Origin of the sequence: Pseudomonas sp. B21-023, from assembly GCF_024749165.1 — a bacterium.
Classification (GTDB): Bacteria; Pseudomonadota; Gammaproteobacteria; order Pseudomonadales; family Pseudomonadaceae; genus Aquipseudomonas.
Map to the genome: position 1 here is coordinate 4,696,444 of NZ_CP087190.1, position 56,858 is coordinate 4,753,301.

The window sequence follows — 56,858 nt, forward strand, 5'->3', positions numbered from 1 at the left end:
ACGACTGCGCCAGATAGTGCCCCTCAGCGGTGTGTGCCACGTGCAGCACCCGAATTTCCCCCTGATGCCCCTGTCGCAATGCCTCACGCAGGATGCCCCACAACGGCGCCAGTCCGGTACCCGCCGCCAGCAGCCAGAGCGGCCGCGCCTGCCAGTCCGGGTCGTAGTGCAACGCACCGCCCCGGAGTTCGCCGAGCCTCAGCACATCCCCCAGCCGAAGTTGCCTTGCCTGGTCGCAGAACGCGCCGGAACGGTGGCAATCCAGGTGAAATTCGAGAAAATCGTCCTCGCCCGGCAGGCTCGCCAACGAGTAGGGTCGCGCAACGCCGTCGCTCCACAACACCAGGTGCTGCCCGGCCTGGTAGCGCAATGGCCGCTCTGGTCGCAGCCTCAGACGCAGCACATCGGCGAACCAGTCCAGCCCGATCACCGTGGCCGGCAGGCCATCGTTTCGGGGGTCGAACAGCGCCACCCGCAGGTCACTGGTGACCGAGCACTGGCAGGCCAGGCGCCAGCCCTGCTCGCGTTTTTCAGCCGCCAGCGCCTCGGGTTTCGCGTCGAGGGGAATACCGTCCAGGCAACGCACCAGGCAGGCGTGGCAGCTGCCGGCGCGGCAGCTGTAGGGCACGTTCAGGCCTGCCTCGTTGAGGGCATCCAGTAGGTTGCTGCCGCCTGGCACTGCCCATTGGCGCTCGCCCACGCAGAGTTCGGGCATGGTCAGGTTTCTCGTCCGATTAAAAGTATTACTGGCGCCACTTTGCGCTACCGATGCCACAGCATCGCATGTCATCAGCAAAAAGGATGCCCCTTCCCTGCCGACCTTGGTCCAGACCACGTGCAGGTGTTTCCGAAGACGGGGGCACGGTATACTGCCGCGCCTTTTTTGTGCCGGCCCGACCAGCCGGCGCCTTGCCAGGCGTTCCTGACATACAGGTGTGCACTGTCGGAATGCCTTTTCGAATGTTCCCGTCTTTAAGAGGAGCGCGCTGCATGACCGTGATCAAGCAAGACGACCTGATTCAGAGCGTCGCCGACGCCCTGCAATTCATCTCGTACTACCACCCCGTCGACTTCATCCAGGCGATGCACGAGGCCTACCTGCGTGAAGAGTCGCCTGCCGCGCGTGACTCGATCGCCCAGATCCTGATCAACTCGCGCATGTGCGCCACCGGCCACCGCCCGATCTGCCAGGACACCGGCATTGTCACCGTGTTCGTGCGCGTCGGTATGGACGTGCGCTGGGACGGCGCCACCCTGAGCGTCGACGACATGATCAACGAAGGTGTGCGCCGCGCCTACAACCTGCCCGAGAACGTCCTGCGCGCCTCGATCCTGGCCGACCCGGCCGGTGCCCGCAAGAACACCAAGGACAACACTCCGGCAGTGATCCACTACTCCATCGTCCCCGGCGACAAGGTCGAGGTGGATGTCGCGGCCAAGGGCGGCGGCTCGGAAAACAAGTCGAAGATGGCCATGCTCAACCCGTCCGACTCGATCGTCGACTGGGTGCTCAAGACCGTCCCGACCATGGGCGCTGGCTGGTGCCCGCCTGGCATGCTGGGCATCGGCATCGGCGGCACCGCCGAGAAAGCCGCGGTGATGGCCAAGGAAGTGTTGATGGAATCCATCGACATCCATGAGCTGAAAGCCCGTGGCCCGCAGAACCGCATCGAAGAGATCCGCCTGGAGCTGTTCGACAAGGTCAACCAGTTGGGCATCGGCGCCCAGGGCCTGGGCGGCCTGACCACCGTGCTCGACGTCAAGATCATGGACTACCCGACCCACGCCGCCTCCCTGCCGGTGTGCATGATCCCCAACTGCGCCGCTACCCGTCACGCCCACTTCGTGCTCGACGGTTCCGGCCCGGCCGAGCTGGAAGCGCCATCGCTGGACGCCTACCCGGAAATCGTCTGGGAAGCCGGCCCAAGCGCCCGCCGCGTGAACCTGGACGCGATCACCCCGGAAGAAGTCGCCAGCTGGCAGCCCGGCGAGACCATCCTGCTCAACGGCAAGATGCTCACCGGCCGCGACGCCGCGCACAAGCGCATGGTCGAGATGCTCAACCGCGGTGAAGAACTGCCGGTGGACCTCAAAGGCCGCTTCATCTACTACGTAGGCCCGGTCGACCCGGTCGGCGACGAAGTGGTCGGCCCAGCCGGCCCGACCACCGCCACGCGGATGGACAAGTTCACCCGCCAGATCCTCGAGCAGACCGGTCTGCTGGGCATGATCGGCAAGTCCGAACGTGGCCCGACCGCCATCGAGGCGATCAAGGACAACAAGGCCGTGTACCTGATGGCCGTCGGTGGCGCCGCCTACCTGGTAGCCCAGGCCATCCGCAAGTCGAAGGTCCTGGCCTTCGCCGAGCTGGGCATGGAAGCGATCTACGAGTTCGAAGTGAAGGACATGCCGGTCACCGTCGCGGTGGACAGCAAGGGTGAATCGGTGCACATCACGGGTCCTGCGCTGTGGCAGAGCAAAATTGCCGAAAGCCTGGCGGTGGAAGTGAAGTAATTTCAACATTCACCCGTAAGAAAAAAGCCGCTCCCTCGAGGAGCGGTTTTTTTTGCTCGCAAGAAATTATGGAGGCTCCCACAACCAGCAATAAATACCGCTCTCATCGCGCACTTTCCTACTCAAATGAAGCCTCACTTCCTTCAGAGGCAAACCTTATGAGCAGTACTGTAAAAGCCAATCAATGGCTACGCCGCTTCCAACTGGATATCACTTCCAACTCCCGTCGCGTGTATGCCAATGGCCGCCAACAAGTGGAGATCACCGTCACGCTCGAACCTCGTAACGGCCAGACGATCTCTCGAGAAAGTCTCGACTCGCTAGCCTTGGTCCAGATCGATGACGAAGGCATCCCTCGAGTATTGGATCAGCCGGACCTCTACGCGCACACACAGCGCGATGAGCGATTCATCTACCACAACGCCACCGGCAGTGCCCCCAGCGCACTGCTGGCGTCGTCGTCCAAATCCGTTCACCGACGCTTCTATGTGACATCGAAGCGTCCTGGCGGCACGCTGAGCCCTATCTACGCGGCGATCTGGATGGATGAAGATCATCTCTTCGTCACCAATGCCGAACCCTTCAAGTCCTCGGTCGTCATTGAGTCCATCGCCCCTGCGCTGGGTCATAAGGAGCTCTTCCAACTCAGCGTCGAGTCACCCCTCAAGTACAAGCTCCCCAGCGACAATCTGAATTACTGGGATGACGAATTCGAAGAATCGGTCGGCTATTTCGGATTTGCCGATCCGAGAACCATGGTGGTCCAAAGCGAGGCGCTGGCCACACCTTCGTCTCACCCCATCTATGAAATGAACGCATGGGATCACGCATTGATCTCTTTCCAACTTACCAATGACTACAGCCAGCACCGCAAGGTGACGGTCTATGAGGCAGGCCAGCCATTCACGGTGAAATCTCCAGAGTCGGACCGAGTCCATCACCAGCGTCCGGGACATCTGCTGATCCATATGTACGCCAAACGCTTCTATAACCGTCACTACAGCAGCTCCCAGACGAAGCGCAGTATCTGGAAGGTGATCGACCAGCATGGCAATGGCTATGAAGTCGAGTTCTTTGTTGCAGAAGCAGGAAAGCATGTGTCCTTCAAGGTAAATGCGAGCCAGGCCTGACCTTCCTGGAAACTCGGTGCCCGTGAAAAGGGGCACCGACCTCTCCCTGCGACAGGAAACACCCAATGTCTACGATACATACCCAAGCCAGCAATTTTCTGGACTTCATGAAAACCGGCGTGGACAACCGTACCGGCCAGTTCACCCTCGCCGTCGCCCTGCCCCTACCACCCGCCAACCAGCTGAGAGGGCCGGCGCTCTCGATCACCCTGGCCTTCAGCGTGCTGGGCTCAAGTGTCAACAAAGGCTACGGACTAGGCTGGACCCTCGGGCTGTCCGAGCTCGACGGGAACACCCTGAGGCTCGCCTCCGGCGAGCAGTACGCCATAGATCAAGATGCCTCCACGTTCGCAGCCGATACGCCGCTGACCTTCAGCGATCAAAAACTCCCGGCGCTGCGAGTCACCCCACAACACAACGGTGATTTCCGGGTAGACAAGAAGTCCGGAGAACGCGAAATCCTGCGTGAGCAGGAAGACAGTGGCCGCTATCTGGTTGAGGAAATGCACTCCCCGGAGGGCCATCGCCTGTTCATCGACTGGGCGCCCTATGGCAATGACGGCCATTTCATTCTTCAGCAAATCAGTGATGAACAGCGCGCGCTGCTGCGCGTGGACCAGCTGGAGGAAGAAGTTCATCTCATCTTCAACCCGGATACCACGCAAGCGCTCATGTTGCGTCTGGTGTTGAGCAATGACCGACTCAGCGAAATCCACGTTCCCGGCATCCAGCGCCCTTTCGGCATCGAGTACGACGCCCTGGCCCTGGACAATGGAGCCCACCTGCTGCTGCCCACCACCCTGCACAGCCCGCTGGGCGCCCACGACATCGTCAAGTGGGCGACCGGGGCCGACGGCCATCAGCTGCCGGCCAACGCACCGTTTTCCCACCTGCCGCGGGTCGAGTCATGGATCCACAGCGCCGGCCCCCCCGACACCGAAAGGATGCACCACTACCGATGGATCGGCACGGCCAATTTCCTTGGCTTCGGCAGCGCCCAGGCGTTTTCCTGGGAACATGGACGAGACAACCTCTATCAGGTCGAAAGCGACTACCAGTACGAAGTGGTCGAAACGGTCAGCGATGCACAGGGCACGATCCTGGATATCATCACCCGCACCTGGAACCGCTTTCATCTGCCCCTCCTGGAAAGCTCGCGTCGAGGCGATTGCGAGATCAGCACGCATACCCGCTACGGTATCGACCCTGGCAGAACCTGGGAGGAGCAATCCAGTACCTGCCAGCTCCCCCATCAGGTCTCGACCACTTACACAGACCATGCCCGCCCAGGGGCCAGTCGCACCGAAACGACGGTTTATCAATACGACAACTACGGCAACATCACCCAGGTCGACTACCCAACCGGCATCAGTGAGATCAATTGCTACTATCCCGCCGAAGGGGGAGAAGGTTGCCCAGCAGATCCCTTGGGGATGGTGCGCTTCCTGCGCAAGAAAACCACCCGGCCAGCCAAGGCTGACGGCTCAGCTCCAATGTTGAGCAGCACGTACACCTATGCGCCACTCCCTTCACTGATCGTGGATGCCCCAGCGCATATCGTGGTCGAGCGTGAGCAGTTGCTGGACGAGCTGGACAGCCGCTTGCTGGAGGAGACCCGCCACATCTATTTCCATCAGCCCCACATCTGCTACGGGCGCATCCAGCGAAGCGTCACGACGCTCAACGGCAGGTCAACCGCTACCGAATACCACTATGGGCACGCAAACGGAGCGTTGGTTTTACGGAGCACGATCATCGGCTTCGAAAATGACGACGTGAACCGCTCAACCCACAACAGCGCGCAGTCCCTGCTCACAGGCCAGACCATTTGGGAACGTAGCGAGAGCGGGGCGCTCACCCGCTACGAGTATGACCAGATTGGCCGTATCGTCCGAACACTCAACGCAACCGGTAGCCCTTACCAGACACAGCGTCTGGTGCGTTACCACCTGGGAGACGCACTAGCCGTGAACCTGCACGGCACCAGCGTCCTGCCAGCGATGATGGTCGAACAGGTGGAGGTCACCGGCCGACGCCAGCGTCTGTGGCTCGACGGCGACGGACGTACCCGGCGTATCGAATTGGAAGACCTGGACAACGAACCCGGTCGCTTCCTTGAAATCATGCGCTGTGAATTCGATGCCCTGGGCCGGCAGATACGCCGGACAACCCAGGACTGGTTGTCCAAGGATTCGCCTGTTCCGCTGTCCCTGACCACCACCACCGTCTTCGACGACTGGGGCCAAGCCACCCTTACCATCGACGCCCAAGGCATATACACACATACGGTCCAGGACCCAATCACTCGTCGCTGCGAGCAATGGCAAGCTGCGGGCGGACTCTCCAGCCCTCGGAATGTGACCCTGAAAAACCTCGCGGGCAGCCCCATCGAAGAGCAGCGCTACGATTGCGAAAACAATCTGGCCCGTACATTGAAGTGGGTGCGCGATGGCCTGGACAGGGTAGTCGAAGAGCGGCTCAGCGTACCGAACATGTCCACTACCGTTACCCGCTACCGATATGACCACTATTCGCGGGTCATCGAAAAAGTCTTGGAAGATGGCACTACCCTCGCGTGGCAATTCGCGCCCCACAGCGATGGACAGCATCCCGAATTGATTACCACCACTGCCCCTGCGCAGGAGGAACAACGATGAACGCCATCACCTTGGGGCGGCAGACTTTCGACGGCCTGGGCCGCCAGCGCTCGGTCGAAGTGGCCGGGCGCACCACCCACTACCACTACCGCCCGGGCCAGTTGCCTCCCCACGCCAATACGCTTGCCGATGGAAGGCGCGTGGACTTCGCCTACGAACCACAACTGCATGACGTGCTGCTGTCTTCCACTGCCGAGGGCGGCCACAGCGAACAACTGCATTATCACCCTCGCCTGGGTCATCCCACCGAGGCCAGTGGTGCCCTGGGGACGCTGAAGTGGAGCTTCTCACCCGCCGGCTTGCCGCAGCAGGAGTCCTGGGTCATCGAGGGCGCCGAGTACAGTACCCTTTGGCATACATCGTTGGGCGGCAGACCACTGGGTTTCGTGGACGCCTACGGCACCAAACAACAACGCCATTACGATGCATTCGGCAGGCTCGCGCAAATCATCGCAGGCAAGGTCAGTACGCGCATCACCTATGACGCCCTTTCGCGTGTGAACCAAGTCACCACTCAAGATCAAGACGCCCGCGTTCTGGTCAGGCAACTGACCTACGATGCCATGGGGCGAGAAGCCAGCAGCACCTTCACCCTGACCGAAAACGGTGCAACTCGGACCTTCACCCAAACCCTCGGCTACAACACACTCGATCAGCTCATCCGACGTACTGGCAATGACGGCCAGCAAGAGGCTGACGAACGCTTCGCCTACGATTCGCGAGGCCGCTTGGTGCGCTTTACCGCGAACACCAATGCCGCACCACGGGATCCGTTCGGCAACGCCATCGTCGAACAACGCTTTGTCTTCAATGAGCGCGACGGCTATCGACAAGTCACCAGCCGTTTCAACGACAGCAGCGAAGATGTCGCCCACTTCCACTACGCAGCCGATGACCCCTGCCAGATCGTGGCGATCGATCATAGCCACTCCAGCTGGCCAGCGCGGATCGAGCTGACCTACGACGCCCACGGACGCGTCATCGCCGACAGCCTGGGGCGCAAGCTCACGTGGGACGCCCACGAACGTCTGCAACGCGTCGAATATGAGGGCAGGACGTGCGAGTACCGCTACACCCCGAATGGCCAACTACGCGACCGAATTATCGATGGCACGCTCAACCGCAGCTTCTTCAGCGGCAAGCAACTGACCCATGAGCACCAGGGAAACACCACACTTGAGGTGATGGGCGACGGCAGCACTCTGTTCGCGGTGAGCGCGATCACCGAAGGTGTACGCCAGACAACTTTGCTAGGCTGCGACGGCCAAGGCTCGATACGCATCAAAGCCGGCGCCCAGGCGCACATGCTGCAATACACCCCACATGGCAGCGAACAGGGCAACGACCAGCTACAGCCGTTCGGGTATGCAGGAGAACGCCGTGAACCACTGACCGGCTGGTACATCGCCGCAGGCTATCGGCCCTACGACCCCTTGTTGATGTGTTTCCTCGCGCCCGACAGCGAAAGCCCGTTCGGTCATGGCGGTATCAATGCCTACACCTACTGTGGCGGCGACCCGGTCAACCGCATCGACCCAGATGGGCACAGCTGGCAGACCTGGGTCATGGCCGGCATTGGTCTGGCGGTCGGAGCACTGGCAACGGTCGCCAGCTTTGGCGCCGCCGGCGCCGCGCTTGCCGCGAGCGGTATGCTCAGCGCAAGCGGCGCACTGTCCGTGGCGACGGCGACGCTCAACATCGTGTCCATGGGCACGGGAGCGGCAGCGATGGCCATGCAAGCGCAAGGCAAGAATGAGCAAGCCGCCAACGTGCTCGGCTGGATATCTTTAGGCACAGGGGTATCCAGTCTTGCAACGGGGGGCTTGGCACGGATGGCTGGAAAATGCGTCAGCACACTCAAGCGCAGCAATGCACTGAGAAAGCCCGCAGCTCACGCCCCCAAGAACCCTCAGCATTCAATTGACGTCATGTTCAGAAGCCCCAGAACCAACCAAGCAGAGGTCGTCTGGTACGACGATGCATGGGGCAGAGGGATAAAAGCTTTTGAAACACATGGGGGCAAGAACGGTGTCTTGATGAATGCGGCCGGCCAATACGAAGACGCAGCACGCATCGCGCTGCGCGAAATAGCCCCGCGCCTGGCCCATACGCCAGCTGGCGAGCCCATCGTCCTGCTGGCCTGCTGGGGCGGGAAAAGCGGCGCGGCGCAACGAATCGCCGATGTGCTGCAACGCCCGGTTTATGGCACCGACAAGATCACTTACGTCCCAGGTGTAAGCCGTATGGACAGGCTGGACGTCGGCAATCTCTGGTCGACCGTGCCCATGCAGAAGATCTCTAGATACCGTCGTTTGCTAGGTGCCAAAGGTCCGTACGACTTCGACAGTACACTGGAGCCGGCAACTGGACGAATGTACTTCCCATCATGAGGCCCCTACCTGTAGACACACCGTCAGGCAGATCATATCGGTAGCGCCTTGAGCCAGAACGACATGATCTTGTCGCTGCTTTCCTGCTCGTCCCGATCGCGCCAGGCATGACGGGTACGCAATGAAGGGTCCTGCAGGAAGCCGCGGTTACGCCAGAAACCGTGCAATGGTTTGTAATTGGCAGGCCGCAGCGGGTGTATGCCTGGGCGCTCGACAACGCAGAACGCGCAGTAATCGAACCCGGCCAACTTATGTGCATACGATTCGCGCTCGATGAAAAAGCGCACGCCCAGGCCCTGACTGCGATAAGCAGGTAGCAACACCGAGCCACCAAAGTAGTACACCGACGTCGGATCACGTCCCTGGGCAAGGAACGGTTGCTGGAAGAGAGGCGTCTCGTCTGTCAGCGGCAGGCCGGTGGAGGCACCTACTAATTGGCCACCGTCCAATGCCACCACCATCAAGCTGCGACCAGAATCGGCGTAGGTGGCCAAGTGATTCGTCTCATGCTCCAGCGAACCTTCATAGAGGTAGGGATACTCGCGAAACACCGTCAGGCGCAAGCGCGCAAGCTCATCGATATAAGGCGCAATCGCCGCGCCATGCAGCAAGCGTATTTCCATGGGGAAGCAGTCGTCTGGTCGCGGTGGATAACGCGCTCGGGCAAGCCGGCCTGAGGGGAAACCCTACCATCGGCATCGCAACCTGCCGTTGTCCCTGCGCGACAGGTGCTTCTCCAGGACCGCTACCGACAGACTGCTCACGACCTTACTGAATGCGCGTCCCAAGCACCTTGAGAAACGCCGCAAGCCACGCCGGATGCGCAGGCCAGGCCGGCGCCGTCACCAGGTTGCCGTCCACATGGGCCTGGTCCACCGCGATATCGATGAACCGTCCGCCCGCCAGCCGTACCTCGGGCGCACAGGCGGGATAAGCGCTGCACTCACGCCCTTCGAGCACACCTGCCGCCGCCAGCAACTGCGCCCCATGGCACACCGCCGCGATCGGCTTGCCGGCCAGGTCGAACGCCTTGACCAGCTCCAGCACCTTGTCGTTCAGGCGCAGGTATTCCGGCGCACGCCCACCGGGGATCAGCAACGCGTCATAGCTCTCGGCCCGCACCTGAACGAAGTCGTAGTTCAACGCGAAGTTGTGCCCGGGCTTCTCGCTGTAGGTCTGCTCGCCTTCGAAATCGTGAATCGCCGTGCGCACCGTCTGCCCGGCGATCTTCTCCGGGCACACGGCATGGACGGTATGGCCGACCATGGCCAGGGCCTGGAACGGCACCATCACTTCGTAGTCCTCCACATAGTCACCCACCAGCATGAGAATCTTCTTCGCCGTCATCGCATCCACTCCATCGGTTGTCTGGGAACAGTTCCAGCACGATAGTCTGCTTTGCGTGACGGCGATATACGTCGCTAGTCGCGGCGATCCAGCAGATTGGCCACCAGCCGGTCCAGCCAGCCCCACAGGCGCTGTTGCACCCGACGCCACAGTGGACGGGCATGCCAGCGCGCCAGGTCGACCTCCAGGCTCTGGGCGAAATCGCGCTCGAAGCTGGCGGCGACAGCAGCACTCAGCGGCGGATCGATGGCTTCGACGTTGGCCTCGAGGTTGAAGCGCAGGTTCCAGTGATCGAAGTTGCAGGAGCCGACGCTGACCCAGTCGTCCACCAGCACCATCTTCAGGTGCAGGAAGCATGGCTGGTATTCGAATATCCGCACCCCGGCACGCAGCAGCCTTGGGTAATAGCGGTGCCCGGCATAGCGCACCGCCGGGTGGTCGGTGCGCGGGCCGGTGAGCAGCAGGCGCACGTCGATACCCTTCTGCGCGGCACGGCGCAGCGAGCGCCGCACGCTGAAGGTCGGCAGGAAGTACGGCGTGGCCAGCCAGATACGCCGCTGGCCGCTGTTCAGCGCGCGCACCAGCGCATGCAGGATGTCCTTGTGCTGGCGGGCGTCGGCATAGGCCACCCGGCCCATGCCCTGGCCCTGCGCCGGCACCTGGGGCAGGCGCGGCAGGCCGAAGCCCTCGGGCGGGCGCCAGGCGGTGCGGCGCTGGTTGGCGTGCCACTGGCGGTCGAACAAGAGTTGCCAATCGGTGACGATCGGCCCCTCCATGCGCACCATCACCTCGTGCCACTCGCTGGTGTCGGCATCCGGTGTCCAAAACTCGTCGGTGACCCCGGTACCGCCGACCACCGCCCAGCGTTCGTCCACCAGCAACAGCTTGCGATGATCGCGATAGAGGTTGCGCAAGCCCCGGCGCCAGCGCAGGCGGTTGTACCAGCGCAGCTGGACACCCGCCGCCAGCAGGCGCTCGCGCAACGACACGGTAAAGGCCAGCGAACCGTAGTCGTCGAACAGGCAGCGTACCCGCACGCCGCGTCGAGCCGCCTGCTCCAGGGCGTCGACCACAGCCTCGGCGCAGGCGCCGGCCTCGACCAGGTATAGCTCCAGGTCGACCTGGAACTCGGCACGCACGATCGCCAGGAGCATGCGCGGGAAGAACTCGGGGCCGTCGATCAGCAGTTCGAACTGGTTGCCATCCCGCCAGGGGAAGACTGGCCCCGGCATGTCAGCGGGCGGTGAAGATCAGCACCGCGCTCACCGGCACCGAGGGGTTGATCGACTTGAGCCCGGCCAGCTTGCGCAGGTTTTCCAGGCCCGGCAGCAGGCCGAACGCCGAGGCGCGCAGGATCAGCGGCTCCAGCGTCACCACCTGGAAACGCCGCTCGTCCAGGCGTGTGGCCAGCAGCAGGGTGTTGTAGCTGCGGGTCTGGCCGTGCAGGGTCACGCTCACCGGCAAGCGCAGTTCCAGCTGCGCGCCGTTGGCCAGGTCGTTGATCGGGCGCAGGTCGATCTGTGCCTGCACCGTGGCCTCGGGGAACTGCTCGAAGGCGAACAAGCTGTCGCGCATGCGCTCGTCACGCAGTGGGATGCCGCTGCTGATCGAGTCCATCTCGATGCTGACCTCGGCCGCGCCCTTGCGGTCGACCTTGCCATGCAGCACCAGGAAACGGTTGACCTCGGCGATATTGCCATTCTTGCCGGTGACGAAGGACAGGCGCGAGGACTCGCCATCCAGGTGCCAGTTGGCATGGGCGGGCAGGCACAGGGCGAGCAGGAGGGCGGGCAGCAGGCGGGACGGCTTGAACATGTGAAATCCTGTGAATCAAGGCCGTCAACCTTACCTGCACGGTTTCACGGCAGCAAGCGGCAGCCTTCGCGGTTGCCCTGCCAGGCCGCCTGGTTGCGCCGACCTAGGCCCTCGGCGGTGACCAGACGCCGGGAGCTGTCCTCTTCCAGCAGGCCCAAGGGCAGGTACTGGCGCACATAGCCCCGGCAATAGGCCTCAGCGAAACCCATCACGAACCGGCACGAGCAGTACTCTTTCGCCGAGTAGGCCGAAAGGATATCCGGGAAGTCCGCCAACGCCTGGCGCTCGTGCCAGCCCCAGGCCGACAGGGCCAGTACCAGCAGAAGCACGACCCGCTTCATGCCCCCTCCCCGGCGACGGCCGCCAGCACCCGCTTGAGCAGTTCGTTGTGGCTGAAGCTGCCATCGCGGTCATCGGCGTAGCGCACGATCACCAGCTTTTGCGTGGGCAGCACATAGAGCGCCTGGCCCCAGTGGCCGAGTGCGGCGAACGTGTTGCTCGGCGCATCCGGCCACGGCACCGGCTGGCCGGGCAATGACTGGTTGAGCCACCAGTGCCCGCCGGGGTTGGCTTCACCCGGCACAGGCTGCGCGGCGCTGAACAAAGTGCGGTTGAACGCCACCCACTCGGCCGGCAGCAACTGTTGCTCGCGCCAGTGCCCGTCACGCTGCATCAACAGACCGATGCGCGCCAGATCGCGCGCACTGAGATAGAGGTACGAGGAACCTACATAAGTGCCCTCGCCATCACGCTCCCAGACCGCACTGTCGATCCCAAGTGGGGTAAACAGGGCTTGCCAGGGATAGTCCGCATAGCGCTCAGGTGCGAGCATGCCGCGCAGGCTGGCGGCCAGCAGGTTGCTGTCACCGCTTGAGTAGACGAACTGCGTGCCAGGCGCACTGGCAGCGGGCCTGGATGCCGTGTAGGCGGCCATGTCGGTGCGGCCACGGGTGTAGAGCATGGCCACCACCGACGACTTCAATGGCGCATATTCGTAATCTTCCTGCCAGGCCAGGCCACTGGCCCAGTGCAGCAGGTCGGCCAGGCGCAGTCCGGCATGCCGCTGCAGGGCCGGGTAATAGCGGGCAGCCGGGTCATCAAACCTGAATCGCCCCTCGCCGTAAGCCACGCCCATGACCGTGGCCAGCACGCTCTTGCTCACCGACCAGGTCAGGTGGGGTGTGTCGACACGGGTCGGCTCGGCGTAGCGTTCATGGAGAATGCGCCCGTCGCGGATGATCAACAACGCATCGGTGCGAATGCCACCGCGCACGGCATCGCGTGGCGCGAAGGCGTAGGTGTCTACGGCTTGCCAGTCGATGAGCGTGTTGTCGACCGGCCACTGCGCCGCGGGCCAGTCTTCGGCCCTGGCTGAAGCTACAGCCAGGGCACAGGCAAGGAACAGTGACTTCATGGGAGGCCTGTGTGGGGGCTCAAAGACCATCCAGCGTCTCAGGCTTTCATGACAATCCAGCGGCAGCCCAGGCCTTGGCCAGGCGCTTGTCACGGGCGGCGCCGGCCAGCGCCAGCACGCCCTGGTCACGTTGCCACAACTGCGTCCAGTGCGCCGGCCCGGCGGCGAGCGCCTGCTCGATCTCGCCCCGCAAGCCCTGGAACTGGGCAAACAGGCCCCCCAGCAGCAAATGGCAGGCCACGCTGTCCGGGCATTGCCGGCTGACCTCCGCGCAGCCGGCGAGCAGGCCGATCAGTTTCAGACGGAGTGGCTGCGGCCAGGCGCACTCCTGGGCAACGCCATGCAGCCAAGCCACCAGCGCGGCGAGCACATACAGGTCTTCGAGGGAGCGGAACGGCTTGACGTAGGCATCCCAGCCATCGCCGGCCAGCAACTCGCACGCGGCATCCTTGAGCTGCAGGCGGCCATGGCCGACCTCGGGCATCAACGGCAGGGTCGGCAAGGCTTCAAGGTTGACCCCCGGCTCGCCCGGATAGACCACCGCCAGTTGCAAGCGCGGCGCCTCATCCGCGCCTTCGTGGCGCGCGGCTACCAGCAGCCATTCAGCGTCCAGCCCGGCGGTGACGAAGTCCTTGCTGCCGGTCAGGCGCAGGCCGTCCAGGCGGGTGTGCATGTCCGCCGGGCGCACGCTGCGCCGCTCGGTGGCACACAGCGCCCCCAAGCTGGCCGGTGCGCTGGGCCACAGCACCCGCAGTGCCGCCTGGTAGCCGAGCAGGAAGGCCAGACCGGGCGTGGCCATGGCACGCCCGCCCAATACCGCCAGCTCGAACGGCGCCACCGCCCCCAGGCGCTCGAGCACCGCCGCATAGGTTTCGCCCAAGGTCGCCGCCAGCGGGTGGCGCTGGGGATCGTTGAGTCGTTGCAACCAGGCCATCGCAAGCTCCTTTGAGGGGTGTCACGCAAGCATCACCAAAGATTCACGGGGGTGACACCGGGCGTACCTAGGCTGACTTTGCACAACAAAGCCGACCGGCCGCAACCCTTTGGCTGGCTTATGGAGACTCGCAATGACTCGGATCGCTCGCTCTGGCGACAACAGCACTGAACGCCGTCTGCAAGCCGAGCGCCTGGTCGGCGCCGCGGCCCTGCAGGAAGCACAGGCCCTGCGCTTCAAGGTGTTCAGCGCCGAATTCAAGGCCAAGCTCAAGGGCGCCGAACACGGGCTGGACATGGACGACTACGACATCCACTGCCGCCACATCGGCGTGCGCGACCTGGCCACCGGCCAGCTGGTTGCCACCACCCGCCTGCTCGACCACCAGGCCGCCAGCAGCCTGGGCCGCTTCTACAGCGAAGAGGAGTTCAGCCTGCACGGCCTGTTGCAGCTGCAGGGGCCGATCCTCGAGCTGGGCCGCACCTGCGTCGACCCGGCCTACCGCAACGGCGGCACCATCGCCGTGCTCTGGAGCGAACTGGCCGAAGTGCTCAACGAGGGCCGCTACAGTTACCTGATGGGCTGTGCCAGCATCCCCATGCAGGACGGCGGCGTGCAGGCCCACGCCATCATGCAGCGCCTGCGTGAACGCTACCTGTGCACCGAGCACCTGCGTGCCGAACCGAAAAAGCCGCTGCCCAGCCTGCCGCTGCCGAACAACGTCATCGCCGAAATGCCCCCGCTGCTCAAGGCCTACATGCGCCTGGGCGCGAAGATCTGCGGCGAGCCGTGCTGGGACGAGGATTTTCAGGTTGCCGACGTGTTCATCCTGCTCAAGCGCGACGACCTCTGCCCGCGCTACGCCCGTCACTTCAAGGCGGCGGTCTGATGCGGCGCCTGCGGGCCGGTGCCCGCCTGCTGCGGCTGTTTCTGGTGCTGACCCTGGGGCTGGCCATGGCCTGCGTCATCGCCCTGGGCGAGCGTCTGGGGCTGAACGCCTCGATAGAACAGCGCCAACGCTGGACACGGCTGTTCATGGGGTATCTGGTCGCCGCCCTGCCCTTCGAAGTGCAGGTCAGGGGCGAGCTGCCGCAACAACCGATGCTATGGGTCTGCAACCATGTGTCGTGGACCGACATCCCGCTGCTGGGCATGCTCACCCCGCTGTCGTTCCTGTCCAAGGCCGAGGTACGCCACTGGCCGCTGGCCGGCTGGCTGGCCGAGAAGGCCGGGACGCTGTTCATTCGTCGCGGCGGCGGCGATGCACAACGCCTACGCGAGCAGATCAGCGAACAATTGGGCGAGCAACGCCCCCTGTTGATCTTTCCCGAAGGCACCACCACGGACGGTCGCAGCCTGCGCACCTTCCATGGGCGCCTGCTGGCCGGGGCGATCGACCAGGTCACGCCGCTACAGCCTGTGGCAATCCAGTACCTGCGCGCGGGCCAGACCGATCCGATCGCGCCGTTCATTGGCGAGGACGACCTGGTTTCCCACTTGATGCGGCTGTTCGCGCAGGACCGCGGACAAGTGGTGATCCACCTGTTGCCGCCAATCGGCAGCGCGGGCAAGGAACGCGCGGTACTGGCTTTCGAAGCGCAACAGGCGGTCCATCTGGCGCTGTTCGGCGTAGAGAATGTCGAGGTGGCACCGAGGCGACAGGCTCGGGCAGCCTGAATCCGCGATTGCGGACTCAAGCCGATTGCTGTGCCTGGGCAAATGCCTGCAACTGCGGATAGAACTCGCGAAAGTCCGCCAACAACGGCTCGTACAACCGCTCCAGTTCCACCATCACCCCTGCCATCCCCTCAGGCCGCGACAGGCGCCGGGCAATTCCGGCAAACACCTGCTCCAGGGTAGCGAAATCGCCATACGCTCCCAGCCAGTCGTCGGCCGCCATCAACGGCGCAATGCGCGCCAACCGGCCCGGCAACTCCGGCTCGGCGAGCAATACCTTGTAGAAGTCATCGGTGAACCGCGCCAGCGGCTGCTCGGCATACGCCGCCCAATGCCGCGCCAGGCAGTGGTCGAAGAACACATCCAGGACGATCCCGGCGAACCGCCGCCGCTCACGCGGAAAACGCGCCAGCGCCGCCAGCACCAGCGGGTGGCTGTCGGTGTAGCGGTCGATGTGTCGGTGCAGCCGAATCGAAGCCTCCAGCGCAGGCGGGAAGCGCCCCGCGAGCTCGCCCTTGACGAAATCGCCATACAGGCTGCCAAGCAGTTGCTGCGGCGCGGGGCCGCCCAGATGAAGGTGCGCGAGATAGTTCATGGCGCCAGTCTAGCACCGCTGCCTTCTATATCGTCACAAGACGATATAGCCAATGCTGCTGGCCTTAGGATCACTTCATATTTGTATATCGCGATGCAGCGATTTATATTTCGATCCATCGCGATATACCGCTACACGCCACGAGCCCAACCATGCCCCTCGATCTCGACGAAATAATAAAAGCCCTGGCCCATCCGGTTCGGCGCGACATCCTCAACTGGCTGAAAGACCCGGCCGCGCAGTTCCCCGACCAGCACCACAGCACCGAGCACGGTGTGTGTGCCGGGCAGATCGACCAACGCTGCGGCCTGTCGCAATCGACCGTGTCCGCCCATCTGGCCACCTTGCAGCGCGCAGGCCTGATCAGCAGCCAGAAGATCGGCCAGTGGCATTTCTTCAAGCGCAACGAGGCGACCATCAAGGCGTTCCTCGAGCACATGAGCCAAGAGCTCTGACCTGATCCAAGCGAGGCTTTGCACATGACGACGTTGTTCGACCCGATCACACTGGGCGACCTCGAGCTGCCCAACCGCATCATCATGGCCCCACTGACCCGTTGCCGCGCCGACGAAGGCCGCGTGCCCAATGCGCTGATGGCCGAGTACTACGTGCAACGCGCCAGCGCCGGGCTGATCCTCAGCGAGGCGACCTCGGTCACGCCGATGGGCGTCGGCTACCCCGACACCCCCGGTATCTGGAGCGACCGGCAGGTGCGCGGCTGGCACAACGTGACCAAGGCCATCCATGGCGCAGGTGGGCGCATCTTCCTGCAATTGTGGCACGTCGGGCGCATCTCCCACCCGTCGTACCTCAATGGCGAACTGCCAGTGGCCCCCAGCGCGATCCAGCCCAAGGGCCATGTCAGCCTGGTGCGCCCGCTCAGTGACTACCCGACCCCGCGCGCGCTGGAAACCGAAGAGATCGCCGACACCGTCGAGGCCTACCGCAGCGGCGCCGAGAACGCCAAGGCCGCCGGCTTCGACGGCGTGGAGATCCACGGCGCCAACGGTTACCTGCTCGACCAGTTCCTGCAGAGCAGCACCAACCAGCGCACAGACCGCTATGGCGGCTCGCTGGAGAACCGCGCGCGGTTACTGCTGGAAGTGACCGATGCCGCCATCGAGGTATGGGGCCCGGGCCGCGTGGGCGTGCACCTGGCGCCACGCGCCGATGCCCATGACATGGGCGACGCCGACCGTGCCGAGACATTCACCTATGTGGCCCGGGAGCTGGGCAAACGCGGCATCGCCTTCATCTGCTCGCGGGAGAAAGAGGCTGACGACAGCATCGGTCTGCTGATCAAGGCAGCGTTCGGCGGCCCCTACATTGTCAACGAGCGCTTTGACAAGGCCGGCGCCAATGCTGCCCTGGCCAGCGGTAAAGCCGATGCCGTGGCCTTCGGCATTCCGTTCATCGCCAACCCCGACCTGCCAGCGCGCCTGGCCGCCGATGCACCGCTCAATGCGCCGCATCCGGAGACGTTCTATGGCAAAGGCCCGGTCGGGTATATCGACTACCCGCGGATGTAAGCGAATGCTGAGCCTGTAGAATCGGGCTCCAGCAAGTGGATGCCGGCGGGCGATCAGAAGTTGTAGCGCAACCCCAGGTTGACCCCGTACGGCTGCTCGATATGCTCGCCATTGCTGTACTGGAACTCGCCGTGCAGCTGCAGCACTTCCGAGACCTGCGCCACCAGGCCCACGGCCACCTCGCCACGGGTGCCGGAGAGGTCGTTGGTGAAGTGGTTGTCGTTGATCTTCACCTTGTTGCTGTTGATGAACTCGTGGGCCGCCGCGACTTTCAGGTAAGGCTGCAGGACACTGCCGTTGTCCAGCGCCAGGCTGCGCCCGACCTGCGCACCGACCTTGCCGAGCAACGAGTTGGCGCCATCGCTCTCGGCCCGCAGGCCGTTGTCCAGGGTGTAGCTGTCGCCATCGACCCACAAAGCGGACAGCTGGGTGAACGGTTCGACATACCAGCCATCATCCAGCTTGAAGTGCCGGCCAACCTCAACCGAGGCCCCGAGGCCGTCGTTGTGATACTCGCCCTTGGTCTTGCGGCCATCGCTCATCACCACATCGTTGCGGTTACGCAAGCGGTTGTACTTGAGCACCGCGTCGATGTAGTAACCACTGTCGGTCATCCAGGTGCTGTAGGCGCCGACATAGTAGCTTTTGATCTTGCCGGAAGAGCCGAGGCTGTAATCCAGGTTCGACTCGCTGTAACCGCCCATCACCCCGAGCAACCAACGGCCATCGTAGCCAGGCAAGGCGCCGTCGGCGCCGAAGCTCACACCGTTCTGGTCCTGCTGGTAGGCCACGGCGCTGCCCGCCGACAGGTTGTAGCGGTTGCCATAGCTGCGCATCCACAAGCCCTGGCCCTGGCCCAGGCGCAGTTCGCCCATGCGGCTGCGCAGCGACGACAGTTCACCATACCAAACGGTCGGCGCGGCGCTGAACATGCCCAGCACCGCATGGGCGCTCGGAGTCAGCACGTTGCCGGGCTTCTGCTTCAGGTACCAGTTGTCCTCGCCGTCGCCTTTTTCCAAGGTGTAGAGGAAGGTGCCGAAATCGATATCGTGCAACAGGCCGAAGGTGGCGTCGCCCCCACCGGTCTCGATGATGCGGTGCGGCGCCTGCCCTTCCACCGGATCGACACCGGTGCTGGCAATGCTCAGTTGATGATTGCCCTCTGCCGCACCAGTGACTTTCAGCATGTCGCCGGTGCCGCTGGCCAGGTCGATGTCCATCACGAAGATGCCCGAGCCCTTGAGGTTGTCTACCGTCAGGGTCTTGAAGCCAGTCATTGTGTCCCGATCGGTGAAATCGACCGTGCCATTGTCGAGCGTCAGGTCGCCAACCTCGCCATCCTTGGTCAGGATCCAGCGGCCACCGCTCTCCAGGGCCAGGCTCTGGACATTGACCAGGTTACCCCTGAGCGAGGCATTGTTGCGCAGTACCAGGTTGGCGCTGCTGGTGCCATCGACCACCACGTCGCCGGACAACTGACTGTTATCGGCCGTGAAGTCAGTGCTCATGCCTCTGGTGACCTCAAGGATCGTGCCGTTGCCACCTACCAACTCGCTGCCGTTGCTTACCTCGATGGTTGCCGTGCCGATGGTCCCGTCGCTGGCAGCCCGAACCAATATGGCGCTTCCGGTTTCACTCATGACCTTGGAACCATCCAGCTTCACCTGCGAGCCGCCACCTCCGTCGGCGGCCAGGTCCTGGGTTACATTCAGGCCATTGGTCTTACCGCTGATGACGCTACCGCCAGAGGCGATCAAGGTTGAGCCATTGAGGTAGGCGCCCATTCGCCGGGTGCCGGTCAATGAGCTGCCTATGAGCTCAAGCACGCTACCTTGGCTGAGTGCCGCGCCGCTGCCGCCACTGATCGTGCTGCCCTTGGCGACAATGGTGGAGGTAGTGCTCGCACTGACCCCGTAGCCGTTCGTTCCGCCGGTGACCGTCGCCCCGTCAAGTGACGCCTGGGTACCTTCGCGCATTGCAATGCCCACCCTCGTACCGGATGTCGTTACCTGCCCACCGTTCACTGTGACCGTCGAACCGCTCAACGCGGTGATCCCATCAGTACTACCACTGGCCGTGATCAGCAGGTTCGATCCATTTCTCAGGGTGTAATCGTCCGAGACGGGCGTGCTGACCGTTTCATCCTGGCCATCGAGGTCCTTCGCCTCGGCCAGCCCCGTCCCGGCCATGGCACTGAACAGGCCCACCGCAACGCTCAAGGGCATGGCAGAAATCATCGATTTCACATTGCTCTCCTGTTTCAACTCGTTAACTGAGCGGTGGGCAGTCGCAAGACCTGGGCACCGCCAGAAAGGAGCGCGCAGTGTCGGCAAGAAGCCAAGAAACTTCTGTAGGACTTTTCTTTACTTGATAGAAATACGCCGTATTTTCCTAATCAGGCTGGAAGCTCGAGACGGGTGAAAATTGCCTGGTTTCAGGCTTGCTTGCATCCACGAGGAAGGAGTAGTTGGCAAGTACGGTTTTTCTGCTGTCGGCCTCGGCCCAAGACGGGTCGACGAGGACCTTGAAGTATCGACCGTCCTGGTAGACCTTGACGGTTGCCCGCCTGAGCTCACCGCCTTCAGCCTGCCAATGAAGATCGACTTGGTCCCCGTCCTTGATGCGGTCATAACGCAGGGAGAACTTGGGTGTATCACCGCCGTACGACATGTAGTCCGGCGCCTGCAGATCGTCGCGATCCTGCTGCCTCACGTTTAGAGCGAGTACATCGGAATACTCTTCGTCCCCACCTTTAGCCGGCCTGGCCAGGTAACTGACCGACACGGTCTTGCCGATGAAGGCCATCAGCACGCCAATGGGCACTTCGAAAACCAGATCGCCCGGTGTTACGACCCTCTTCCAGGGTGACTGATAGGTGAAGGCGACGCGTGCCCAAACACCGCGCTCTTCCTCCTCACCCACCCAGCGAACGGCAATCTCTTGGTCTTTGTTCATACTGGAGTATCGGGCCACGGTGACCTTCACATGGGTTGCATCGAGGAAGTCCTTATGAAAATCCAACTGGTCCTTGTCCTCACCGGATGCCTTCTCGACTTCCGGTCGGCGCAATACATTGGGCACTCGCCAGCCGTTTGTCGGTGAACGGGAGCTCGCCCCGCCCGCAGTGACCAATGTGTAGAACAGCTTCAGACTGCCGCCCCGTAATGCTTCGACCCTCTCCTTGAACACCACATGCTCGACGGCGCCTACACCATCGACCACCAACGTCCATTGGCCGTTGTCTGGCTTGCCTGCGCTGTTGATCCCCCTCCACTCGAGCAACAGATGATCACCTGCCACCATGTGCTTGTAGGGTTGAATTTTCACAGTGGCACCCTTTCTGGGCACGTCCTGGGGATCAAGCCATCTCCCCTCGGCCTCGACGATCTCCGGCTTCTCAAGAGAAAATGCACCGGTAATCTTGACCGTATAGGTGTCAGACGTGCGCCAGGGCGAGCCGCTGATACGATAAAGCACCGTGGCGCTGCCCTGCAGCGCCTGCGCCGCGTGGCTGTTGTCTAGCGTGAACGCCAGATCTTCCGCGAGATCGTCTGCCTCCAGCTTTTCGATTCCGTCGAAGACCGGAGGCAGTGACGAACCATTGGCAGTCAACCCAACCCAGATCAACTCCAGCGTCTTGCCAAGCCAGGCGGGCTCAGGTGTGACGATGACCTTGACAGGGGCACCGTCCAGCGCATTGAAGTCGAGCTCATCGCGTTCATTGACGCCCTCAACCCTAGGCGCAGGTAGCGTCTGGGTCAGGCGCAGGGCCAGCGAATTATGGGCAAGCGAGACCACGGACTCATTGCCTGCCAGGTCTTGCACTTGGTAGGTGAAGCGGATCGGTATGCTGTCGAACAAGGCCTGCAAGTTCGTCAACGATATCGTGACCTCGGTGGGATCAGTCTCGCTCTCGACCTTGAACGGGCCTTCGGTCACCGATACGACGCCGTCGGTGATGGTGAGGGTGATCTGATCACCCAACTGCCGACCGTCGTAACCACTGACACTTATCGTAAGCTTGCCACCGACGAAATCGGACTCTAGGATGTGCCCTCGCTCCTCAACGTCGGCAGGAAATACCACCTTGCCCAGAGCCCCTTCCGAGCCGCCTGGTGCCTGCCTGTCGATACGCACGTAAAAAGAGTTCTTGGCGAATTCCCAATCATCACTGCCTACCTGCTTGGCCCCGTAGCCAAGCAGGAATCGCTCGTCCTGGCCTTCGGTGACGCTGTCCCAGTAACTGGGGGGGATAGCGAGCATGAAATCGGGGCCGGGTTCGCCAGGAGGATTCGCTTCCTCCTCAGTGACAACATGATAGGCCCCCGCTACACCCTCAAGGTTAACGTCATCCCATATCAAGGCGATGACGACCCCTTCGCCGATGTGCTGCCACCAAGGCACTTTCACCGTTAGGGCCTGGCCCTGCCGTTCGACAGGCAGGAGCTCGGCGTTTCCCTTACCGTCGTCGCGCAAATCGACAACCAGATCCGGGAGTGCGAGCGTCCCGGTGACTTCAGTAGATCCTGCCATGCGCTCACCCTCCACGGGTCGTGGTTTCTTGGCTAGGCTCTGTATGAAAAGCCTTGATACTCGGTGATGCTGCGTTGAAAACAGCCTCGGAATGCTCATTTACAACCCGTAAACTCCGCTTCCTCGGCTGTTTTCGCCTTGCCTGACCTTCGTCTCAAGATTTCTCATACAGACCCTAGTCGAGGCGACAATCAATTGCCGTTTCAGCGTCACTTCCGGGCGCTGGCACGCAACCCAGGGAACGGGCAGGAGTCTTCGCCTACGTTTCTGATCGATACAAAGACGCGCTTGTGGCCGGATCGTTTGCTCCCAATCGAGTTGGTCGCCGTATATTCAACCGTCGCGCTACCCAGGCAGACCTTGTACGCCCACTCCTCATCGACAGTGGCAGTGATCTCCCCAAGCCCCACATCATCGACACTGAGCTCTCGCATAGGGAGATCCTTTGTAGCCCCTGGGATCGGATTGCCTTCGGCACCCACCCTCCCGTCATCCGCCTTGAGATGGATCTGGATCGTGTCGCCCTGCTTTGCTGTGCTAAACAGTTTGATGCGAATCGGCAAGCCATTCTTGGCATGGGTTCGATCGATCGAGTCTTGGGAATTGAGGCGAGTGAATTCAAGGACATCAAGATCAGCACCACCGCCTGGCAGGTCTCCGGGGCGAATGACCTTGACCGCTTTGAAGAGCGGGAACGCAGGGTTGTTGTCAGGAGCCGAGTTGAACAGCCGGGTGACAGTGTTGGTCATGGGTACCTGGCCACTCGGTTGACTCGCCAACCATGCCGGCAATATATTACGGGTAACATCTGCCGCTGCGCCTGCTTCGGCCGCACTCACCGAATCAAGATCAAAGACGTTGATGAAGTTGTTATCGCCATCAACCGCATCCCCCCAGACAAATTGGAGCACGTCGTCCTCCGCCAGCAGAGGGTCACCATTCTGGTCGGTCCAGGGGATGGTCAACACCGCCCCCTGCAAGACATCCTCCGGCGTCAGGTCATCGACTTTTCCGCTGGCATTACCTGTGATGGTCGGTTGTTTCAGATTACCGTGCCCCGGAATCTCCGGATCAGGGTCAGGCCCGCCAGGCAGTCGCAGGTCGACATTGACCACGTTCGGCGTTGCCGTCTCGGCGATCTTGGAGCCTGCGCGCCACAGCTGATAGCCGACGTTGACCGCACCGTCTTGCGGGCCATTACTGGTAAGCGCATACAACAACTCGATCTCCATCAGATCACCTGAACCTGGTGGAAACGGTACTATGTGGTCGTCAGACGGTTGTCCGTTCCACAGCACGACAATCTTGTCGTTGGCGTGAATGCCTGTAATCTCCGGGATCACAACTCTGACCCCTGCCCGGGCATCCTTTTCGAGCAACAACTGAGGCGGTGCTTCTTCATCGCCAAACTTCGGCACTTTCAATTTATCAAGCGCGACCGGGATATCCTTCAGCAAAAGTTTCAGATTATTATGCGGCACGGAAACGGCTGAAGTATGACCGGCCCGATCAGTCACGACATATGAAAAGGTGATAGGTACTTCATCCGCTAACGTATCAAATGCCGCCAATGACAACTGCACGACCGTCGCATCACTACTACTAACAACCTTGGCTGACTGTGGCGGGCTGGTATTGGCGCGGTCCGACATGGTCACGGCAATCGTGTCATAGGGCCGTTGTTCCATATATCCCTGAACGGTTGCCGCCAACTTATCCCCAACAAAGTCCGATTTCAGAATATATCCCCTGGTCTCGATTGCATCAGAGAATTTTATCTTCGCCAGGGTACCCGCGCTGCCCCCCGGGGTAATCTTGTCGATCCGCACGGGCCGAACGGGGCTATTGGTCCAGTCACCAGAGCCGACTTGCCTGAGTGAATACCCCAGCATGACCGTTCTATCCGTTCCTGAGGCAATGGCATCCAGGTACTTGACGGGCACTGAGAGCTTGAACCTGAATGTAGGATCTAAGGCTTCCGCCTCAAGTACCTCGTGCCAGGCGAGGTCCTCCTCATCAACCGCCTCTAACTGCTTCCCATCCCAAAACAGAGCGATAGTCTGACCCTCTTCGGCGTCGTCCCAGATAAGGACCTCCGTTGCCAGGGGCTTGCTCTGCTCTGCTACGGGCAGCACTACGCCGGGTGCGCTGCTAGCATCGGGATCTTCCGAGATCAGGCTGGGAACTTCCAAGGGATTGAAGGCATCCACAAAGAGCGTGCCGCGTGGATAGACAGCCGTGGAGCGTTTGGGCAGTGCCTTTGATGATTGACGAAGTTGTTCACTATCTTGAGCGGACACAGGCTTATTCATGAAAATCTCCAGAACCGATACATTTCAAGAAAAAAGTACCACGCCTCTATAATTGGCCATCGGGCTAGTACGGCCTCCCAATCGACCACATAAACGTTCACACTCGATCTTTACTTGCAGTACTGTCGACGTGCTGCATATAGATTTAACAAACCTGGAAACATTCGGCACCTGGCAAAAATGCTAGGTGGCAGGCTACGCGTGTCTATAGTTGAGAGGCGGCACTTATTGAGAGGGGCTATTCGATCCACTGCATATACAGTGCAGGGCAGCGCAGATAATGTGTGGGAGCGGGCTTGCGCCGCACTGCGGCGCAAGCCCGCTCCCACGCTGGTGATGCTTGCAACTCTGCGCCCTTTGCGGCAACGCAGTGCGGAAGGCTGGGCGCTCTGCTGTAAGGCCCCGCCATATCAGGAAATGACACCGGCGGCACACCGCTCCCTGGCTCACGGGCGTGCGTTGATCTGCTGCTGCAGGTTCTGGATCTGGCTTTGCAGCGTGCTGATACTGCGCGTTACCTGCCCGCGGAAGGCATCGAATTCCTGCACCGATGCGCCACCGGCGGTGGGCGCCGAACGATTGTCCACCTGGCTCTTGAGCACCAGCATATCTTGCTCCAGGCTCTCGATGGCGGCACTCGGGTTGCCCTGTTTCTTCAGCGCCGCCACGTCGTTGCTCAGGCTCTTTAGCTGGCCATCGAGCTTACCGCCGTCCACCTGCCCCGACTTGAGCGCAGCCAGCTCGGCATTGACGGCCTTGAGTTGCGCCTGCAACTGGCTTTGCAGTTCGGTGACCACCTTCTGCTGTTCACGGGTATCGGCCAGCACCTGCTCAAGGCGCTTGCCCAGGTCTCCCGCCTGGCCGGCAACGCCCAGCTGCTGCTTGCCCTGCTCGGCCAGGGAAGCCTGCAACTGGCGAATCTGCAACTTCAATGCCTCGCTGCCCGTACTGTTGCTGGATTCACTGGCGTCGACCTTGCCGCTGATCACCTGCAGGCGGCCGGCGGCCTCTTCACTGATACGGGCAAAGCTTTCCTGAGTCGCGACCAGTTGCTGCTCCATCAGCGCGAGCTGCTGGAAGCTCCACCAGCCAAGCCCGGCCAGGGCGATGAAAGCGGCGCCCAGCAACGTCCACAGCGGGCCATTGCTGCGCGGCCGTGCCGCCTTCTGGCGGCTGCGGGCGACATGGGCGGGCAGCAGTTCGTCGTCATCGGGAGTGCCGGCACGCAAGGAGGGCACGTCGTCAAAATCTTCATGGGCGTCGTTACGCATGGGTGCATTCAACCGCGGTAGTAGCAAAGAGGCATGAGTATAAACCGCCAGGGCGGCGCACTGATGACCATCATCCCACCCACAGGTTCAGCGCTGCCCTGGTTGTGCCTGCCACCAGTTGCAGAATTCATCCAGCGCCGACCACACATCGGTGCCTGGCCGGTAGTCCAGATACTGGCGGGCGCGGCTGATATCGAGGGTGAAATCCGTGCTCATCACCTGCACCGCGGTGCGGCTCAGGGTCGGCTGCGGGCGTCCGGGCCAGAGCAGGCAGGCGCCTTCGTTGAGCGCCGCCAGGCTGTACGCCAGGCCGGGTGAGCGATAGCGGGTGACCTGGGGCAGCTGCATGCGGCGCATGACGTAGTTGACCACATCCCACAGCGGCAGCGGCTGGCCGTTGCTGATGTTGTAGGCCTGGCCCAAGGCCTGGTCCTCGGCGAACAGCGCGCTGAGCAGTGCCTCGTTGAGGTTGTGCACACTGGTGAAATCGACCTTGTTCAGGCCATTGCCGATGATCGCCACACGCCCCTTCGCCTGCATGCGCATCAGCCGTGGGAAGATGCTCGCGTCGCCGGCCCCGGTGACGAAGCGCGGCCGCAACGCCAGCACCTCCAGGCCGAACTCCTGGGCGCCGAACACCTTCTGCTCGGCCAGGTGCTTGGTCTGCGCGTAGTGGTCGTGGAAGCGGCGTGGGACCTGGTCTTCGCGGATGTCCAGGCGCGAGCGGCCGGTGAAGTAGATCGACGGCGACGACAGGTGCACCAGGCGCCGTACATGCTCCTTGATACAGCCCTCGACCACGTTCTCGGTGAGCACCACATTGCCCTGGTGGAAGTCCTGGTAGCGTCCCCAGGTGCCCACCGCTCCCGCACAATGCACCACCGCGTCCATCCCCTGGCACAGGCGCCGGGCCAGTTCGGCATCACCCAGGTCGCCGGGGATGAACTGCGCCCCGCGCTTGACCAGATGCTCCACGCCCTCCGCCCGCCGGCCGTTGACCCGCACCTCAAGGCCTTGCTCCAGGGCGAAGCGCGCAAAGCGCCCGCCGATGAAGCCGCTCGCGCCGGTGACCAGAATTCGCATGTAAGACTCCGCCTTGCCCTATTTCGGATGCAGCTGACGCTTGAAGTGCCTACAAGGGCACCAGCCAGGCCCGCGCCGAATGGCGCAGGTGGTCGGTCAACTGGGCGAGCAACTGCCCGCCGTTGCGCCAATGATGCCAGTACAACGGCACATCGATGGGTGTATCTGTACAGATTTCCACCAGTTCGCCACGCGCCAGTTGCTTGGTCACCTGCCGTTCCGGCACCAGCCCCCAGCCAAGACCAGCCTCGGTCATGCGCATGAAACCTTCGGACGAGGGGCACAGGTGATGCAGGAAGCCCTCCTGCACACCCAACGACGCCAGGTAGCGATGCTGCAGGAAATCGTCCGGCCCGAACACGACCGCCGGGGCACGGGCCAGACGCTCGACCGCGAACCCCTGGGGAAAGTAACGCGCCATGAACGCGGGACTGGCCAGCGCCCGATAGCGCATCGAGCCCAACGGCAGGCTGCGCGCCCCGGCCACCGGCCGTTCGCTGCCACATAGGCAGGCCGCCACTTCGCCGGCGCGCATGCGCTTCAGACCGACCTCCTGATCCTCGACCACCAGGTCGAGCAGCACCTGCTGCTCGGCGCAGAACGGGCCTACCGCACCGGCCCACCAGGTTGCCAGGCTGTCGGCATTGAGGGCGATACGCAGGCGCTCGGGCATGCCTTCTTCGTCCAGTGCCGGCACCTGGCGTTGCAGGTCGCGCTCGAGCAGGCGCACCTGCTGCACATGGTTGAGCAACTGGCGCCCGACTTCGGTCGGGCTCGGTGGCGTGGCGCGCACCAGCACTGGCTGGCCAACCCGTGCTTCAAGCAGCTTGATGCGTTGCGAGATGGCCGATTGCGACAACCCCAGTACCTGGGCCGCACGCTCGAAACCACCTTGCTCGATCACCGCAGCGAGGGCAGCGAGCAATTTGTAGTCGAACATCGATTTCTCTAATGACTGATCAGCTCTATTTGTTTTTCTTATACCGCCACAACAGCCAGAATGGCCACATCTTTCTTGGCAACCCGCGCCGATCGTGCATCGGCGCCAATGGAGTGTTCCCGCTATGTGGCAAAGCTATCTCAACGGCATGCTGGTGGCCTTCGGCCTGATCATGGCCATCGGCGCGCAGAACGCCTTCGTCCTGGCACAAAGTCTGCGCCGTGAACACCACCTGCCCGTAGCCGCATTGTGCATCGTCTGCGATGCGCTGCTGGTCGCCGCCGGGGTATTCGGCCTGGCCACGGTGCTGGCGCACAACCCCACCTTGCTGGCCGTGGCCCGCTGGGGCGGTGCGCTGTTCCTGATCTGGTACGGCGCCAAGGCCCTGCGCAGCGCCTGCTCTAAACAGAGCCTGCAGCATCAGGAAGGCCAGGGCATGCGTTCGCGCCGCGCAGTGTTGCTCAGCGCCCTGGCGGTGACCCTGCTCAATCCGCACGTCTACCTCGATACCGTGTTGCTGATCGGCTCCCTCGGCGCCCAGCAGACCGTGCCCGGCGCCTACGTGGCCGGCGCCGCCAGCGCCTCGCTGGTATGGTTCTCGACCCTGGCGATCGGTGCCGCCTGGCTGGCGCCATGGCTGGCGCGCCCGGCGACCTGGCGCATGCTGGACCTGATGGTGGCGGTAATGATGTTCGCGGTGGCAGCGCAGTTGATCTTCAACTGACGCCGCGAAAAAACCGGGTATCCCACGCTGAGCCGCGACAGTCACGCAGCCCACCTGTCGGCCCCAGCCAACCGCTCTGGAACCTCTATTCCCTATAGATGTTGCGTGGTTAAGCGCCGAGGCCGGTGCTATGATCCAGCCCTTGCGTCGCAAAGAGTACAAACTCGCCGACGCTCACCGGGCCGCCCGTGATCGGCCTTGCGCATACCGCAAACAGACCTGAATCAGGAGATCCACCATGGCTTTTGAATTGCCGCCGCTGCCGTACGCCCACGATGCCCTGCAGCCGCACATCTCCAAGGAAACCCTGGAGTTTCACCACGACAAGCACCACAACACCTATGTCGTGAACCTGAATAACCTGGTCCCAGGCACCGAATTCGAAGGCAAGACCCTGGAAGAGATCGTCAAGAGCTCTTCGGGCGGCATCTTCAACAACGCAGCCCAAGTCTGGAACCACACCTTCTACTGGAACTGCCTGTCGCCAAACGGCGGTGGCCAACCGACCGGTGCCCTGGCTGACGCCATCACCGCTGCCTTCGGTTCCTTCGACAAGTTCAAGGAAGAGTTCACCAAGACTTCGGTCGGCACCTTCGGTTCCGGCTGGGGCTGGCTGGTGAAGAAGGCCGACGGTTCCCTGGCCCTGGCCAGCACCATCGGCGCCGGCTGCCCGCTGACCAGCGGCGACACCCCGCTGCTGACCTGCGACGTCTGGGAACACGCCTATTACATCGACTACCGCAACCTGCGTCCGAAGTACGTCGAGGCGTTCTGGAACCTGGTCAACTGGAAGTTCGTTGCCGAGCAGTTCGAAGGTAAGACCTTCAAGGCCTGATTGCTCGCCTTGAATTCAAAAAACCCGGCCCGGCGCCGGGTTTTTTATTGCCTGGGGAAATGCGTTCGCCTCCTGCAAGGGCAGACCTGACAGAATTGCTTGCAACCCATCTTCGCGCTCTTGCTCAGCCCGCATTGCGCGCTAACATCAACCTTCTGGAAAGTTGACGCAGCGCACTCAAGTCGCATGACCGCTCGACCGATACAGAGTCAAGGGCAATTCCGTCGACGGACAGGTTGCCTGACGGGGTATGGGGTCGATAGTCTCTCGCCATGGTTGATGGCAAAATAATGGCATGCGCATGGATTAAGGAAACCCCATTGAAGCTGGAATTCCGAAACAGCTTATCGGTCAAGTTGCTGAGGGTCGTACTGCTCTCGGCATTGGCTGTCGGCGTCGTACTCAGCTGTGCGCAGATCGTCTATGACGCCTACAAGACCCGCCAGTCCGTGAACAACGACGCCCAGCGCATCCTCGACATGTTCCGCGACCCCTCGACGCAGGCGGTGTACAGCCTCGATCGGGAGATGGGCATGCAAGTGATGGAAGGCCTGTTCCAGGACGGCTCGGTGCGCATGGCCTCCATCGGCCACCCCAACGAAACCATGCTCGCGGAAAAATCCCGGCCACTGCAGGACATGTCCATGCGCTGGCTGACCGACCTGATCCTCGGCCAGGAGCGCACCTACACCACGCAGTTGGTCGGCCGCGGCCCCTACAGTGAATACTACGGCGACCTGAGCATCACCCTCGACACCTGCGCCTATGGCGAGGGTTTCCTGGTCAACGCGGTGATCATCTTCATCTCCGGCGTGCTGCGCGCCCTGGCCATGGGCCTGGTGCTGTACCTGGTGTACCACTGGCTGTTGACCAAGCCGCTGTCGAAGATCATCGAGCACCTGACGCAAATCAACCCCGACCGCCCCAGCCAGCACCAGATCCCCCTGCTCAAGGGGCACGAGCGCAACGAACTGGGCATCTGGGTCAACACCGCCAACCAGTTGCTGGCCTCCATCGAACGCAACACCCACCTGCGCCACGAGGCCGAGAACAGCCTGCAGCGCATGGCCCAGTACGATTTTCTCACCGGCCTGCCCAATCGCCAGCAACTGCAACAGCAACTGGACAAGATCCTCGTCGACGGTGGCCGCCTGCAGCGCCGCGTCGCCGTGCTGTGCGTGGGTCTGGACGACTTCAAAGGCATCAACGAGCAGTTCAGCTACCAGGTCGGCGACCAGCTGCTGCTGGCCCTGGCCGACCGCCTGCGCGCGCACAGCGGCCGCCTCGGCGCCCTGGCGCGATTGGGCGGCGACCAGTTCGCCCTGGTCCAGGCCAATATAGAGCAGCCCTACGAAGCCGCCGAGTTGGCCCAGAGCATCCTCGACGACCTCGAGGCACCCTTCGACCTCGACCACCAGCAGATCCGCCTGCGCGCCACCATCGGCATCACCCTGTTCCCCGAGGACGGCGACAGCACCGAGAAGCTGTTGCAAAAGGCCGAGCAGACCATGACCCTGGCCAAGGCCCGCTCGCGCAACCGCTACCAGTTCTACATCGCCAGCGTCGACAGCGAGATGCGCCGCCGCCGCGAGCTGGAAAAGGACCTGCGCGAAGCCCTGACGCGCAACCAGCTATACCTGGTGTACCAACCGCAGATCAGCTATCGCGACCACCGCGTGGTCGGCGTCGAAGCGTTGCTACGCTGGCAGCACCCGGAGCTGGGCATGGTCCCGCCCGACCAGTTCATCCCCCTGGCCGAGCAGAACGGCAGCATCATCAGCATCGGCGAGTGGGTGCTCGACCAGGCCTGCCGGCAGTTGCGCGATTGGCACGACCAGGGCTTCAGCGAACTGCGCATGGCGGTGAACCTGTCCACTGTGCAGTTGCACCACAACGAGCTGCCGCGGGTGGTCAACAACCTGCTGCAGGCCTACCGCCTGCCACCGCGCAGCCTGGAGCTGGAAGTCACCGAGACCGGCCTGATGGAAGACATCAGCACCGCCGCCCAACACTTGCTGAGCCTGCGCCGCTCCGGGGCCTTGATCGCCATCGACGACTTCGGCACCGGGTACTCCTCGCTCAGCTACCTGAAGTCGCTGCCGCTGGACAAGATCAAGATCGACAAGAGCTTCGTCCAGGACCTGCTCGACGACGATGACGACGCCACCATCGTTCGCGCCATCATCCAGCTGGGCAAGAGCCTGGGCATGCAGGTGATCGCCGAAGGCGTGGAAACCGCCGAACAGGAGACCTACATCATCGCCCAGGGCTGCCATGAGGGTCAGGGCTACCACTACAGCAAACCGCTTTCCGCGCGTGAACTGACCAACTTCCTCAAGCAGGCGCAACGCAACCAGGTTTCCGCGTTGTAACCACCGCCAACCTGGGTGAAGCCGCGCAAACGGGCGTTTGCATGAAATGCGCGCCCGCCCCTTTACAGCAAATGCAAATCTTTCGCATGATGTTGCGGTTTCGCGTGCCACGGCGCACGGTCCACCCATGGTCCAACCACACGACGCAGGAAACCAACAATGATTCGAATGCCTCTGGCCTCCGCCAGTCTGCTGGCCATCGCCATCGCCCTCGCCGGTTGCGGCGAAGGCAAGGACGACAAGGCCGCCGCACCGCAAGCCCAGGCACCTGCCGCTGCCAGCACCACCACCGCGGCACCAGGGGCTGTCGATGAAGCCGCCGCCAAGGCCGTGGTCAAGCACTACGCCGAGATGGTCCATGCCGTGTACAGCGACTCGCTGAGCACCGCCAAGCAGTTGCAGACCGCCGTCGACGCCTTCCTCGCCAAGCCCGACGACCAGACCCTCAAAGCCGCCCGGGACGCCTGGGTCGCCTCGCGCGTGCCGTACCTGCAGAGCGAAGTATTCCGCTTCGGCAACACCATCATCGATGACTGGGAAGGCCAGGTGAACGCCTGGCCCCTGGATGAAGGCCTGATCGACTACGTCGACAAGAGCTACGAGCACGCCCTGGGCAACCCGGCGGCCAACGCCAACATCATCGCCAACACCGAGATCCAGGTGGGCGAAGACAAGATCGACGTCAAGGACATCACCCCCGAGAAGCTGGCCAGCCTGAACGAGCTGGGCGGCTCCGAAGCCAACGTTGCCACCGGCTACCACGCCATCGAATTCCTGCTCTGGGGCCAGGACCTCAACGGCACCGGCCCAGGCGCGGGCAACCGCCCGGCCTCCGACTACCTCGAAGGCAAAGGTGCCACCGGCGGGCACAACGACCGTCGTCGTGCCTACCTGAAGGCGGCCACCGACCTGCTGGTCAAGGACCTCGAGGAAATGGTCGGCAACTGGGCGCCGAACGTCGCCGACAACTACCGCGCCAGCCTGGAAAAAGAGCCGGCCAACGATGGCCTGCGCAAGATGCTGTTCGGCATTGGCAGCCTGTCGCTGGGCGAACTGGCGGGCGAGCGCATGAAGGTCTCGCTGGAGGCCAACTCGCCGGAAGACGAACACGACTGCTTCAGCGACAACACCCACTACTCGCACTTCTACGACGCCAAGGGCATCCGCAACGTCTACTTGGGCGAATATACCCGTGTCGACGGCAGCAAGCTGAGCGGCCCGAGCCTGTCGTCGCTGGTGGCCAAGGCCGACCCCGCCACCGACGCCACCCTCAAAGCCGACCTGGAAGCCACCGAAGCCAAGATCCAGGTGATCGTCGACCACGCGTTCAAGGGCGAGCACTACGACCAACTGATCGCCGCCGACAATGCCGCCGGCAACCAGATCGTGCGTGATGCCATCGCCTCCCTGGTCAAGCAGACCGGCGCGATCGAGCAGGCCGCGGGCAAGCTGGGCATCGACAACCTGAACCCGGACACCGCCGATCACGAATTCTGATCAGCGTCGCGGTTCAGCAGAGGCGGCCTTCGGGCCGCCTTTTTCATTTCCGTGTCATGCGCCTCCGGGAGCGAAATGGACGGGCGCGGACATTTCCAGGTAAAGCCAATTTCATCTGGCAATTGCAAATTGCTCTTATTCAATCACCCCCGGCCTGATAAGCTTGCACGCCGGTTTTTCGCCCATGCCCAGGATCCTCGATGTCCTTGCTCCGCCTAAGCCCCCTGCTGCTGGCCTTCGCCCTCGCCGCCTGTGACGACGCCCCGCGTTTCACCCAGGCCGAGCCCGGCGAGGCGCTCTCCGGCGGCAAGGCGACGGTGCAGCGCAGCGATCGCAACGCCTACTCGCTGCCCTCGGCCAACCTCACGCCCGAGCGACGCCTGGACTTCGCCGTGGGCAACAGCTTCTTCCGCAACCCCTGGGTGATCGCCCCTTCCACCACCACTGCCCGCGATGGCCTCGGCCCGTTGTTCAACACCAACGCCTGCCAGAACTGCCACGTGCGCGATGGTCGCGGCCACCCACCGGAGCCAGACGACAGCAACGCGGTGTCGATGCTGGTGCGCCTGTCGATTCCCGACCAGCCATACTACGCCCAAGTGATCGAGCGCCTGGGCGTGGTCCCAGAGCCCGTCTACGGTACCCAGTTACAGGACATGGCCATCCCTGGCGTGGCCCCGGAAGGCAAAGTCCGCGTGACCTACGACAACCACAGCGTCACCTTCGCGGACGGCCACCAGGTCGAGCTCCGCCGCCCGACCCTGCGGATCAGCCAGCTCGGCTACGGCCCGCTGCACCCGGACACCCGCTTCTCCGCCCGGGTCGCCCCGCCGATGATCGGCCTGGGCCTACTCGAGGCCATCCACGAAGCCGACCTGCTGGCTAATGAGGACCCGGACGACCACAACCGCGACGGCATCCGTGGCCGCGCCAACCGAGTGTGGGACGATGCCCAGGGCAAGACCGTGATCGGCCGCTTCGGTTGGAAGGCAGGGCAGCCCAACATCAACCAGCAGAACGTGCACGCCTTCGCCGGCGACATGGGCCTGACCACCACCCTGTTGCCCAAGGACGACTGCACCGCAGCGCAGGTCGATTGCCTGACTGCGCCCAATGGCGATGGCCAGGGCGGCGAAAAGGAGGTCAGTGACAATATCCTGCGCCTGGTCACCTTCTACACCCGCAACCTTGCCGTGCCGGCCCGGCGCAACGTCGATGCGCCGCAGGTACTGGCCGGCAAGAACCTGTTCTACCAGGCCGGTTGCCAGGGCTGCCACACCCCGCAATTCACCACCGCAGCCAATGCGGCCGAGCCGGAACTGGCCAACCAGGTGATCCGCCCCTACAGCGACCTGCTGCTGCACGACATGGGCCCGGGCCTGAGTGACGAGCGCACCGAATTTGCCGCCAACGGCCAGGACTGGCGCACCCCACCGCTGTGGGGTATCGGCCTGAGCGAAACCGTGAGCGGCCACAGCCAGTTCCTGCATGACGGCCGCGCTCGCAACCTGCTCGAGGCCGTGCTCTGGCACGGCGGCGAAGCCCAGGCGGCGCGCGATCATGTACTGACCTTCAATGCCGAGCAGCGCGCCGCGCTGCTGGCCTTCCTGAATTCACTTTAAACGCACAAGGAGCCGGGCATGTTCCGACCCAAACTGTTGTTCACCAGCCTCGCCGCACTCGCCTTGGGCGCCTGCTCGCCACAAGACCCACAGGCAGTGACCTCCGCGGCCATCGCCAAACAGGTGATCCTGCCGACCTACAGCCGCTGGGTCGAGGCCGACCGGCAACTGGCTGCCAGTGCCCTGGCCTACTGTGAGGGCAAGCAGGACCTCGAGGCCGCCCGTGCCGACTTCCTCAGCGCGCAAAAAGCCTGGGCCGAATTGCAGCCATTGCTGGTCGGCCCGCTCGCCGAAGGCAACCGTGCCTGGCAGGTGCAGTTCTGGCCAGACAAGAAAAACCTGGTCGGCCGCCAGGTCGAGCAACTGGTCAACGGCGAGCAGGCGGTCACCGTCGAGTCGCTGGGCAAGGCCAGCGTCGTGGTCCGTGGCCTGTCCGCCTACGAATACATCCTCTTTGACAGCAAGCCGGACATCGCCAGCGCCGAACAGAAGGCCCGCTACTGCCCGCTGCTGGTCGCCATCGGCGAACACCAGAAGGCCTTGGCCGAAGAGATCCTCAAAGGCTGGAACAGCACCGACGGCATGCTGTCGCAGATGACCAAGTTCCCCAACCAGCGCTACGCCGACTCCCACGAGGCGATCGCCGACGTGCTGCGTGCCCAGGTCACCGCCCTGGACAGCCTGAAGAAGAAACTTGGCGCGCCGATGGGCCGGCAGAGCAAGGGCATTGCCCAACCGTTGCAGGCCGAGGCCTGGCGCAGCCACTCCTCGATCAAGAGCCTGGAAGCCTCGCTCAAGGCCGCCCAGACCGTCTGGGTCGGGGTCGACAACCAAGGCCTGCGCGGACTGCTGGGCAAGGACCAGGCGGCACTGGCACAGAAGATCGACGACGCCTATGCTGCTGCGCTCAAGCTGCTGGCCGACAACCAGAAGACCCTCGGCGAACTGCTTGCCGACGATGCCGGCAAGCAGACCCTCAACCAGATCTACGATGCCCTCAACGTCGTCCACCGCCTGCACGAAGGCGAGCTGGCCAAGGCGCTGAACATCCAGCTGGGCTTCAACGCCAACGACGGTGACTGATCATGCTGCGACGCCAGGCCCTGAAACTCGGTAGCGTTCTGCTCAGCGCCCTGACCCTGGGTGGCTGGAGCCTGTTCCGCGGCAAAGGCAGCGAACCCTTGCTACTGTCGGCCCGTGACGATGGCGACGGCAAGCACTACGCCGTCGGTTTTCGCCTGGACGGCACCCAGGTGTTCAGCACCGAGGTGGCCCAGCGTTGCCATGCGATCATCAACCACCCGACGCTGCCGATCGCGCTGTTCGTCGCGCGCCGGCCCGGCACCGAGAGCTATCTGGTCGACCTGCGTGACGGGCGCCTGCTGCAGACCCTCGCCTCACAGCCCAACCGGCACTTCTATGGCCATGCGGTAATCCACAAGGGTGGCGAGTGGCTGTATGCGACCGAGAACGACACCAGCGACCCGGGCCGTGGCGTATTGGGCGTCTACCGCTTCGAGGGCGAGCGCCTGGTGCACAGTGGCGAACTCTCCACCCATGGCATCGGCCCCCATGAAGTGGCCTGGCTGCCCGATGGCGAGACCCTGGTGGTGGCCAACGGCGGCATCCGCACCGAGGCCGAAAGCCGGGTGGAGATGAACCTCGACGCCATGGAGCCGAGCCTGGTGCTGATGCAGCGTGACGGCACGCTGCTGAGCAAGGAGACCCTGGCCCAGCAGATGAACAGCGTGCGTCACCTGGCAGTTGGCGACGATGGCACCATCGCCGCCTGCCAGCAGTTCATGGGGGGCTCGGAAGAAACCGCCGAACTGCTGGCGATCAAGCGCCCAGGCGAGCCGTTCAAGGCCTTCCCGGTGCCGGAGCGCCAGCTGCAATCGATGGCCCAGTACACCGCCAGTGTCGCCATCCACAGCGACCTGCGCCTGGTGGCGCTGACCGCGCCGCGGGCCAACCGCCTGTTCATCTGGGACCTGGACAGCGGCGCAGTGAAGCTCGACGCGCCGATGCCCGATTGCGCCGGGGTGGGGGCGGTGAAGGACGGCTTCGTCGTCACCTCCGGGCAGGGCCGCTGCCGCTTCTATGACTGCCGCAAGGCGCAGTTGATAGGGCAACCGATGGACCTGCCGTCCGGGTTCTGGGACAACCACCTGCATCTGGTCTGATCGTTCTATTGCCTGCACCGGCCCCATCGCCGGCAAGCCGGCTCCCACACCAGCAACACCCTCCTGTGGGAGCCGGCTTGCCGGCGATGAGGCCACAACAGGCAATCTATCTCCTCCCCTTTTCCAGAAAACCGACAATACTTGCCCCATCGCCCGTGGAGCGGATCGCCCGTGGTCGTGCCCGATAAATAAGAACCTACCTCCAGGGAACCGGACCATGTTGCGCCGCCGCATGCTGATCATGTTGGCCGTCGTCCTGCTGATCGTGTTGATCCTGGGGGGCATCAAGGCCTTTTCCATCTACCAGCAAGTGCAGATGTTCTCGCAGCCCAGGCCCCCGGTCAGCGTGGCCGCGGCCCAGGCCGAGCTGCGCCAGTGGCAGGAGCGCCTGCCGGCAGTCGGCAGCCTCAAGGCCTACCAGGGCGTGGAATTGAGCCTGGAAGTGGCCGGCACGGTGAAGTCGCTGCATTTCGAGTCGGGGCAACAGGTCAAGGCGGGCCAGTTGCTGCTGCAACTGGACAGCGACCAGGAAACCGCCCTGCTCGGCACCGCCCAGGCCGACCTGGGGCTGGCCAAGGTCGACTTCGGCCGGGGCAGCCAATTGGTCGGCGATTCGGCGATCTCCCGCGGCGAGTACGACCGCCTGACCAGCCAGTACCGGCGCAACCAGGCCGTGGTCGACCAGCTGAAGGCATCGCTGGCGAAAAAGAGCATCAGCGCCCCGTTCAGCGGCACCATCGGCATCCGCCAGGTGGACGTCGGCGCCTACCTGCCCAGCGGCACGGTCATCGCCACCTTGCAGGACCTGTCCAGCCTCTATGTCGACTTCAATGTGCCTGAGCAAGCGCTGCCTCGTCTGAGCCTGGGCCAGCGGGTGCTGGCCCAGGTGGCGGCCTATCCGCAGCAGACCTTCCCCGCCAGCCTCAGCGCGATCAACCCCAAGGTCGAGGAAAGCACGCGCAACCTGCTGGTCCGCGCCACCCTGGCCAACCCCGAAGGCAAGCTGCTGCCGGGCATGTTCGCCAGCCTGCAACTGCTGCTGCCCGACCCGCAACCGCAGGTCGTGGTGCCGGAAAACGCCATCACCTATACCCTCTATGGCAACTCGGTGTATCGCGTCAGCCCGAAAAAGGGCGAGGACGGCCAGCCGTTGCGCGATGCCAACGATCAGCCGCAACTGATCGCCGAACAACTCACCGTACAGACCGGCGAACGCCGCGAGGGTTGGGTCGTGGTGCTCAAGGGCCTGCAGGCCGGCGACCAGGTCGTCACCGCCGGCCAGCTCAAGCTGAGCCCAGGCGCGGCGATCCGAATCAGCACCGATACGCCCCTGAAACCCACCGCGCCCGGCGCGCAGTGAACGGGAGGCGGCCATGGCGTTCACCGACCCGTTCATCCGCCGCCCGGTGCTGGCCTGCGTGGTCAGCCTGCTGATCCTGCTGCTGGGCCTGCAGGCCTGGAGCAAGCTGCAGATCCGCCAGTACCCACAGATGGAAAACGCCCTGATCACGGTGACCACCGCCTACCCCGGGGCCAACGCCGAGACCATCCAGGGCTACATCACCCAGCCGCTGCAACAGAGCCTGGCCAGCGCCGACGGCATCGACTACATGACTTCGGTGAGCCGGCAGAACTTCTCGATCATTTCGGTCTACGCGCGGATCGGCGCCGACACCGACCGCCTGTTCACCCAGTTGCTGGCCAAGGCCAACGAGGTGCGCAACAAGCTGCCCCAGGACTCCGAGGATCCGGTACTGAGCAAGGAGGCCGCCGACGCCTCGGCACTGATGTACATCAGCTTCTACAGCAAGGAAATGAGCAACCCACAGATCACCGACTACCTGTCACGGGTCATCCAGCCCAAGCTGGCCACGTTGCCGGGCATGGCCGAGGCCGAGATCCTCGGCAACCAGGTGTTCGCCATGCGCATCTGGATCGACCCGGTGAAGCTGGCCGGCTTCGGCCTGTCGGCGGTAGACGTGACCAACGCCGTGCGCCGCTACAACTTCCTCTCTGCGGCCGGCGAAGTGAAGGGCGAGTACGTGGTCACCAGCATCAACGCCACCACCGAGCTCAAGTCGGCCGAAGCCTTCGCCGCACTGCCGGTGAAGACCAGCGGCGACAGCCGGGTGCTGCTGGGCGACGTGGCCCGGGTGGAAATGGGTGCGGAGAACTACGACACGGTCAGCTCGTTCGACGGCACGCCATCGGTGTACATCGGCATCAAGGCCACGCCGGCAGCCAACCCGCTGGAGGTGATCAAGGAGGTGCGACGGATCATGCCGCAGCTCGAGGAAGCACTGCCCTCCGGCCTCAAAGTGTCTATCGCCTACGACGCCACCCTGTTCATACAGGCCTCTATCGACGAGGTGATCAAGACCCTCGGCGAAGCGGTACTGATCGTCATCGTCGTGGTGTTCCTGTTCCTCGGCGCCCTGCGTTCGGTGGTGATCCCGGTGGTGACCATCCCGCTGTCGATGATCGGCGTACTGTTTTTCATGCAGTTGATGGGCTACTCGCTGAACCTGCTGACCCTGCTGGCGATGGTACTGGCCATCGGCCTGGTGGTGGATGACGCCATCGTCGTGGTGGAAAACATCCACCGTCATATAGAGGAAGGCAAGACGCCTTTCGAAGCGGCCCTGGAGGGTGCCCGCGAGATCGCCCTGCCGGTAGTGTCGATGACCATCACCCTCGCCGCGGTGTACGCCCCCATTGGTTTTCTTACCGGGCTGACCGGCGCCTTGTTCAAGGAGTTCGCCCTGACCCTGGCCGGTGCCGTGGTCATCTCCGGCATCGTCGCGCTCACCCTCTCCCCGATGATGTGCGCCTTGCTGCTGCGCCACGAACAAAACCCCAGTGGCCTGGCCCACCGCCTGGACCTGATCTTCGACGCGCTCAAGGTGCGCTACCAGCGCCTGCTGCACGGCACGCTGAACAGCCGCCCGGTGGTGCTGGTGTTCGCCGTGCTCATCCTGTGCCTGATCCCGGTGCTGCTGATGTTCACCCGCAACGAGCTGGCCCCGGAGGAGGACCAGGGGGTGATCTTCATGATGAGCAGTTCGCCGCAGACCGCGAACCTGGACTACCTCAACGCCTATACCGACCAGTTCACGCCGATCTTCAAAGGTTTCCCCGAGTACTACTCGTCATTTCAGATCAATGGTTTCAACGGTGTGCAGAGCGGTATCGGCGGCTTCCTGCTCAAGCCCTGGAACGAACGCGAGCGCACGCAGATGCAGCTGTTGCCGTTGGTACAGGCCGAACTCGAACAGATCGGCGGCCTGCAGATCTTCGGTTTCAACCTGCCGTCGCTGCCCGGCACCGGCGAGGGCCTGCCGTTCCAGTTGGTGATCAACACCGCCGGTGACTACCCGGCGCTGCTAGAGGTGGCGCAACGGGTCAAGGAGCGCGCCCAGGCCTCGGGCAAGTTCGCCTTCCTCGACATCGACCTGGCCTTCGACAAACCCGAGGTAGTGATCGACATCGACCGCGCCAAGGCGGCGCAGATGGGGGTGTCGATGGACACCCTGGGCAGCACCCTGGCGACCTTGCTGGGTGAGGCCGAGATCAACCGCTTCACGCTGGAGGGCCGCAGCTACAAGGTCATCGCCCAGGTCGAACGGCCCTACCGCGCCAACCCCGGCTGGCTGAACAGCTATTACGTGAAGAACGAGCAAGGCCAGCTGTTGCCATTATCGACCTTGATCACCCTGAGCGACCGCGCCCGACCGCGACAGCTCAACCAGTTCCAGCAGCTGAACTCGGCGATCATCCAGGGCGTTCCGCTGGTGAGCATGGGTGAAGCACTGGATACCGTGCGCGCCATCGCCCGCGAGGAGGCGCCGGAAGGTTTTTCGCTGGACTATGCCGGGACAGCGCGGCAGTTCGTCCAGGAGGGCAGCGCGTTGTGGGTGACCTTCGGCCTGGCGCTGGCGATCATCTTCCTGGTGCTGGCCGCGCAGTTCGAGAGCTTCCGCGATCCGCTGGTGATTCTGGTGACCGTGCCGTTGTCCATCTGCGGGGCGCTCTTGCCGTTGTTCCTTGGGGTCTCGAGCATGAACATCTATACCCAGGTAGGGTTGGTGACACTGATCGGGTTGATTACCAAGCATGGGATTCTCATTGTCGAGTTTGCCAACCAGCTACGGGACGAGCGGGGGCTTGGGGTACGCGAGGCGATCGAAGAAGCCGCCGCGATTCGCTTGCGGCCGGTGCTGATGACCACGGCGGCCATGGTGTTCGGCATGGTGCCCTTGATATTGGCAACCGGGGCCGGGGCGGTCAGCCGGTTTGATATCGGGATGGTGATTGCTACCGGGATGTCGGTGGGGACTTTGTTTACGTTGTTTGTTTTGCCTTGTATTTATAGTGTTTTGGCGCATAAAGGTGTTGCTGGGGCTTGAGGGTGATTGTTTTTGGTTTTGTGTGCGTATTCGTAGACGATATCGACATTTAGTCACCTTTCCGCCCTTACGGCGGCCGACTTTTGTCTTGGCAAAAGTCGGCAAAACCGTTCGGCTCCGTTCATACGGCCCCTACACTTCGCTCCGGGGTTCCCTCGCTCCGTTCTTGCTCCCGTGGGTACCGCGCTGTACGCCCCATCCTGGGGCGCAGCGCTCGACGGCCATCCATGGCCGTCGCCCCACTACGCAAGAACTCCGCTCGGCCTCCTGAAGTCGCAATTGGCAGCGCCTGAACTGTCGCGCGCTTAGAAGCAAGAGCAAGAGCAAGAGCAAGAGCGAGAACAGGAAATGCGAAGTTTACTGTTTCAAAGTAAGTTATATATTGGCTGTTCCGGTCTATCGCGGGGCAAGCCCGCGAAACAATCGAGAGATTAATTGCGCTCCAACTAGCGACAGCTGCGCCAGTCCAGGCGCCGCCCGTAACTTCGCGACTTCAGGAGGCCGAACGCAGGTCTTGCGGAGGGAGGTGACGGGCATGGATGCCCGTCAAGCGCTGCGCCCCAGGATGGGGCGTTCAGCGCGGTCCTCCCGGGAGCAAGACCGGAGTGAGGGAACCCGGAGCGAAGCGGAGGGCCGGATGAATGGAGCGCCACGGCTTTGCTTACTTTGGCCGCGGACGGCGAGTTACGACCAAAGTAAGCCGCCGTAAGGGCGGAAAGGTGAATAAGCGTCGACATCACAAATGAATGCGCATACAACTTCCAAAACCACCAAACAACAAGGGGCGAATCAGAAGTCAGAACAACCAACCCCAATCCGCCCCCCTGTCAAAACCCTGATATCAATTCAAAGCATCAAGCAAAGCCTGATTCATCTCCGGCGTCCCAATGGTAATCCGCAGGAACTGCGCAATCCGCTCCTGCTTGAAGTGCCGAACAATCACCCCCTGCTCACGAAGCCGCGCCGCGATCCCGGCAGCATCCTGGCCTGGATGCCGGGCAAAGATAAAGTTTGCCGCCGAAGGCAGCACTTCGAACCCACGCGCCACCAACTCAGAAACCAGCACGTCCCGGCTGTCGATAACCTTGCGGCAGGTCTCATCGAAATACTCACGGTCGTCGAACGCCGCCGCCGCCCCGACAATCGCCATGCGATCCAACGGATAGGAGTTGAAGCTGTTCTTGATCCGCTCCAACGCCTCGATCAGGTCAGGATGCCCCACTGCCAGGCCAACCCTGAGCCCCGCCAGCGAACGCGACTTGGACAAGGTCTGGGTCACCAGCAGGTTGTCATAGCGATCAACCAGGCTGATGGCCGTTTCACCACCGAAATCAATGTAGGCCTCATCGACCACCACCACCGAATCCCGGTTGGCCTGCAGCAGTTGCTCGACCGCCTCAAGCGGTAACAGGCAGCCGGTCGGCGCATTGGGGTTGGGGAAGATGACCCCGGCATTAGGCTTGCTGTAGTCCGAAACACGGATCTGGAACTGCTCATCCAGCGCCACCTGCTCGAACGCGATACCGTACAAGCCGCAATACACCGGGTAGAAGCTGTAGCTGACGTCCGGGAACAGCAGCGGCCCACGGTCGTGCTGGAACAGGCCATGGAAAATGTGCGCCAGCACCTCGTCCGAACCGTTGCCGACGAACACCTGGGCCGACGTCACGCCGTAGTACTCGGCCACCGCCTGCTTTAGCCGGTCACCGTTCGGGTCCGGATACAGCCGCAGGTTGTCGTTGAGCTCGCCGCGCATGGCCTCCAGCGCCTTGGGCGACGGGCCATAGGGGTTCTCGTTGGTGTTCAGCTTGACCAGACGCGCCAGCTTGGGCTGCTCGCCCGGCACGTAAGGCACCAGGTCCTTGACGAAGGGACTCCAGAAACGACTCATGCTCAGTTCCCCTTCTCGTTGAGGATGCGGTATTCAGCGCTACGGGCATGGGCGGTCAGCGACTCGCCACGGGCCAGCACCGAAGCGGTGTGACCCAGTTCGGATGCGCCCTGCTCGGAGCAGAAGATGATCGACGAACGCTTCTGGAAATCGTACACACCCAGTGGCGAAGAGAAGCGCGCGGTGCCGGAGGTTGGCAACACATGGTTGGGGCCTGCGCAGTAGTCGCCCAGCGCCTCGCTGGTGTGGCGGCCCATGAAGATCGCGCCGGCATGGCGGATCTGCGGCAACCAGGCCTGCGGGTCGGCCACCGACAGCTCCAGGTGCTCAGGGGCGATGCGGTTGGCCACCTCGATGGCCTGCTGCATGTCACGCACCTGGATCAGCGCGCCACGGCCGTTGATCGACTTCTCGATGATCTCGGCACGTTCCATGGTCGGCAGCAGCTTGTCGATGCTGGCAGCGACGCGATCGAGGAAAGCGGCGTCCGGGCTGACCAGGATCGCCTGGGCATCCTCGTCGTGTTCGGCCTGGGAGAACAGGTCCATGGCGATCCAGTCCGGATCGGTCTGGCCGTCGCAGACCACCAGAATCTCCGAAGGGCCGGCGATCATGTCGATACCAACCTGGCCGAACACATGGCGCTTGGCAGTGGCCACGTAGATGTTGCCCGGGCCGACGATCTTGTCCACCTGCGGCACGCTCTCGGTACCGTAGGCCAGGGCTGCCACGGCCTGGGCACCACCGACGGTGAACACCCGGTCGACCCCGGCGATACAGGCTGCGGCGAGGACCAGTTCGTTGACCTCGCCACGGGGGGTCGGCACTACCATCACCACCTCGCCGACGCCCGCGACCTTGGCCGGAATGGCATTCATCAACACCGACGACGGGTACGATGCCTTGCCACCAGGCACATACAGCCCGGCGCGGTCCAGCGGCGTGACCTTCTGGCCGAGGACGGTGCCGTCAGCCTCGGTGTACTGCCACGAGTCCTGCTTCTGCCGCTCATGGTAGATACGCACGCGGTTGGCGGCCTTTTCCAGGGCCTCGCGCTGCACCGGGGTAATGCGCGTCAGCGCCAGCTCCAGGCGCTCGCGATCGAGGATCAGGTCATCGATTGTCTTGGCATCGACGCCATCGAAACGCTGGGTGAACTCCACCAGCGCCTGGTCACCGCGCTCACGCACGGCCTTGATGATGTCGAGCACGCGCTGGTTGACCGCGTCATCGGACACACTTTCCCAGCTCAGCAGATGATCCAGATGTCGGGCGAAATCCTGGTCAGCGGCGTTGAGACGGGCAATTGCAGTGGACACGGTCATGGCGAGGGCCTCGTTATTAGCGGATGTTCAGGCGCCCTAAAGCTACCACTCCATCCGCGCGGGCACCTGAGAAAAAAGGCTATGACGCGGATAGACGGGCGCGACAGCGGAGGTCGCGCGCAGAGGTCAGCCGCGGTGTCGCGATTCGACGGCGTTGCGCAGGGTGTCGATCAGGCTCTGGATACGGGCGTGCTGCATCTTCATGGAGGCCTTGTTGACCACCAGGCGAGAGCTGATCGTGGCGATCAGGTCCTGGGGCTCGAGGCCGTTGGCGCGCAGGGTATTGCCGGTGTCGACCACGTCGATGATCTTGTCGGCAAGGTTGATCAGCGGCGCCAGCTCCATGGAGCCGTACAGCTTGATGATGTCGACCTGGCGGCCCTGTTCGGCATAGTAGCGCTTGGCTACATTGACGAACTTGGTAGCCACGCGCAGGCGACCTTTGGGCTCGGGTGCGCCGGTTACGCCAGCGGTCATCAGCTTGCACTGGGCGATCTGCAGGTCCAGGGGTTCGTACAGGCCCTGGCCACCGTACTCCATCAGCACGTCCTTGCCGGCCACACCGAGGTCGGCGGCGCCATGCTCGACATAGGTCGGCACATCGGTGGCACGCACGATGAGCAGGCGCACATCATCCTGCGTGGTGGGGATGATCAGCTTGCGGCTCTTGTCCGGATTCTCGGTCGGCACAATACCGGCCTCGGCCAGCAGTGGCAGGGTATCGTCGAGAATACGGCCTTTGGATAGCGCGATGGTCAACATTGGAACGTCGGTCCTTAAGCGTCTACTGCCGGCCGGGCTCAGCAGCCCGACCGCATAGGATTCGGCTGGCGCGTCCCTGCGCCACGATGACTGCTAGCCCGGTACGCGACGGATCTTCGCGCCCAGCATCTGCAGTTTCTCCTCGATGCACTCGTAGCCACGGTCGATGTGGTAGATGCGATCGATCAGGGTGTCGCCTTCGGCGACCAGCGCCGACAGCACCAGGCTGGCGGAAGCGCGCAGGTCGGTGGCCATCACCGGCGCACCTTTGAGCGCCTTGACGCCAGTGACGATGGCGGTGTTGCCCTCGACCTGGATCTGCGCGCCCATGCGGTGCATTTCATACACGTGCATGAAGCGGTTTTCGAAGATGGTCTCGATCACCGCGCCAGTGCCTTCCGCGATGGCGTTGAGCGAAATGAACTGCGCCTGCATGTCGGTCGGGAACGCCGGGTACGGAGCCGTACGCAGGTTAACGGCCTTCGGCCGCTTGCCGTGCATGTCCAGCTCGATCCAGTCTTCGCCAGTGGTGATGTCGGCGCCGGCTTCCTTGAGCTTCTCGAGGACGGCTTCGAGGATGGTCGGATCGGTATCCTTGACCTTGACGCGGCCACCGGTAACGGCAGCGGCGACCAGGTAGGTGCCGGTCTCGATACGGTCGGGCATGACGCGGTAGTTGGCCGAGTGCAGGCGCTCGACGCCATCGATGGTGATGGTGTCGGTACCGGCGCCCTGGATCTTCGCACCCATGGCGATCAGGAAGTTGGCCAGGTCGACCACCTCCGGCTCACGGGCGGCGTTCTGCAGCACGCTGCGGCCCTTGGCCAGGGCAGCGGCCATCATGATGTTCTCGGTGCCGGTGACGCTGACAGTGTCGAAGAAGAAGTGCGCGCCACGCAGGCCGCCTTCGGGGGCCTTGGCCTTGATGTAGCCACCCTCGACGTCGATCTTCGCGCCCATGGCCTCGAGGCCGCGGATGTGCAGGTCGACCGGACGCGAACCGATGGCGCAGCCACCCGGCAGGGCCACTTCGGCTTCACCGAAGCGGGCTACCATGGGGCCGAGCACCAGGATCGAGGCGCGCATGGTCTTGACCAGCTCGTAGGGAGCGACCAGGGTCTTGATGGTGCGCGGGTCGATCTCCACCGAGAGCTTTTCGTCGATCACAGGCTCGATGCCCATGCGGCCGAACAGCTCGATCATGGTGGTGATGTCGTGCAGGTGCGGCAGGTTGCCGACCGTGACCGGGCCATCGCACAGCAGGGTGGCCGAAAGGATCGGCAGGGCGGAGTTCTTTGCGCCGGAAATGCGGATCTCGCCATCGAGACGCGCGCCACCAGTGATAATCAGTTTGTCCATACGTATCTCGCCGCCAAGTAGGCTCAGGTGCGCTCAGCCCAGGCTGCGCTGCTGAAGAATTTCATGGTTACCGCGTGAATGCTGCCGTTGGCGATCCACGGATTGAGGTGAGCATAGATCGCCTGCTGACGCTTGACCGGGCTTTGGCCGGCCAGCTCGTCGCTGATCACGTTCAACTGGAAGTTGCAGCCTTCGCCTTCAACTTCGACCTGGGTTCCCGGCAATTTCTCTTCCAGAAAGCTTTTAACTTCTACGGCCTGCATGCTCAACCTCGATCGGCGCCCAACGCGCGCGGGTCGGCCATCATACAAAAAAGCCCCTCGCCTGCGAAGCCCATGAAGGGGCGCACTGACCGAGGGGCCTTTCCCGAACGGCAGGGCATCAGCCCGCCAATACCTCATCGAGGTCATAGACCCCGGCAATTTCCTGCATGTTCTCGGGGATACCGCGCAACTCCCAGGTTTTTCCGGCTGCCTGGGCATCGCGCATGAACCCCAGCAGCAACGACAGGCCAACGCTGCTCGATTTGACCACCGCAGTGCAATCGAACACCAGGCGCGCCTCGCCACTGGCGGCGATCAACGCCTTGCCCTGTTTGCGCAGGGCCGGGCCGCTGCGGTAATCCAGCACGCCGGCCAGGGCGAGAACGCCCGGCGCGGCCATGCTCACGGCGGCGTCGCTCATTTGACTTCCTTATCCGGCGAGCTGTCGGCTGTTTCCTTGGCCTTGGCCACTTCACCGGCCCAACCGTCGATGGTCTTGTCCAGGTTGTTGCCGTTACGCTGCATGGCATCCTGGAACTGGTCGCGGAACAGCTTGCCGATGTTGATGCCGTTGACGATGACGTTACGCACCTTCCACTCGCCGTCCAGCTTGACCATGGTGTACTGCACCGGATAGACCGCGCCGTTGGTGCCGGTGATCTTCATGCCGACGCTGGTGCGATCGTCACCCTCGGCCTTGGCCGGGTCGACGGTGATGCCCTGGTTGTTGTACTCCAGCAAGGCGTTGCCATAGAACTGCATCAGGCTGCGCTTGAAGTTCTCCTGGAAGCGCTGCATCTGCTCGGGCGAGGCCTTGCGCGAATACTTGACCGTCATGATGCTCTTGGAGATGCCGTCGGCATCGACCACCGGGCCAAGGTTGGCGTTGAGCGCGTTGTAGAACGCATTGGGGTCGGCCTTGTACTGCTCCTTGTTGCTCTTCAGGTCGCTGAGCAACTGGGTGGTGGTGCCCTGGATCACATCACGGGCAGACTGCCCCGGCGCCGCCAGGGCCAGCAGGGGAAAGATCGCCAGCAGGACCAGCAGGCCACGTCGCAGGATCGAAATCATGGAAACTCCTTAATTAGCCGGTTGAGCTTCTTTCGGTTCCTTGCCCACCGAGTTGAGCAGGAACTTGCCGATCAGATCTTCCAGCACCAGCGCCGACTGCGTGTCGTGGATGGTGCTGCCATCCTTGAGAACCACGTCCTCGCCGCCCACGCTGATGCCGATGTACTTCTCGCCCAGCAGGCCGGCGGTCAGGATCGAGGCAGTGGAGTCGGTCGGCAGGTTGTCGACATGCTTGTCCAGCTGCAGCGTCACCCGACCGGTATACGAGTCGCGGTCCAGATCGATGGCCGTGACCTTGCCGATGGTCACACCAGCCATGGTCACTTTAGCTCTGACCGTCAAACCGGCGATATTGTCGAAGTACGCATAAACTTTATATGTGTCGCTGCTCGGGCTGGCCGACAGCCCGCTGACACGCAGGGCCAGCAGCAGCAGCGCCAGGATCCCGGCCAGGAGGAACAGGCCGACACCGATTTCCAGGGTGCGGTTTTGCATCAGAAATCTCCAAACATCAAGGCGGTCAGAATAAAGTCCAGACCCAGGACTGCCAACGAGGCATAGACCACGGTCTTGGTGGTGGCACGGCTGATCCCTTCTGAAGTGGGCTCACAGTCGTACCCCTGGAATACGGCGATCCAGGTAACGACGAAGGCGAACACCAGGCTCTTGATCAGCCCGTTGAGCACGTCGTCGCTGAAAGAGACACTGTTCTGCATGTTGCCCCAGAACGAGCCTTCGTAGACGCCCAGCCAGTCCACGGCGACCCACGAGCCGCCCCAGATGCCCACCACGCTGAAGATCAGCGCCAGCAGCGGCAGCGAAATGAAGCCGGCCCACAGGCGTGGCGCCACGATGTACTTGAGCGGGTCGACGCCGATCATTTCCAGGCTCGACAGTTGCTCGGTGGATTTCATGTTGCCGATTTCGGCGGTCAGCGCAGAACCCGCGCGGCCAGCGAACAGCAAAGCGGTGACCACCGGCCCGAGCTCGCGCAGCAGGGTCAGGGCGACCATCTGCCCGACCGCCTGTTCCGAGCCATACTTGTTGAGAATGCTGTAGCCCTGCAGCGCCAGGACCATGCCGATGAACACGCCGGACACGACGATGATCGCCAGCGACAGCACGCCCACCGAATACAGTTGCTTGACCAGCAGCTGGAAACCGCCGCCGATACCACTGCGCCCGCCCAGCGAATGGCCGAGGAACAGGCACGAGCGTCCCAGTACGGCCAGCACATCGATGGCCGAACGGCCGAACAGACGGATACGTTCGAGTAAGGATTTTCTGCGCATCAACGCGTCCCCAGCAAATCGGCGCGGTAGTCAGGCGCAGGGAAGTGGAAGGGTACCGGGCCATCAGGGTCGCCTTTCATGAACTGGCGGATGCGCGGGTTGTCCGAGCCCATCAGTTCGTCCGGCGTGCCCTGCCCCAGCACCTGGCCATCGCCGACCACATAGATGTAGTCGGCAATGCTCGCGGTTTCCGCAAGGTCATGGGACACCACGATGCTGGTGATACCCAGGGCATCGTTGAGCAGGCGGATCAGGCGCACCAGCACGCCCATCGCGATCGGGTCCTGACCGACGAACGGCTCGTCGTACATGAGGATCTGCGGGTCCAGGGCAATCGCACGGGCCAATGCCACACGGCGCTTCATGCCGCCAGACAGTTCGTCGGGCATCAGGTCGATGGCGCCGCGCAGACCCACGGCCTGCAGCTTCATCAGCACGATGTCGCGGATCATCTCGTCCGACAGCTGCGTATGCACCCGCAGCGGGAAGGCCACGTTCTCGAACACATCCAGGTCGGTGAACAGCGCACCGCTCTGGAACAGCACGCCCATCTGCTTGCGCGCATCGAACAGGTCGCCCCGCGACAGCGCCGGCAGGTTCTGCCCATTGACCCAGACTTCGCCGCCGGCCGGGCGCAACTGCGCGCCCATCAGGCGCAGCAAGGTGGTCTTGCCGCACCCCGAAGGCCCCATGATGCCGGTGACCTTGCCGCGGGGAATGCGTATGTCCACGTTGCTGAAAATGCTGCGCGAACCGCGCTTGAAGGTGACGCCCTTCAACTCGACCGCGTAGGCGCTATCCACACTCATCTAGACTCCTTGCTAGTGCAGCCTCGTCATAGTGGACGCCTGCCTTCATCTTGAAGGCACACAGGTCCCCGGCGGGCCGAATAGCGGCGAACTATAGCACCGCTGATAGGCCCGCCCCAAGGCCGTCACCCCACTCGTTCAGGGCACAGACAGGCAGGCGCGGCATCCATATGACATTCGAAGGATGAGCCTTTCACACATTGCGGCTATAATCGCCGCCTTTTCATCAGGCATTGCGTTCCGACATGACCCAATCCAGCGAGCTGATCCAATCCGCCCAGCGCACCCTGCGCCTCGAACTCGAGGCCGTGGAGGCCCTGCTGGCCCGCATCGACGGGGACTTCGTCAAGGCCTGCGAACTGATCCTGGCCAGCAAGGGGCGGGTCGTGGTGGTAGGCATGGGCAAGTCGGGGCACATCGGCAACAAGATCGCCGCCACCCTGGCCAGCACCGGCACCCCGGCGTTCTTCGTGCACCCGGCCGAGGCCAGCCATGGCGACATGGGCATGATCACCCGTGACGATGTCATTCTTGCCCTGTCCAACTCCGGCAGCACCGCCGAGATCATCACCCTGCTGCCCTTGATCAAGCGCCTGGGCATCCAGATGATCAGCCTCACCGGCAAACCGGACTCGCCCCTGGCCCAGGCCGCCGAGGTCAACCTCGACGCCAGCGTCGCCCAGGAAGCCTGCCCGCTCAACCTTGCGCCGACCTCCTCCACCACCGCGGCGCTGGCGCTGGGCGACGCCCTGGCCATCGCCCTGCTGGAGGCTCGCGGCTTCACCGCCGAAGACTTTGCCTTCTCCCACCCGGGCGGCGCGCTGGGCCGTCGCCTGCTGCTGAAGGTCGAGAACGTCATGCATGCCGGCGAAGAGCTGCCCGTGGTAAAGAGCGGCACCCTGCTCAAGGACGCGCTGCTTGAAATGTCTCGCAAAGGTTTGGGCATGACCGTGGTGCTGGGTAACGACGGCAAGCTGGCCGGCGTCTTCACCGACGGTGACCTGCGCCGCAGCCTGGACCGCAACATCGACGTGCACAAGACGCTCATCGACGAAGTCATGACCGTGCACGGCAAGACCGCCCGCGCCGAGATGCTCGCCGCCGAGGCACTGAAGATCATGGAAGACCACAAGATCAGCGCGCTGGTGGTTGTCGATCAGGACGACCGCCCGACCGGCGCCCTGAACATGCACGACCTGCTGCGCGCCGGAGTAATGTAAATGACCCAGGACCTGATGCAACGCGCCAAGGCCATCAAGCTGGCGGTGTTCGACGTCGACGGCGTGCTCACCGATGGCCGCCTGTACTTCCTCGAAGACGGCAGCGAGTTCAAGACGTTCAACACCCTCGACGGCCACGGCATCAAGATGCTCATGGCCTCGGGCGTGACCACCGCGATCATCAGCGGTCGCAAGACCCCCGTGGTCGAGCGCCGGGCGAAAAATCTCGGCATCCCGCACCTGTTCCAGGGGCGCGAGGACAAACTGGTGGTGCTGGACGGCCTGCTCGCCGAACTCAATCTAAGCTATGAGCAGGTCGCCTACCTCGGCGACGACCTGCCCGACCTGCCAGTGATCCGCCGCGTCGGGCTGGGCATGGCGGTGCAGAATGCCGCGGCCTTCGTTCGCCAGCACGCCCACGGGGTTACCCAGGCCCGCGGCGGCGAAGGCGCCGCCCGCGAGTTCTGTGAACTGATCATGCAGGCCCAGGGCACCCTGGACGCTGCCAACGCCCATTACCTGTAAGGCTGCCCATGCTCAGCAAGAAGATCAGAAATGTCGCGCTGCTAGGCGGGATCGCCGCCGTGCTGGTTGCTGTAGGCTACTGGAACATCAGCCCGGAGAGTTTCCTCGAACAGCCCCAGGCCCAGGTCGACCAGAGCGCTGTCGACTACTACGCGATCAACGCCCACAGCTTGCAGTTCCTGCCCGACGGCAAGCTGCAGTACGAAATGACCGCCGCCAAGGTCGAGCACCTCAAGGCCAGCGAGGTTACCCTGGTGACCACCCCCGACCTGCACATGTACCGTGGTACCGAATACCCGTGGCATGTGCAGAGCAAGCGCGCCGAGGTCAACCCGGACGGCACCGAGGTGGAGTTGATCGACGAGGTGCGCGTGGCGCGCACCGACGAGAAGCAACGCGAAACCATCATCACCAGCACACGCATGACCGTGTTCCCGCAGAAGCAATATGCGCAGACCGAGCAAGCCGTTAGAATCGACGGCGCCGGTGGCACGACTACGGGCAAAGGAATGAAAGCGTATTTGAAAGAAGGCAGGATGGACCTGCTCTCTAACGTAAGAGGACAGTATGAGGCTCGTTAAAACCATCCCCCTTCTGCTCAGCCTGGGCGTAGCACTGGGAAGCGCGAGCGCCTTCGCCCTGCCGAACGACCGTGACCAGCCGATCCGCATCCAGGCGGACAACGCCCACCTGGACGACAAACAGGGCGTGGCCACCTACACGGGCGACGTGATCATCACCCAGGGCTCAATGATGATCAAAGGCAACACCGTGACCATGACCCGCGCCGCCAACGGCGATATCGATGTGGTCACCTCGGTGGGCAACCTGGCCTACTTCGAGCAGCAGCAGAGCGCCGCCAAGCCCGACAAGATGAAAGGCTGGGCCGTGACCATCCAGTACCAGGCGCAGAAAGACGTGGTGATCCTCACCGACCGCGCCAAGGTCGAGAACGAAGGCAACACCACCGAAGGCGAGAAGATCGTCTACAACACCAAGACCCAGGTGGCTACCGCCGGGCGCGGTGGCAACGTGACTGCACCGCGTCAGCGTATCGACATGGTCATTCAACCGAAGAAAAAGGCCGAGTAAATGGCAACCCTCAAAGCCCAGCACCTGGCCAAGAGCTACAAGGGCAGGCAAGTCGTGCGCGACGTCAGCCTGTCCATCGACAGCGGCCAGATCGTCGGCCTGCTCGGCCCCAACGGCGCCGGCAAGACCACCTGTTTCTACATGATCGTCGGCCTGGTCCAGGCCGACCAGGGCCGTGTGCTGATCGACAGCCTCGATGTCAGCCACCAGCCGATGCACGGGCGCGCCCAGGCCGGTATCGGCTACCTGCCGCAGGAAGCGTCGATCTTCCGTAAACTGTCGGTGGCCGACAACATCATGGCCATCCTCGAGACCCGCAAGGACCTCGATCGCGAAGGCCGCCGCAAGGAGCTGGAAAGCCTGCTGCAGGAGTTCCACATTAGCCATATCCGCGACAATCTGGGCATGAGCCTGTCCGGTGGCGAACGTCGCCGGGTCGAGATCGCCCGCGCCCTGGCCACCGCACCCAAGTTCATCCTGCTGGACGAACCGTTCGCCGGTGTCGACCCGATTTCCGTCGGCGACATCAAGCAGATCATCCACCACCTCAAGAACAAGGGCATCGGCGTACTGATCACCGACCACAACGTTCGCGAGACCCTGGACATCTGCGAGACGGCCTACATCGTCAACGATGGCCAATTGATCGCCGAAGGCGATGCCGAGACCATCCTGGCCAACCAGTTGGTCAAGGAAGTTTACCTGGGGCACGAGTTCCGACTCTGACCACAGGCCTGCCCGGAGCACTGGCGAATGCGCCTGATCGGGGCTTAAGTTGTTACAGTGCTCTAGGCAAACGCTGCAATTTCAGGCATATAACTTGCTTAAAGTCGGCGCCCAAGCGCCCTACGTGTAGTGGATGGCGCATGCGCGCCGGCAACAAGGTATTAAGCCCCAGCCATGAAACCATCGCTCGTCCTAAAAATGGGCCAGCAACTGACGATGACACCTCAGTTGCAACAGGCCATCCGCCTGCTTCAGCTCTCCACCCTGGACCTCCAGCAGGAAATCCAGGAAGCGCTGGAGTCCAACCCGATGCTCGAACGTCAGGAAGACGGCGAGGACTTCGACAACAGCGACCCCATGGCGGACAACGCCGAGAACAAGCCGACCGCCGAAGCCCAGGACAACAGTTTCCAGGAAACCTCCAGCAGTACCACGGAAAACCTGGAGGACGGCGAATGGGCCGAGCGGATCCCCAACGAATTGCCGGTCGACACTGCCTGGGAAGACATCTACCAGACCAGCGCCAGCAGCCTGCCGAGCAACGATGACGACGAATGGGACTTCACCACCCGTACGTCGGTGGGCGAGAGCCTGCAAAGCCACCTGCTTTGGCAGCTCAACCTGGCGCCGATGTCCGACACCGACCGGCTGATCGCCGTCACCCTGATCGACAGCATCAACGCCCAGGGCTACCTGGAAGACACCCTCGAAGAAATCTGCGCTGGTTTCGACCCGGAGCTGGACATCGAGCTGGACGAGGTCGAGGCGGTGCTGCACCGCATCCAGCAGTTCGAGCCGGCCGGCATTGGCGCCCGCACCCTCGGCGAATGCCTGCTGCTGCAACTGCGCCAGCTGCCGGCCTCGACACCCTGGATGAGCGAGGCACAGCGCCTGGTCACCGACTTCATCGACCTGCTCGGCAGCCGCGACTACAGCCAGCTGATGCGCCGGATGAAGCTCAAGGAAGACGAACTGCGCCAGATCATCGAACTGGTACAGAGCCTCAACCCGCGCCCGGGCTCGCAGATCGAGTCCAGTGAACCCGAATACGTCGTGCCCGACGTCATCGTGCGCAAGGACAGCGAGCGCTGGCTGGTCGAGCTCAACCAGGAGGCGGTGCCGAAGCTGCGCGTCAATCCGCAATACGCCGGCTTCGTCCGGCGCGCCGACACCAGCGCCGACAACACCTTCATGCGCAATCAGCTGCAGGAAGCGCGCTGGTTCATCAAGAGCCTGCAGAGCCGCAACGAGACGCTGATGAAAGTGGCGACGCAGATTGTCGAGCACCAGCGTGGCTTCCTCGACCATGGCGACGAGGCCATGAAGCCGCTGGTCCTGCATGACATCGCCGAGGCGGTGGGCATGCACGAATCGACGATTTCCCGGGTGACCACGCAGAAATACATGCACACCCCGCGCGGCATCTACGAACTGAAATACTTTTTCTCGAGCCACGTGAGCACCGCCGAAGGCGGCGAATGCTCGTCCACGGCAATCCGCGCGATCATCAAGAAACTGGTGGCTGCGGAAAATCAGAAAAAGCCATTGAGTGACAGCAAGATCGCTGGTTTACTGGAGGCACAAGGCATCCAGGTAGCCCGTCGCACCGTCGCCAAGTATCGCGAGTCGTTGGGGATCGCCCCTTCGAGCGAGCGCAAGCGGCTGATGTAGCCCCCGGATGTGCCACAGCGTTTCAGTGGCAGGTGCAACACCTGCCTCTTTATGCACGGGCAACAAAGGAGAAGCTGTATGCAAGTCAACATCAGTGGACAGCATGTAGAAGTCACCCAACCACTGCGCGATTACGTGCTCGAGAAGCTCGCCCGGGTGGAGGGTCATTTCGACAAGATCACCAACGTGACGGTGATCATGAAAGTCGAGAAGCTTCAGCAGAAGATCGAAGCCACGCTCCAGATTCCCGGCGGTGAGGTGGTTGCAAACGCCGAACACCAAGACATGTATGCAGCGATCGATGCCCTGGCCGACAAGCTCGACCGCCAACTGAAAAAACACAAGGAAAAACAGCAAAGCCTGCTGCAAGGCGCAGCCGCCCGCTGATCCCCCTCATCCATGATCCGACTTGAAACCATCCTGACCCCCGGCCGTTCCCTCGTGAACGTGCCGGGCGGCAGTAAGAAGCGCGCCCTGGAAAAGGTCGCCAACCTGATCGCCGAGCAAGTACCCGAGCTGGAGATGCAAGACGTCTTCGACAGCCTGTGGGCTCGCGAAAAACTGGGCTCCACCGGTTTTGGCAATGGTATCGCCATACCCCATTGCCGCCTGGCAGGTTGCAGCGCGCCTGTCAGCGCCCTGCTGCATCTGGACGCCCCCATTGATTACGATGCCATCGATGGCGCCCCGGTCGACCTGCTGTTTGTCCTGCTGGTCCCGGAAGCCGCCACCGACGCGCACCTTGAACTGCTGCGCCAGATCGCCAGCATGCTTGATCGCAAGGAGGTCCGCGATAGCCTGCGTGCCGCCGATAGCAGCGAGACCCTCTACCAGGTCGTCCTGGACGTACAAAACGAGCACTGAACATGCGCCTGATCATCGTCAGCGGTCGCTCCGGCTCCGGTAAGAGCACCGCCCTCGACGTGCTGGAAGACAACGGCTATTACTGCATCGACAACCTGCCCGCCGGGCTGTTGCCGCAGCTGGCTGAAAACGCCTTGATCAACACAGAGCTGTTGCAACCCAAGGTTGCGGTCTCGATCGATGCACGCAACCTGCCCAGCCATCTGTC

At 62.8% G+C, this 56,858-nt stretch carries 51 protein-coding genes (2 of these 51 only partly in view); 26 read left to right on the forward strand and 25 right to left on the reverse strand.

The genetic code is table 11. The features are described 5' to 3' along the window. Positions 1-715: the 5' portion of an iron-sulfur-binding ferredoxin reductase gene (locus LOY42_RS21185; protein WP_139669410.1), read on the reverse strand. It extends 206 nt beyond the left edge of the window; 715 of the gene's 921 nt are visible here — the first part of the coding sequence; the start codon lies at positions 713-715; its stop codon lies beyond the left edge, outside the window. Between the two features lie 275 nt (positions 716-990). Between LOY42_RS21185 and LOY42_RS21190 the strand changes: the two genes are divergently transcribed. From LOY42_RS21190 to LOY42_RS21205, 4 genes are all read left to right on the forward strand, one after another. Further along, on the forward strand, positions 991-2,514 hold the full coding sequence (locus LOY42_RS21190; RefSeq protein WP_102682788.1) for a fumarate hydratase: 1,524 nt from the start codon (positions 991-993) through the stop codon (positions 2,512-2,514). 158 nt (positions 2,515-2,672) lie between these two features. After that, positions 2,673-3,644 (forward strand): hypothetical protein, encoded by a 972-nt coding sequence (locus LOY42_RS21195; RefSeq protein WP_258599152.1) that lies wholly within the window; start codon positions 2,673-2,675, stop codon positions 3,642-3,644. A 65-nt stretch (positions 3,645-3,709) separates the two neighbouring features. Further along, complete coding sequence (locus tag LOY42_RS21200; RefSeq protein WP_139669406.1) at positions 3,710-6,301, forward strand: hypothetical protein; 2,592 nt, start codon at positions 3,710-3,712, stop codon at positions 6,299-6,301. Continuing rightward, positions 6,298-8,691, forward strand: a complete 2,394-nt coding sequence (locus tag LOY42_RS21205) for an RHS repeat-associated core domain-containing protein (protein WP_258599155.1) — start codon at positions 6,298-6,300, stop codon at positions 8,689-8,691. The genes LOY42_RS21200 and LOY42_RS21205 overlap by 4 nt, the downstream gene beginning before the upstream one ends. A 32-nt stretch (positions 8,692-8,723) precedes the next feature. Here LOY42_RS21205 and LOY42_RS21210 read toward each other — a convergent pair whose 3' ends face one another. From LOY42_RS21210 to LOY42_RS21240, 7 genes are all read right to left on the reverse strand, one after another. Further along, on the reverse strand, positions 8,724-9,314 hold the full coding sequence (locus tag LOY42_RS21210; protein WP_139669402.1) for a GNAT family acetyltransferase: 591 nt from the start codon (positions 9,312-9,314) through the stop codon (positions 8,724-8,726). Positions 9,315-9,459: 145 nt separating this feature from the next. Next, positions 9,460-10,038, reverse strand: a complete 579-nt coding sequence (locus LOY42_RS21215; RefSeq protein ID WP_139669400.1) for a DJ-1/PfpI family protein — start codon at positions 10,036-10,038, stop codon at positions 9,460-9,462. Positions 10,039-10,112: 74 nt separating this feature from the next. Next, the gene (locus LOY42_RS21220; RefSeq protein WP_198755682.1) at positions 10,113-11,270 is read right to left on the reverse strand and encodes a phosphatidylserine/phosphatidylglycerophosphate/cardiolipin synthase family protein; all 1,158 of its coding nucleotides are present in this window, start codon (positions 11,268-11,270) and stop codon (positions 10,113-10,115) included. 1 nt (position 11,271) lies between these two features. Then, positions 11,272-11,853, reverse strand: a complete 582-nt coding sequence (locus tag LOY42_RS21225; protein WP_102682795.1) for a YceI family protein — start codon at positions 11,851-11,853, stop codon at positions 11,272-11,274. Positions 11,854-11,897: 44 nt separating this feature from the next. Beyond that, entirely contained in the window at positions 11,898-12,194 is a 297-nt protein-coding gene (locus LOY42_RS21230) for an amidase (RefSeq protein WP_139669396.1), read from the reverse strand. Beyond that, a complete protein-coding gene (locus LOY42_RS21235) occupies positions 12,191-13,267 on the reverse strand; it encodes a serine hydrolase (protein ID WP_139669394.1) in 1,077 nt (358 codons plus the stop codon). The genes LOY42_RS21230 and LOY42_RS21235 overlap by 4 nt, the downstream gene beginning before the upstream one ends. Before the next feature lie 46 nt (positions 13,268-13,313). Further along, positions 13,314-14,201 (reverse strand): acyl-CoA dehydrogenase, encoded by an 888-nt coding sequence (locus tag LOY42_RS21240; protein ID WP_258599156.1) that lies wholly within the window; start codon positions 14,199-14,201, stop codon positions 13,314-13,316. A gap of 133 nt (positions 14,202-14,334) precedes the next feature. Here LOY42_RS21240 and olsB point away from each other — a divergent pair, with 133 nt between their 5' ends. After that, entirely contained in the window at positions 14,335-15,090 is a 756-nt protein-coding gene (olsB, locus tag LOY42_RS21245) for an L-ornithine N(alpha)-acyltransferase (RefSeq protein WP_139669390.1), read from the forward strand. After that, complete coding sequence (locus LOY42_RS21250; RefSeq protein WP_139669388.1) at positions 15,090-15,878, forward strand: 1-acyl-sn-glycerol-3-phosphate acyltransferase; 789 nt, start codon at positions 15,090-15,092, stop codon at positions 15,876-15,878. Before olsB ends, LOY42_RS21250 begins: the two co-directional genes overlap by 1 nt. Before the next feature lie 16 nt (positions 15,879-15,894). On the opposite strand, the gene LOY42_RS21255 is transcribed toward LOY42_RS21250, so the two are convergent. Continuing rightward, positions 15,895-16,473, reverse strand: a complete 579-nt coding sequence (locus LOY42_RS21255) for an ACP phosphodiesterase (protein WP_139669386.1) — start codon at positions 16,471-16,473, stop codon at positions 15,895-15,897. A 152-nt stretch (positions 16,474-16,625) separates the two neighbouring features. On the opposite strand from LOY42_RS21255, the gene LOY42_RS21260 reads away from it, so the two are divergent. Further along, entirely contained in the window at positions 16,626-16,928 is a 303-nt protein-coding gene (locus LOY42_RS21260; RefSeq protein ID WP_110697584.1) for a helix-turn-helix transcriptional regulator, read from the forward strand. 24 nt (positions 16,929-16,952) lie between these two features. Beyond that, entirely contained in the window at positions 16,953-18,002 is a 1,050-nt protein-coding gene (locus LOY42_RS21265; protein ID WP_258599157.1) for an alkene reductase, read from the forward strand. Positions 18,003-18,055: 53 nt separating this feature from the next. Here the strand turns inward: LOY42_RS21265 and LOY42_RS21270 are convergent, their stop codons facing one another. The 6 genes from LOY42_RS21270 to LOY42_RS21295 form a co-directional block, all read right to left on the reverse strand. After that, entirely contained in the window at positions 18,056-20,227 is a 2,172-nt protein-coding gene (locus tag LOY42_RS21270; RefSeq protein WP_258599158.1) for an autotransporter outer membrane beta-barrel domain-containing protein, read from the reverse strand. Positions 20,228-20,393: 166 nt separating this feature from the next. Beyond that, positions 20,394-22,535, reverse strand: a complete 2,142-nt coding sequence (locus tag LOY42_RS21275) for a hypothetical protein (protein WP_139669380.1) — start codon at positions 22,533-22,535, stop codon at positions 20,394-20,396. A gap of 209 nt (positions 22,536-22,744) precedes the next feature. Continuing rightward, positions 22,745-24,847 (reverse strand): hypothetical protein, encoded by a 2,103-nt coding sequence (locus LOY42_RS21280; protein WP_258599160.1) that lies wholly within the window; start codon positions 24,845-24,847, stop codon positions 22,745-22,747. Between the two features lie 446 nt (positions 24,848-25,293). Further along, complete coding sequence (locus LOY42_RS21285; protein ID WP_139669376.1) at positions 25,294-26,118, reverse strand: ATPase; 825 nt, start codon at positions 26,116-26,118, stop codon at positions 25,294-25,296. Between the two features lie 87 nt (positions 26,119-26,205). After that, on the reverse strand, positions 26,206-27,201 hold the full coding sequence (locus LOY42_RS21290) for an NAD(P)-dependent oxidoreductase (protein WP_139669374.1): 996 nt from the start codon (positions 27,199-27,201) through the stop codon (positions 26,206-26,208). Between the two features lie 49 nt (positions 27,202-27,250). Then, positions 27,251-28,141, reverse strand: a complete 891-nt coding sequence (locus LOY42_RS21295; RefSeq protein ID WP_139669372.1) for a LysR family transcriptional regulator ArgP — start codon at positions 28,139-28,141, stop codon at positions 27,251-27,253. A 124-nt stretch (positions 28,142-28,265) separates the two neighbouring features. On the opposite strand from LOY42_RS21295, the gene LOY42_RS21300 reads away from it, so the two are divergent. From LOY42_RS21300 to LOY42_RS21340, 9 genes are all read left to right on the forward strand, one after another. Continuing rightward, positions 28,266-28,865 carry a LysE/ArgO family amino acid transporter gene (locus tag LOY42_RS21300; RefSeq protein WP_038705505.1) on the forward strand — a complete coding sequence of 200 codons (600 nt, stop codon included), beginning with the start codon at positions 28,266-28,268 and terminating at the stop codon, positions 28,863-28,865. A 238-nt stretch (positions 28,866-29,103) separates the two neighbouring features. Then, the gene (locus LOY42_RS21305) at positions 29,104-29,700 is read left to right on the forward strand and encodes a superoxide dismutase (protein ID WP_102682810.1); all 597 of its coding nucleotides are present in this window, start codon (positions 29,104-29,106) and stop codon (positions 29,698-29,700) included. Positions 29,701-30,020: 320 nt separating this feature from the next. After that, on the forward strand, positions 30,021-32,072 hold the full coding sequence (locus LOY42_RS21310; protein WP_139669370.1) for a bifunctional diguanylate cyclase/phosphodiesterase: 2,052 nt from the start codon (positions 30,021-30,023) through the stop codon (positions 32,070-32,072). A gap of 159 nt (positions 32,073-32,231) precedes the next feature. Continuing rightward, positions 32,232-33,569 carry an imelysin family protein gene (locus tag LOY42_RS21315; RefSeq protein WP_258599164.1) on the forward strand — a complete coding sequence of 446 codons (1,338 nt, stop codon included), beginning with the start codon at positions 32,232-32,234 and terminating at the stop codon, positions 33,567-33,569. Positions 33,570-33,769: 200 nt separating this feature from the next. Beyond that, positions 33,770-35,191: a di-heme oxidoredictase family protein gene (locus LOY42_RS21320; protein ID WP_258599166.1), complete on the forward strand. Its 1,422-nt coding sequence runs from the start codon at positions 33,770-33,772 to the stop codon at positions 35,189-35,191. Positions 35,192-35,209: 18 nt separating this feature from the next. Beyond that, positions 35,210-36,274, forward strand: a complete 1,065-nt coding sequence (locus LOY42_RS21325; protein ID WP_139669365.1) for an imelysin family protein — start codon at positions 35,210-35,212, stop codon at positions 36,272-36,274. A gap of 2 nt (positions 36,275-36,276) precedes the next feature. Next, entirely contained in the window at positions 36,277-37,374 is a 1,098-nt protein-coding gene (locus LOY42_RS21330) for a DUF1513 domain-containing protein (RefSeq protein ID WP_139669363.1), read from the forward strand. 217 nt (positions 37,375-37,591) lie between these two features. Beyond that, the gene (locus LOY42_RS21335; protein ID WP_139669361.1) at positions 37,592-38,734 is read left to right on the forward strand and encodes an efflux RND transporter periplasmic adaptor subunit; all 1,143 of its coding nucleotides are present in this window, start codon (positions 37,592-37,594) and stop codon (positions 38,732-38,734) included. A gap of 13 nt (positions 38,735-38,747) precedes the next feature. Continuing rightward, positions 38,748-41,780: a multidrug efflux RND transporter permease subunit gene (locus LOY42_RS21340; RefSeq protein WP_139669359.1), complete on the forward strand. Its 3,033-nt coding sequence runs from the start codon at positions 38,748-38,750 to the stop codon at positions 41,778-41,780. A gap of 841 nt (positions 41,781-42,621) precedes the next feature. Here the strand turns inward: LOY42_RS21340 and hisC are convergent. The 10 genes from hisC to LOY42_RS21390 all read right to left on the reverse strand — a co-directional run bounded on the left by hisC (position 42,622) and on the right by LOY42_RS21390 (position 50,552). Continuing rightward, positions 42,622-43,671: a histidinol-phosphate transaminase gene (gene hisC / locus LOY42_RS21345; protein WP_198755566.1), complete on the reverse strand. Its 1,050-nt coding sequence runs from the start codon at positions 43,669-43,671 to the stop codon at positions 42,622-42,624. A 2-nt stretch (positions 43,672-43,673) separates the two neighbouring features. Next, positions 43,674-44,996, reverse strand: a complete 1,323-nt coding sequence (gene hisD, locus LOY42_RS21350; RefSeq protein WP_102682722.1) for a histidinol dehydrogenase — start codon at positions 44,994-44,996, stop codon at positions 43,674-43,676. A 126-nt stretch (positions 44,997-45,122) separates the two neighbouring features. After that, the gene (gene hisG / locus LOY42_RS21355; protein WP_023630427.1) at positions 45,123-45,758 is read right to left on the reverse strand and encodes an ATP phosphoribosyltransferase; all 636 of its coding nucleotides are present in this window, start codon (positions 45,756-45,758) and stop codon (positions 45,123-45,125) included. 93 nt (positions 45,759-45,851) lie between these two features. Then, positions 45,852-47,117: a UDP-N-acetylglucosamine 1-carboxyvinyltransferase gene (gene murA / locus LOY42_RS21360; RefSeq protein ID WP_046856963.1), complete on the reverse strand. Its 1,266-nt coding sequence runs from the start codon at positions 47,115-47,117 to the stop codon at positions 45,852-45,854. 23 nt (positions 47,118-47,140) lie between these two features. Beyond that, the gene (locus LOY42_RS21365; protein WP_023630425.1) at positions 47,141-47,380 is read right to left on the reverse strand and encodes a BolA family protein; all 240 of its coding nucleotides are present in this window, start codon (positions 47,378-47,380) and stop codon (positions 47,141-47,143) included. A gap of 118 nt (positions 47,381-47,498) precedes the next feature. Then, positions 47,499-47,801: a lipid asymmetry maintenance protein MlaB gene (locus LOY42_RS21370; RefSeq protein ID WP_023630424.1), complete on the reverse strand. Its 303-nt coding sequence runs from the start codon at positions 47,799-47,801 to the stop codon at positions 47,499-47,501. Then, positions 47,798-48,451, reverse strand: a complete 654-nt coding sequence (locus LOY42_RS21375; RefSeq protein ID WP_139668830.1) for a phospholipid-binding protein MlaC — start codon at positions 48,449-48,451, stop codon at positions 47,798-47,800. The genes LOY42_RS21370 and LOY42_RS21375 overlap by 4 nt, the downstream gene beginning before the upstream one ends. Before the next feature lie 9 nt (positions 48,452-48,460). Beyond that, the gene (mlaD, locus tag LOY42_RS21380; RefSeq protein ID WP_023630422.1) at positions 48,461-48,946 is read right to left on the reverse strand and encodes an outer membrane lipid asymmetry maintenance protein MlaD; all 486 of its coding nucleotides are present in this window, start codon (positions 48,944-48,946) and stop codon (positions 48,461-48,463) included. Then, on the reverse strand, positions 48,946-49,743 hold the full coding sequence (mlaE, locus tag LOY42_RS21385; RefSeq protein WP_031315029.1) for a lipid asymmetry maintenance ABC transporter permease subunit MlaE: 798 nt from the start codon (positions 49,741-49,743) through the stop codon (positions 48,946-48,948). Before mlaE ends, mlaD begins: the two co-directional genes overlap by 1 nt. Continuing rightward, entirely contained in the window at positions 49,743-50,552 is an 810-nt protein-coding gene (locus tag LOY42_RS21390) for an ATP-binding cassette domain-containing protein (RefSeq protein ID WP_023630420.1), read from the reverse strand. Before LOY42_RS21390 ends, mlaE begins: the two co-directional genes overlap by 1 nt. 245 nt (positions 50,553-50,797) lie before the next feature. Between LOY42_RS21390 and LOY42_RS21395 the strand changes: the two genes are divergently transcribed. The 9 genes from LOY42_RS21395 to rapZ form a co-directional block, all read left to right on the forward strand. Next, the gene (locus LOY42_RS21395; RefSeq protein ID WP_139668828.1) at positions 50,798-51,772 is read left to right on the forward strand and encodes a KpsF/GutQ family sugar-phosphate isomerase; all 975 of its coding nucleotides are present in this window, start codon (positions 50,798-50,800) and stop codon (positions 51,770-51,772) included. Further along, positions 51,773-52,297: an HAD family hydrolase gene (locus LOY42_RS21400; protein WP_046856967.1), complete on the forward strand. Its 525-nt coding sequence runs from the start codon at positions 51,773-51,775 to the stop codon at positions 52,295-52,297. Positions 52,298-52,305: 8 nt separating this feature from the next. After that, a complete protein-coding gene (gene lptC / locus LOY42_RS21405) occupies positions 52,306-52,878 on the forward strand; it encodes an LPS export ABC transporter periplasmic protein LptC (RefSeq protein ID WP_139668826.1) in 573 nt (190 codons plus the stop codon). Beyond that, positions 52,865-53,389: a lipopolysaccharide transport periplasmic protein LptA gene (gene lptA, locus LOY42_RS21410; protein WP_023629083.1), complete on the forward strand. Its 525-nt coding sequence runs from the start codon at positions 52,865-52,867 to the stop codon at positions 53,387-53,389. The genes lptC and lptA overlap by 14 nt, the downstream gene beginning before the upstream one ends. Continuing rightward, positions 53,390-54,115 carry an LPS export ABC transporter ATP-binding protein gene (gene lptB / locus LOY42_RS21415; RefSeq protein ID WP_023629084.1) on the forward strand — a complete coding sequence of 242 codons (726 nt, stop codon included), beginning with the start codon at positions 53,390-53,392 and terminating at the stop codon, positions 54,113-54,115. A gap of 174 nt (positions 54,116-54,289) precedes the next feature. After that, the gene (locus LOY42_RS21420) at positions 54,290-55,786 is read left to right on the forward strand and encodes an RNA polymerase factor sigma-54 (RefSeq protein WP_102682718.1); all 1,497 of its coding nucleotides are present in this window, start codon (positions 54,290-54,292) and stop codon (positions 55,784-55,786) included. Between the two features lie 78 nt (positions 55,787-55,864). Then, the gene (gene hpf / locus LOY42_RS21425; protein WP_023629086.1) at positions 55,865-56,173 is read left to right on the forward strand and encodes a ribosome hibernation-promoting factor, HPF/YfiA family; all 309 of its coding nucleotides are present in this window, start codon (positions 55,865-55,867) and stop codon (positions 56,171-56,173) included. Between the two features lie 12 nt (positions 56,174-56,185). Continuing rightward, a complete protein-coding gene (ptsN, locus tag LOY42_RS21430; protein WP_102682717.1) occupies positions 56,186-56,650 on the forward strand; it encodes a PTS IIA-like nitrogen regulatory protein PtsN in 465 nt (154 codons plus the stop codon). A gap of 2 nt (positions 56,651-56,652) precedes the next feature. Continuing rightward, on the forward strand, positions 56,653-56,858 hold the beginning of the coding sequence (gene rapZ / locus LOY42_RS21435) for an RNase adapter RapZ (protein WP_023629088.1). It continues 649 nt past the right edge of the window; 206 of the gene's 855 nt are visible here — the first part of the coding sequence; its start codon is at positions 56,653-56,655; its stop codon lies off the right edge, out of view.

What these genes read in the sequence shown, in the direction of transcription:
- LOY42_RS21215 (WP_139669400.1), bottom strand. Translation starts at nt 10,038, where the DNA reads ATGACGGCGAAGAAGATTCTCATGCTGGTGGGTGACTATGTGGAGGAC.
- LOY42_RS21295 (WP_139669372.1), bottom strand. Translation starts at nt 28,141, where the DNA reads ATGTTCGACTACAAATTGCTCGCTGCCCTCGCTGCGGTGATCGAGCAA.
- hisD (WP_102682722.1), bottom strand. Translation starts at nt 44,996, where the DNA reads ATGACCGTGTCCACTGCAATTGCCCGTCTCAACGCCGCTGACCAGGAT.
- LOY42_RS21300 (WP_038705505.1), top strand. Translation starts at nt 28,266, where the DNA reads ATGTGGCAAAGCTATCTCAACGGCATGCTGGTGGCCTTCGGCCTGATC.
- LOY42_RS21285 (WP_139669376.1), bottom strand. Translation starts at nt 26,118, where the DNA reads ATGCGTAACGACGCCCATGAAGATTTTGACGACGTGCCCTCCTTGCGT.
- LOY42_RS21200 (WP_139669406.1), top strand. Translation starts at nt 3,710, where the DNA reads ATGTCTACGATACATACCCAAGCCAGCAATTTTCTGGACTTCATGAAA.
- mlaE (WP_031315029.1), bottom strand. Translation starts at nt 49,743, where the DNA reads ATGCGCAGAAAATCCTTACTCGAACGTATCCGTCTGTTCGGCCGTTCG.
- hisG (WP_023630427.1), bottom strand. Translation starts at nt 45,758, where the DNA reads ATGTTGACCATCGCGCTATCCAAAGGCCGTATTCTCGACGATACCCTG.
- LOY42_RS21235 (WP_139669394.1), bottom strand. Translation starts at nt 13,267, where the DNA reads ATGAAGTCACTGTTCCTTGCCTGTGCCCTGGCTGTAGCTTCAGCCAGG.
- LOY42_RS21330 (WP_139669363.1), top strand. Translation starts at nt 36,277, where the DNA reads ATGCTGCGACGCCAGGCCCTGAAACTCGGTAGCGTTCTGCTCAGCGCC.
- LOY42_RS21265 (WP_258599157.1), top strand. Translation starts at nt 16,953, where the DNA reads ATGACGACGTTGTTCGACCCGATCACACTGGGCGACCTCGAGCTGCCC.
- mlaD (WP_023630422.1), bottom strand. Translation starts at nt 48,946, where the DNA reads ATGCAAAACCGCACCCTGGAAATCGGTGTCGGCCTGTTCCTCCTGGCC.
- lptA (WP_023629083.1), top strand. Translation starts at nt 52,865, where the DNA reads ATGAGGCTCGTTAAAACCATCCCCCTTCTGCTCAGCCTGGGCGTAGCA.
- lptC (WP_139668826.1), top strand. Translation starts at nt 52,306, where the DNA reads ATGCTCAGCAAGAAGATCAGAAATGTCGCGCTGCTAGGCGGGATCGCC.
- LOY42_RS21365 (WP_023630425.1), bottom strand. Translation starts at nt 47,380, where the DNA reads ATGCAGGCCGTAGAAGTTAAAAGCTTTCTGGAAGAGAAATTGCCGGGA.
- LOY42_RS21400 (WP_046856967.1), top strand. Translation starts at nt 51,773, where the DNA reads ATGACCCAGGACCTGATGCAACGCGCCAAGGCCATCAAGCTGGCGGTG.
- LOY42_RS21395 (WP_139668828.1), top strand. Translation starts at nt 50,798, where the DNA reads ATGACCCAATCCAGCGAGCTGATCCAATCCGCCCAGCGCACCCTGCGC.
- LOY42_RS21260 (WP_110697584.1), top strand. Translation starts at nt 16,626, where the DNA reads ATGCCCCTCGATCTCGACGAAATAATAAAAGCCCTGGCCCATCCGGTT.
- murA (WP_046856963.1), bottom strand. Translation starts at nt 47,117, where the DNA reads ATGGACAAACTGATTATCACTGGTGGCGCGCGTCTCGATGGCGAGATC.
- lptB (WP_023629084.1), top strand. Translation starts at nt 53,390, where the DNA reads ATGGCAACCCTCAAAGCCCAGCACCTGGCCAAGAGCTACAAGGGCAGG.
- LOY42_RS21255 (WP_139669386.1), bottom strand. Translation starts at nt 16,473, where the DNA reads ATGAACTATCTCGCGCACCTTCATCTGGGCGGCCCCGCGCCGCAGCAA.
- LOY42_RS21335 (WP_139669361.1), top strand. Translation starts at nt 37,592, where the DNA reads ATGTTGCGCCGCCGCATGCTGATCATGTTGGCCGTCGTCCTGCTGATC.
- LOY42_RS21305 (WP_102682810.1), top strand. Translation starts at nt 29,104, where the DNA reads ATGGCTTTTGAATTGCCGCCGCTGCCGTACGCCCACGATGCCCTGCAG.
- LOY42_RS21275 (WP_139669380.1), bottom strand. Translation starts at nt 22,535, where the DNA reads ATGGCAGGATCTACTGAAGTCACCGGGACGCTCGCACTCCCGGATCTG.
- LOY42_RS21210 (WP_139669402.1), bottom strand. Translation starts at nt 9,314, where the DNA reads ATGGAAATACGCTTGCTGCATGGCGCGGCGATTGCGCCTTATATCGAT.
- LOY42_RS21280 (WP_258599160.1), bottom strand. Translation starts at nt 24,847, where the DNA reads ATGAATAAGCCTGTGTCCGCTCAAGATAGTGAACAACTTCGTCAATCA.
- LOY42_RS21220 (WP_198755682.1), bottom strand. Translation starts at nt 11,270, where the DNA reads ATGCCGGGGCCAGTCTTCCCCTGGCGGGATGGCAACCAGTTCGAACTG.
- LOY42_RS21230 (WP_139669396.1), bottom strand. Translation starts at nt 12,194, where the DNA reads ATGAAGCGGGTCGTGCTTCTGCTGGTACTGGCCCTGTCGGCCTGGGGC.
- LOY42_RS21225 (WP_102682795.1), bottom strand. Translation starts at nt 11,853, where the DNA reads ATGTTCAAGCCGTCCCGCCTGCTGCCCGCCCTCCTGCTCGCCCTGTGC.
- ptsN (WP_102682717.1), top strand. Translation starts at nt 56,186, where the DNA reads ATGATCCGACTTGAAACCATCCTGACCCCCGGCCGTTCCCTCGTGAAC.
- LOY42_RS21420 (WP_102682718.1), top strand. Translation starts at nt 54,290, where the DNA reads ATGAAACCATCGCTCGTCCTAAAAATGGGCCAGCAACTGACGATGACA.
- hisC (WP_198755566.1), bottom strand. Translation starts at nt 43,671, where the DNA reads ATGAGTCGTTTCTGGAGTCCCTTCGTCAAGGACCTGGTGCCTTACGTG.
- LOY42_RS21250 (WP_139669388.1), top strand. Translation starts at nt 15,090, where the DNA reads ATGCGGCGCCTGCGGGCCGGTGCCCGCCTGCTGCGGCTGTTTCTGGTG.
- LOY42_RS21375 (WP_139668830.1), bottom strand. Translation starts at nt 48,451, where the DNA reads ATGATTTCGATCCTGCGACGTGGCCTGCTGGTCCTGCTGGCGATCTTT.
- LOY42_RS21240 (WP_258599156.1), bottom strand. Translation starts at nt 14,201, where the DNA reads ATGGCCTGGTTGCAACGACTCAACGATCCCCAGCGCCACCCGCTGGCG.
- LOY42_RS21205 (WP_258599155.1), top strand. Translation starts at nt 6,298, where the DNA reads ATGAACGCCATCACCTTGGGGCGGCAGACTTTCGACGGCCTGGGCCGC.
- LOY42_RS21340 (WP_139669359.1), top strand. Translation starts at nt 38,748, where the DNA reads ATGGCGTTCACCGACCCGTTCATCCGCCGCCCGGTGCTGGCCTGCGTG.
- LOY42_RS21195 (WP_258599152.1), top strand. Translation starts at nt 2,673, where the DNA reads ATGAGCAGTACTGTAAAAGCCAATCAATGGCTACGCCGCTTCCAACTG.
- LOY42_RS21390 (WP_023630420.1), bottom strand. Translation starts at nt 50,552, where the DNA reads ATGAGTGTGGATAGCGCCTACGCGGTCGAGTTGAAGGGCGTCACCTTC.
- LOY42_RS21315 (WP_258599164.1), top strand. Translation starts at nt 32,232, where the DNA reads ATGATTCGAATGCCTCTGGCCTCCGCCAGTCTGCTGGCCATCGCCATC.
- olsB (WP_139669390.1), top strand. Translation starts at nt 14,335, where the DNA reads ATGACTCGGATCGCTCGCTCTGGCGACAACAGCACTGAACGCCGTCTG.
- LOY42_RS21290 (WP_139669374.1), bottom strand. Translation starts at nt 27,201, where the DNA reads ATGCGAATTCTGGTCACCGGCGCGAGCGGCTTCATCGGCGGGCGCTTT.
- LOY42_RS21320 (WP_258599166.1), top strand. Translation starts at nt 33,770, where the DNA reads ATGTCCTTGCTCCGCCTAAGCCCCCTGCTGCTGGCCTTCGCCCTCGCC.
- LOY42_RS21325 (WP_139669365.1), top strand. Translation starts at nt 35,210, where the DNA reads ATGTTCCGACCCAAACTGTTGTTCACCAGCCTCGCCGCACTCGCCTTG.
- LOY42_RS21190 (WP_102682788.1), top strand. Translation starts at nt 991, where the DNA reads ATGACCGTGATCAAGCAAGACGACCTGATTCAGAGCGTCGCCGACGCC.
- LOY42_RS21270 (WP_258599158.1), bottom strand. Translation starts at nt 20,227, where the DNA reads ATGCCCTTGAGCGTTGCGGTGGGCCTGTTCAGTGCCATGGCCGGGACG.
- hpf (WP_023629086.1), top strand. Translation starts at nt 55,865, where the DNA reads ATGCAAGTCAACATCAGTGGACAGCATGTAGAAGTCACCCAACCACTG.
- LOY42_RS21370 (WP_023630424.1), bottom strand. Translation starts at nt 47,801, where the DNA reads ATGAGCGACGCCGCCGTGAGCATGGCCGCGCCGGGCGTTCTCGCCCTG.